53 protein-coding genes and 1 tRNA gene (1 of these 54 cut by a window edge) are annotated in these 57,433 nt (G+C 60.9%); 24 read left to right on the top strand and 30 right to left on the bottom strand.

Translation table 11 applies throughout. The annotated features are described in order from the left end of the window. Positions 1-2,495, top strand: the 3' portion of a protein-coding gene (gyrA, locus tag GVK95_RS23310; RefSeq protein WP_159953080.1) for a DNA gyrase subunit A. The gene continues 328 nt to the left of window position 1, outside the view; 2,495 of the gene's 2,823 nt are visible here — the last part of the coding sequence; the start codon falls outside the window, past its left edge; the stop codon is at positions 2,493-2,495. 190 nt (positions 2,496-2,685) lie between these two features. On the opposite strand, the gene GVK95_RS25400 is transcribed toward gyrA, so the two are convergent. From GVK95_RS25400 to GVK95_RS23300, 3 genes are all read right to left on the bottom strand, one after another. Then, a complete protein-coding gene (locus GVK95_RS25400) occupies positions 2,686-2,820 on the bottom strand; it encodes a hypothetical protein (RefSeq protein WP_007597486.1) in 135 nt (44 codons plus the stop codon). Between the two features lie 58 nt (positions 2,821-2,878). Then, the gene (locus GVK95_RS23305) at positions 2,879-3,031 is read right to left on the bottom strand and encodes a hypothetical protein (RefSeq protein ID WP_159953079.1); all 153 of its coding nucleotides are present in this window, start codon (positions 3,029-3,031) and stop codon (positions 2,879-2,881) included. 82 nt (positions 3,032-3,113) lie between these two features. After that, the gene (locus GVK95_RS23300; RefSeq protein ID WP_159953078.1) at positions 3,114-3,272 is read right to left on the bottom strand and encodes a hypothetical protein; all 159 of its coding nucleotides are present in this window, start codon (positions 3,270-3,272) and stop codon (positions 3,114-3,116) included. Positions 3,273-3,497: 225 nt separating this feature from the next. Between GVK95_RS23300 and coaD the strand changes: the two genes are divergently transcribed. From coaD to tgt, 5 genes are all read left to right on the top strand, one after another. Then, positions 3,498-3,992, top strand: coding sequence for a pantetheine-phosphate adenylyltransferase (coaD, locus tag GVK95_RS23295; RefSeq protein WP_159953077.1), 495 nt, complete (start codon positions 3,498-3,500; stop codon positions 3,990-3,992). A gap of 24 nt (positions 3,993-4,016) precedes the next feature. Further along, positions 4,017-4,586: a peptidylprolyl isomerase gene (locus GVK95_RS23290; RefSeq protein WP_159953076.1), complete on the top strand. Its 570-nt coding sequence runs from the start codon at positions 4,017-4,019 to the stop codon at positions 4,584-4,586. Between the two features lie 36 nt (positions 4,587-4,622). Beyond that, the gene (locus GVK95_RS23285; RefSeq protein WP_159953075.1) at positions 4,623-5,132 is read left to right on the top strand and encodes a peptidylprolyl isomerase; all 510 of its coding nucleotides are present in this window, start codon (positions 4,623-4,625) and stop codon (positions 5,130-5,132) included. Positions 5,133-5,262: 130 nt separating this feature from the next. Further along, positions 5,263-6,354 (top strand): tRNA preQ1(34) S-adenosylmethionine ribosyltransferase-isomerase QueA, encoded by a 1,092-nt coding sequence (queA, locus tag GVK95_RS23280; RefSeq protein WP_159953074.1) that lies wholly within the window; start codon positions 5,263-5,265, stop codon positions 6,352-6,354. Between the two features lie 4 nt (positions 6,355-6,358). Then, positions 6,359-7,525 (top strand): tRNA guanosine(34) transglycosylase Tgt, encoded by a 1,167-nt coding sequence (gene tgt, locus GVK95_RS23275; protein WP_159953073.1) that lies wholly within the window; start codon positions 6,359-6,361, stop codon positions 7,523-7,525. A 91-nt stretch (positions 7,526-7,616) separates the two neighbouring features. Here the strand turns inward: tgt and GVK95_RS23270 are convergent, their stop codons facing one another. The 9 genes from GVK95_RS23270 to GVK95_RS23230 all read right to left on the bottom strand — a co-directional run bounded on the left by GVK95_RS23270 (position 7,617) and on the right by GVK95_RS23230 (position 17,828). Next, the gene (locus GVK95_RS23270) at positions 7,617-7,949 is read right to left on the bottom strand and encodes a DUF4864 domain-containing protein (protein ID WP_244618879.1); all 333 of its coding nucleotides are present in this window, start codon (positions 7,947-7,949) and stop codon (positions 7,617-7,619) included. Between the two features lie 467 nt (positions 7,950-8,416). Further along, complete coding sequence (locus GVK95_RS23265; protein ID WP_244618878.1) at positions 8,417-9,793, bottom strand: phosphatidylserine decarboxylase family protein; 1,377 nt, start codon at positions 9,791-9,793, stop codon at positions 8,417-8,419. Positions 9,794-10,252: 459 nt separating this feature from the next. Next, positions 10,253-11,080: an MBL fold metallo-hydrolase gene (locus tag GVK95_RS23260; RefSeq protein ID WP_159953071.1), complete on the bottom strand. Its 828-nt coding sequence runs from the start codon at positions 11,078-11,080 to the stop codon at positions 10,253-10,255. Beyond that, positions 11,077-11,862, bottom strand: a complete 786-nt coding sequence (locus GVK95_RS23255; protein WP_159953070.1) for a TatD family hydrolase — start codon at positions 11,860-11,862, stop codon at positions 11,077-11,079. Before GVK95_RS23255 ends, GVK95_RS23260 begins: the two co-directional genes overlap by 4 nt. A 4-nt stretch (positions 11,863-11,866) precedes the next feature. After that, positions 11,867-13,474 (bottom strand): methionine--tRNA ligase, encoded by a 1,608-nt coding sequence (gene metG, locus GVK95_RS23250; protein WP_280178094.1) that lies wholly within the window; start codon positions 13,472-13,474, stop codon positions 11,867-11,869. Between the two features lie 107 nt (positions 13,475-13,581). Further along, on the bottom strand, positions 13,582-14,607 hold the full coding sequence (locus GVK95_RS23245; RefSeq protein ID WP_159953068.1) for a DNA polymerase III subunit delta': 1,026 nt from the start codon (positions 14,605-14,607) through the stop codon (positions 13,582-13,584). Continuing rightward, entirely contained in the window at positions 14,604-15,332 is a 729-nt protein-coding gene (gene tmk / locus GVK95_RS23240; RefSeq protein ID WP_159953067.1) for a dTMP kinase, read from the bottom strand. The genes GVK95_RS23245 and tmk overlap by 4 nt, the downstream gene beginning before the upstream one ends. Positions 15,333-15,465: 133 nt before the next feature. Next, the gene (locus GVK95_RS23235; RefSeq protein WP_159953066.1) at positions 15,466-16,650 is read right to left on the bottom strand and encodes a D-alanyl-D-alanine carboxypeptidase family protein; all 1,185 of its coding nucleotides are present in this window, start codon (positions 16,648-16,650) and stop codon (positions 15,466-15,468) included. Positions 16,651-16,733: 83 nt separating this feature from the next. Then, positions 16,734-17,828, bottom strand: coding sequence for a septal ring lytic transglycosylase RlpA family protein (locus tag GVK95_RS23230; RefSeq protein ID WP_159953065.1), 1,095 nt, complete (start codon positions 17,826-17,828; stop codon positions 16,734-16,736). A 292-nt stretch (positions 17,829-18,120) separates the two neighbouring features. On the opposite strand from GVK95_RS23230, the gene GVK95_RS23225 reads away from it, so the two are divergent. Both GVK95_RS23225 and GVK95_RS23220 read left to right on the top strand, forming a co-directional pair. Beyond that, a tRNA-Ser gene (locus GVK95_RS23225) sits at positions 18,121-18,210 on the top strand. A 170-nt stretch (positions 18,211-18,380) separates the two neighbouring features. Next, on the top strand, positions 18,381-19,640 hold the full coding sequence (locus tag GVK95_RS23220; protein WP_159953064.1) for an integrase arm-type DNA-binding domain-containing protein: 1,260 nt from the start codon (positions 18,381-18,383) through the stop codon (positions 19,638-19,640). Here GVK95_RS23220 and GVK95_RS23215 read toward each other — a convergent pair. The 7 genes from GVK95_RS23215 to GVK95_RS23185 all read right to left on the bottom strand — a co-directional run bounded on the left by GVK95_RS23215 (position 19,634) and on the right by GVK95_RS23185 (position 22,565). Further along, the gene (locus tag GVK95_RS23215; protein WP_159953063.1) at positions 19,634-19,948 is read right to left on the bottom strand and encodes a hypothetical protein; all 315 of its coding nucleotides are present in this window, start codon (positions 19,946-19,948) and stop codon (positions 19,634-19,636) included. The genes GVK95_RS23220 and GVK95_RS23215 overlap by 7 nt on opposite strands. 10 nt (positions 19,949-19,958) lie before the next feature. Then, positions 19,959-20,183: a hypothetical protein gene (locus tag GVK95_RS23210; protein WP_159953062.1), complete on the bottom strand. Its 225-nt coding sequence runs from the start codon at positions 20,181-20,183 to the stop codon at positions 19,959-19,961. Then, entirely contained in the window at positions 20,180-20,503 is a 324-nt protein-coding gene (locus GVK95_RS23205; protein ID WP_159953061.1) for a hypothetical protein, read from the bottom strand. The genes GVK95_RS23210 and GVK95_RS23205 overlap by 4 nt, the downstream gene beginning before the upstream one ends. Next, positions 20,503-20,718: an AlpA family transcriptional regulator gene (locus tag GVK95_RS23200; RefSeq protein ID WP_159953060.1), complete on the bottom strand. Its 216-nt coding sequence runs from the start codon at positions 20,716-20,718 to the stop codon at positions 20,503-20,505. The genes GVK95_RS23205 and GVK95_RS23200 overlap by 1 nt, the downstream gene beginning before the upstream one ends. Positions 20,719-20,934: 216 nt before the next feature. Further along, complete coding sequence (locus tag GVK95_RS23195; protein ID WP_159953059.1) at positions 20,935-21,267, bottom strand: hypothetical protein; 333 nt, start codon at positions 21,265-21,267, stop codon at positions 20,935-20,937. Between the two features lie 9 nt (positions 21,268-21,276). Continuing rightward, positions 21,277-21,804 carry a 3TM-type holin gene (locus tag GVK95_RS23190; protein WP_159953058.1) on the bottom strand — a complete coding sequence of 176 codons (528 nt, stop codon included), beginning with the start codon at positions 21,802-21,804 and terminating at the stop codon, positions 21,277-21,279. Further along, positions 21,804-22,565 carry a glycosyl hydrolase 108 family protein gene (locus GVK95_RS23185; protein WP_159953057.1) on the bottom strand — a complete coding sequence of 254 codons (762 nt, stop codon included), beginning with the start codon at positions 22,563-22,565 and terminating at the stop codon, positions 21,804-21,806. The genes GVK95_RS23190 and GVK95_RS23185 overlap by 1 nt, the downstream gene beginning before the upstream one ends. A gap of 149 nt (positions 22,566-22,714) precedes the next feature. Here GVK95_RS23185 and GVK95_RS23180 point away from each other — a divergent pair, with 149 nt between their 5' ends. From GVK95_RS23180 to GVK95_RS23110, 15 genes are all read left to right on the top strand, one after another. Then, entirely contained in the window at positions 22,715-23,815 is a 1,101-nt protein-coding gene (locus GVK95_RS23180; protein ID WP_159953056.1) for a N4-gp56 family major capsid protein, read from the top strand. 72 nt (positions 23,816-23,887) lie between these two features. Next, positions 23,888-24,346, top strand: a complete 459-nt coding sequence (locus GVK95_RS23175) for a hypothetical protein (RefSeq protein ID WP_159953055.1) — start codon at positions 23,888-23,890, stop codon at positions 24,344-24,346. 80 nt (positions 24,347-24,426) lie between these two features. Beyond that, entirely contained in the window at positions 24,427-24,978 is a 552-nt protein-coding gene (locus tag GVK95_RS23170; protein ID WP_159953054.1) for a hypothetical protein, read from the top strand. Continuing rightward, positions 24,975-25,670 (top strand): DUF6682 family protein, encoded by a 696-nt coding sequence (locus GVK95_RS23165; RefSeq protein ID WP_348532459.1) that lies wholly within the window; start codon positions 24,975-24,977, stop codon positions 25,668-25,670. The genes GVK95_RS23170 and GVK95_RS23165 overlap by 4 nt, the downstream gene beginning before the upstream one ends. Next, entirely contained in the window at positions 25,670-26,296 is a 627-nt protein-coding gene (locus GVK95_RS23160; protein ID WP_159953052.1) for a hypothetical protein, read from the top strand. Before GVK95_RS23165 ends, GVK95_RS23160 begins: the two co-directional genes overlap by 1 nt. Beyond that, on the top strand, positions 26,296-26,712 hold the full coding sequence (locus tag GVK95_RS23155) for a hypothetical protein (RefSeq protein ID WP_159953051.1): 417 nt from the start codon (positions 26,296-26,298) through the stop codon (positions 26,710-26,712). The genes GVK95_RS23160 and GVK95_RS23155 overlap by 1 nt, the downstream gene beginning before the upstream one ends. Beyond that, a complete protein-coding gene (locus GVK95_RS23150) occupies positions 26,713-27,225 on the top strand; it encodes a hypothetical protein (protein WP_159953050.1) in 513 nt (170 codons plus the stop codon). It abuts the gene before it with no gap. Continuing rightward, positions 27,222-27,500, top strand: coding sequence for a hypothetical protein (locus GVK95_RS23145; protein ID WP_200844364.1), 279 nt, complete (start codon positions 27,222-27,224; stop codon positions 27,498-27,500). The genes GVK95_RS23150 and GVK95_RS23145 overlap by 4 nt, the downstream gene beginning before the upstream one ends. A gap of 1 nt (position 27,501) precedes the next feature. After that, positions 27,502-28,536 carry a hypothetical protein gene (locus GVK95_RS25345; protein WP_159953049.1) on the top strand — a complete coding sequence of 345 codons (1,035 nt, stop codon included), beginning with the start codon at positions 27,502-27,504 and terminating at the stop codon, positions 28,534-28,536. Positions 28,537-28,544: 8 nt separating this feature from the next. Beyond that, positions 28,545-29,108 (top strand): hypothetical protein, encoded by a 564-nt coding sequence (locus GVK95_RS23135; RefSeq protein ID WP_159953048.1) that lies wholly within the window; start codon positions 28,545-28,547, stop codon positions 29,106-29,108. 14 nt (positions 29,109-29,122) lie between these two features. Continuing rightward, complete coding sequence (locus GVK95_RS23130) at positions 29,123-30,868, top strand: hypothetical protein (RefSeq protein ID WP_159953047.1); 1,746 nt, start codon at positions 29,123-29,125, stop codon at positions 30,866-30,868. Next, positions 30,868-31,122: a hypothetical protein gene (locus tag GVK95_RS23125; RefSeq protein ID WP_159953046.1), complete on the top strand. Its 255-nt coding sequence runs from the start codon at positions 30,868-30,870 to the stop codon at positions 31,120-31,122. The genes GVK95_RS23130 and GVK95_RS23125 overlap by 1 nt, the downstream gene beginning before the upstream one ends. After that, positions 31,119-31,568 (top strand): GNAT family protein, encoded by a 450-nt coding sequence (locus GVK95_RS23120; RefSeq protein WP_159953045.1) that lies wholly within the window; start codon positions 31,119-31,121, stop codon positions 31,566-31,568. Before GVK95_RS23125 ends, GVK95_RS23120 begins: the two co-directional genes overlap by 4 nt. 57 nt (positions 31,569-31,625) lie before the next feature. Next, positions 31,626-32,780 (top strand): tail fiber domain-containing protein, encoded by a 1,155-nt coding sequence (locus tag GVK95_RS23115; protein ID WP_159953044.1) that lies wholly within the window; start codon positions 31,626-31,628, stop codon positions 32,778-32,780. Continuing rightward, positions 32,780-33,976: a hypothetical protein gene (locus tag GVK95_RS23110; RefSeq protein WP_159953043.1), complete on the top strand. Its 1,197-nt coding sequence runs from the start codon at positions 32,780-32,782 to the stop codon at positions 33,974-33,976. Before GVK95_RS23115 ends, GVK95_RS23110 begins: the two co-directional genes overlap by 1 nt. A gap of 58 nt (positions 33,977-34,034) precedes the next feature. Here GVK95_RS23110 and GVK95_RS23105 read toward each other — a convergent pair whose 3' ends face one another. Continuing rightward, positions 34,035-34,310: a hypothetical protein gene (locus tag GVK95_RS23105; RefSeq protein ID WP_200844363.1), complete on the bottom strand. Its 276-nt coding sequence runs from the start codon at positions 34,308-34,310 to the stop codon at positions 34,035-34,037. Positions 34,311-34,319: 9 nt separating this feature from the next. Next, positions 34,320-34,679, bottom strand: a complete 360-nt coding sequence (locus GVK95_RS23100; protein WP_159953041.1) for an Arc family DNA-binding protein — start codon at positions 34,677-34,679, stop codon at positions 34,320-34,322. Between the two features lie 101 nt (positions 34,680-34,780). On the opposite strand from GVK95_RS23100, the gene GVK95_RS23095 reads away from it, so the two are divergent. Beyond that, entirely contained in the window at positions 34,781-35,176 is a 396-nt protein-coding gene (locus tag GVK95_RS23095) for a hypothetical protein (RefSeq protein WP_159953040.1), read from the top strand. On the opposite strand, the gene GVK95_RS23090 is transcribed toward GVK95_RS23095, so the two are convergent. The 9 genes from GVK95_RS23090 to GVK95_RS23050 form a co-directional block, all read right to left on the bottom strand. Continuing rightward, a complete protein-coding gene (locus GVK95_RS23090) occupies positions 35,130-49,994 on the bottom strand; it encodes a PLxRFG domain-containing protein (protein WP_159953039.1) in 14,865 nt (4,954 codons plus the stop codon). The genes GVK95_RS23095 and GVK95_RS23090 overlap by 47 nt on opposite strands. A 269-nt stretch (positions 49,995-50,263) precedes the next feature. Beyond that, positions 50,264-50,518 (bottom strand): hypothetical protein, encoded by a 255-nt coding sequence (locus GVK95_RS23085; protein ID WP_159953038.1) that lies wholly within the window; start codon positions 50,516-50,518, stop codon positions 50,264-50,266. Between the two features lie 41 nt (positions 50,519-50,559). Then, a complete protein-coding gene (locus tag GVK95_RS23080) occupies positions 50,560-50,844 on the bottom strand; it encodes a hypothetical protein (RefSeq protein ID WP_159953037.1) in 285 nt (94 codons plus the stop codon). 140 nt (positions 50,845-50,984) lie between these two features. Continuing rightward, complete coding sequence (locus tag GVK95_RS23075) at positions 50,985-51,140, bottom strand: hypothetical protein (protein ID WP_159953036.1); 156 nt, start codon at positions 51,138-51,140, stop codon at positions 50,985-50,987. A 253-nt stretch (positions 51,141-51,393) separates the two neighbouring features. Further along, positions 51,394-52,317, bottom strand: coding sequence for a hypothetical protein (locus tag GVK95_RS23070; protein WP_159953035.1), 924 nt, complete (start codon positions 52,315-52,317; stop codon positions 51,394-51,396). Positions 52,318-52,331: 14 nt separating this feature from the next. After that, on the bottom strand, positions 52,332-54,572 hold the full coding sequence (locus GVK95_RS23065; protein WP_159953034.1) for a hypothetical protein: 2,241 nt from the start codon (positions 54,570-54,572) through the stop codon (positions 52,332-52,334). Between the two features lie 27 nt (positions 54,573-54,599). Beyond that, on the bottom strand, positions 54,600-55,031 hold the full coding sequence (locus GVK95_RS23060; protein ID WP_159953033.1) for a hypothetical protein: 432 nt from the start codon (positions 55,029-55,031) through the stop codon (positions 54,600-54,602). 22 nt (positions 55,032-55,053) lie between these two features. Next, the gene (locus GVK95_RS23055) at positions 55,054-56,601 is read right to left on the bottom strand and encodes a hypothetical protein (RefSeq protein ID WP_159953032.1); all 1,548 of its coding nucleotides are present in this window, start codon (positions 56,599-56,601) and stop codon (positions 55,054-55,056) included. 4 nt (positions 56,602-56,605) lie between these two features. Beyond that, on the bottom strand, positions 56,606-57,433 hold an 828-nt coding region (locus tag GVK95_RS23050), incomplete at its 5' end, for a hypothetical protein (RefSeq protein WP_200844362.1).

Genomic DNA, 57,433 nt, shown 5'->3' with positions numbered 1-57,433 from the left:
TGATCGACGGTCAGGGCAATTTCGGCTCGATCGACGGCGATCCGCCGGCAGCCCAGCGTTACACCGAGTGCCGTCTGGAGAAGGTGGCGCATGCGCTGCTCGACGATCTCGACAAGGAAACCGTCGACTTCCGCGATAACTACGACGGCACGATGTCCGAGCCGGTCGTCGTTCCGGCCAAATTCCCCAACCTGCTGGTCAACGGCGCCGGCGGCATCGCGGTCGGCATGGCCACCAACATTCCGCCGCACAATCTCGTCGAAGTGGTCAACGGCTGTATCGCGCTGATGGACAACCCGGCGATCGAACTGCCGGAACTGATGCAGATCATCCCCGGACCGGACTTTCCGACCGGAGCCCTGATCCTCGGCCGCTCCGGCATCCGGTCGGCCTATGAGACCGGCCGCGGCTCGGTGATCATGCGCGGCGTTGCCCGTGTCGAGCCGATGCGTGGCGACCGCGAGCAGATCATCATCACCGAGGTTCCCTTTCAGGTGAACAAGTCGACGATGATCGAGAAGATGGCCGAATTGGTGCGCGAAAAGCGCATCGAGGGCATTTCCGACCTGCGCGACGAGTCCGACCGTCAGGGCTACCGCGTCGTCATCGAACTGAAGCGCGACGCCAATGCCGATGTCATCCTGAATCAGCTTTATCGCTACACACCGCTGCAGACCTCGTTTGGCTGTAACATGGTGGCACTGAACAGCGGCAAGCCGGAGCAGATGACGCTGCTCGACATGCTGCGCGCCTTCGTTTCCTTCCGCGAGGAAGTGGTCAGCCGCCGCACCAAGTTCCTCCTGCGCAAGGCGCGCGATCGCGCCCATGTCCTGGTTGGTCTGGCGATCGCGGTTGCCAATATCGACGAGGTCATCGCCCTGATCCGTCGCGCGCCCGACCCGGCAACGGCGCGCGAACAGCTGATGACGCGCCGCTGGCCGGCCAAGGACGTCGAATCGCTGATCCGCCTGATCGACGATCCGCGCCACCGGATCAACGAGGACCTGACCTACAATCTATCCGAGGAGCAGGCCCGCGCCATTCTCGAACTGCGCCTGGCACGCCTGACCGCTCTCGGCCGTGACGAAATCGACGAGGAACTGAACAAGATCGGTGCGGAAATCGCCGATTACCTCGATATCCTCTCGTCGCGTCTGCGCATCCAGACGATCGTCAAGGACGAACTTGCCGCCGTGCGCGACGAGTTCGGTACGCCGCGCCGCAGCGTCATCATGGATGGCGGCCCGGACATGGACGACGAGGACCTGATCGCCCGCGAGGACATGGTCGTCACCGTGTCGCATGCCGGCTACATCAAGCGCGTGCCGCTCGCCACCTACCGCGCCCAGCGTCGCGGCGGCAAGGGTCGCTCCGGGATGGCGATGAAGGACGAGGATTTCGCAACCCGCCTGTTCGTCGCGAACACGCATACGCCGGTGCTGTTCTTCTCCTCGCGCGGCATCGTCTACAAGGAAAAGGTCTGGCGCCTGCCGATCGGCACGCCGACTTCGCGCGGCAAGGCGATGATCAACATGTTCCCGCTGGAGCCCGGCGAGCGCATCACCTCGATCATGCCATTGCCAGAGGACGAGACGAGCTGGGAAAACCTCGACGTCATGTTCTCGACGACGCGTGGCACCGTGCGCCGCAACAAGCTTTCCGACTTCATCCAGGTCAACCGCAACGGCAAGATCGCGATGAAGCTCGAGGAGGAGGGCGACGAGATCCTCAATGTCGAGACTTGCGTGCCGCCGAACCACGACCTGAACCTTCCCGGTGACGACGTGCTTCTGACCACCGCACTCGGCCAGGCCATCCGTTTCCCGATCGACGAAGTGCGCGTATTTGCGGGCCGCAATTCAATCGGCGTTCGCGGCATTACGCTCGCCGATGGCGACCGCATCATCTCGATGACCATCGTCGGCCACGTGGAGGCTGAACCCTGGGAGCGCGCCGCCTATCTGAAGCGTTCGGCAGTGGAACGCCGCGCAGCGGGCGTCGACGAAGAGGATATCGCGCTGGTCGGTGAGGAAGTGGTCGAAGAAGGACAGCTTTCCGACGAACGCTACGAAGCGCTGAAGGCGCAGGAGCAGTTCGTCCTGACCGTTTCCCAGAAGGGTTATGGCAAGCGCTCGTCGTCCTACGACTTCCGCACCTCGGGCCGTGGCGGCAAGGGTATTCGCGCCACCGATACGTCGAAGACCAGCGAAATTGGCGAACTGGTCGCTGCCTTCCCGGTCGAGGACAAGGACCAGTTGATGCTGGTCTCCGACGGTGGTCAGCTGATCCGCGTGCCGGTCGACGGCATCCGTATCGCCAGCCGTGCGACCAAGGGCGTCACCATCTTCTCGACCGCCAAGGATGAGAAGGTTGTCTCCGTCGAGCGCATCAGCGAGCCGGAAGGCGAGGAAGATGTAGTCGAGGCGGTCGAGGGAGAGGTCACGCAGGCGCCTGTCGAAGGTGGTCCCGATACTGCCGAGCCGACTGCCGAGTAAAGCTGGAATGTAGTGCCGGCCCTAAACTTCGGGCCGGCCGCTCCTTCGCTTCGACGATAATCAGAAAATACGAAAAAGCCCGCCGGACTGTCGTCCTGGCGGGCTTTTTGACTGGAGGTCTGACATCAAGTCCGTTGCGGCTTCTTGATACCCGCGTGTGGATCCGCCGGGTTGGCCGCTCTGTAAGAGCTTAGAAGGCCTTGCGGCGCTCCATCATGGCCCGGAAATCATCATTTTCGCGCTTCAGCGCCGTGACGGTAGACGCCACGGAGGCGACGAACATACCACTGATGAGAGCGGCAAGAACCGTGAGGGTCAAAAACATGGTCTTCCTTTCTTTTTCAGCGACGTTTCGTATCTAGCGGCGAAGATTTGATATCCGATTAATGACCGAAGCTGTGGTAGCGGGCGGTCATCGGCGGGCCGTAATACTTGGCGTCTTTGCTGTCGTTGACATAGAAGGTTGCGGAAGTCGCAACCATGGCAGTCATCATCATCATCCAAACCAGGTTGATCAGGGTAACTTTGTCATGCATGGCGCTAGTCCTTCGAAACTCGGCAGTCTGCCGTAATAATGTTCGCGATCAGGAATGGTTCCTGCGCAGTGTAGAAATGTGTTTAATGAACAGCGTCTGAAGTGCGCTTGAACACGCTGTTCATCTGGCGTTCATCTTCGTGTTCATCATGCGTTGTCTCAAGCAAGGCCCGTGTCACGGCAAGTCCGAGTTCAACCAGAAGCGAAGCGGCAATGGCTGAAGCGATGAGGATGGCAAGCATGGCTGGACCTTTATCTTGAAGGCGCGTGTTGACGATGATGCGTTTCTAACGTGGTCGACCTGAAACGACGTTGAATGCGCCGTTCATCGGCCGTTCACTCACTATGGTGCGTCGCCGTGCCGGAGTGGAAGCGGCTGGCCGGATGCTTGGAGCCAATGTGGCAAATCGCTTGCGGTGAGCCGTCTTCCGTGACAAAAGGCGGTCGAAAACAATGATCGGGATGTCATGACAACGGCATTTTATCCAGGCTCATTCGATCCAATGACCAACGGTCATCTCGATGTGCTCGTCCAGGCGCTCAATGTCGCCGGCAAAGTTACCGTCGCGATCGGCATCCATCCCGGCAAGACGCCGCTCTTTTCCTATGAGGAGCGTGCCACGTTGATTGGCAAGGCGCTGGCGGAGACGCTGCCGGACCGGGCAGGGGATGTCGATGTCGTGTCCTTCGATGGCCTGGCTGTCGATGCCGCGCACCATCACGGTGCGCGCCTTCTCGTGCGCGGCCTGCGCGACGGCACCGATTTCGATTATGAAATGCAGATGGCCGGAATGAACGCGCAAATGGCACCGCATGTGCAGACCGTCTTCCTGCCGGCCGGAACCGCGTCGCGGCCCATTACCGCCACATTGGTCCGGCAGATCGCCGCCATGGGTGGCGATGTCAGCGCCTTCGTCCCGGCGGCTGTTCTCGCTGCCCTCAAATCAAAACACGGGCGCTGAGCCCCAGACATGACCGGAGTGACCATGAAGCTCGTCCATCTCGCAACCGCATTTTTCCTGGCCGTCGCCGGGTTCGGCACCGCGCAGGCCCAGTCGAACGACGATTTCCTTACCATCCAGCTCAAGGATGGCCCGGTCGTTATCCAGTTGATGCCGGACATCGCCCCCAAGCATGTCGCGCAGATCAAGGAACTCGCCAAGAAGGGCGAATATGACAACGTTGCCTTCCACCGCGTCATCGAGGGCTTCATGGCCCAGACCGGCGATGTGCAGTTCGGCGACATGGAAAGCGGCTTCGACGCCTCGCGCGCCGGTACCGGCGGCTCCAGCATGCCGGACCTTCCGGCCGAATTTTCCAGCGTGCCGTTCGAACGCGGCACCATCGGCATGGCCCGCAGCCAGGATCCGAATTCCGCCAATTCGCAGTTCTTCATCATGTTTGCCGATGGTGGCTTCCTCAATGGCCAGTACACGGTCGTCGGCAAGGTTGTTGCCGGCATGGATGCCGTCGACAAGATCAAGCGTGGCGAGGGTGGCAATGGCGAAGTCTCGAACCCCGACCGCATGGTGAAGGTCACCGTCGGCCGCAACTGATAATCGGGCAATCGCCCCACACCAAGGAGAAAGAATATGGCCGAGATCAAGGATCCGGAAAACACCATCATCATGGAAACGACCAAGGGTAAGGTCGTGATCTCGCTGTTCCCGGACCTGGCTCCTGGCCACGTTGCCCGGATCAAGGAACTGTCGCGCGAAGGCGCCTATGACGGCGTCGTGTTCCACCGCGTCATCGAGGACTTCATGGCCCAGACCGGCGACGTCCAGTACGGCAAGCAGGGTGGCGCGGACTTCAATCCGGGTCGTGCCGGCATGGGCGGCTCTTCCAAGCCGGACCTGAAGGCCGAATTCTCGGCCACCAACCACACCCGCGGCACCTGCTCGATGGCCCGTTCGCAGAACCCGAACTCGGCCAACTCGCAGTTCTTCATCTGCTTCACCGATGCACCGTGGCTGAACAAGCAGTACACCGCATGGGGCCAGGTCATCGAGGGCATGGACGTCATCGACACCATCAAGCGTGGTGAGCCGGTTCGCGATCCGGACTCGATCATCTCGATGAAGGTCGCTGCCGACGCATGAGGCATCGTCTCGCAGAAACCCGCCTCGGCGCCTTGCGCCCGGGCGGGTTTTCGCATTTTAAAGCGTGTGACAATTCAGGGTGGTCGTTCGTGTGCCGATCCTGCCGAGATAAACAGATAGACCGACAAGTATGCGTGTTGACCTCTTCGACTTCGATCTGCCGGACAACAACATCGCGCTGAGGCCTGCAAGCCCGCGCGACCATGCCCGTTTCCTGATCGTCAGGCCGGAAGGCGAACCATTGCTCGAAGACCGCAATGTCTTTGATCTGCCATCTTTCCTTCAGCCCGGCGACGCACTGGTCTTCAACGACACCAAGGTCATCCCGGCCCAGCTCGAAGGCGTCCGTTTCCGCGAAGGTGCCGAGGAGATCGCCGTCTCCTGCACGCTGCATATGCGCGTTGGTGCCAGCCGCTGGAAGGCCTTTGCCAAGCCCGGCAAGCGCATCAAGGTCGGTGATCGCATCCGTTTCGGCGAAACGGGCGAGGGCGCTGCCTGCCTGCTCGGCGTGCTCGACGCTACGGTTGCCGAAAAGGGCGAGGCGGGCGAGATCGATCTCGCCTTCGACCTCTCCGGCCCCGATCTCGACCAGGCGATCGCAACCGTCGGCCATATCCCGCTTCCGCCCTACATCGCCGCCAAGCGGCCGGAAGACGAAAAGGACAGCACAGACTACCAGACCATCTACGCGCGGGAGGAGGGGGCCGTGGCCGCCCCGACCGCCGGTCTGCATTTTACCCCCGACCTGTTTGCCAGGCTTGATGCAGCCGGCATCGAGCGCCATTTCGTCACCCTGCATGTCGGTGCCGGCACCTTCCTGCCGGTCAAGGCGGACGATACCGCCGACCACAAGATGCACCATGAGATCGGCCATGTCTCGGCCGGGACGGCCGCAGGCCTGAACGCCGTGCGCGCCCGCGGCAACCGCATCGTCTGCGTCGGCACGACCTCGCTGCGCCTGATCGAGAGTGCGGCGCGTGACGACGGTCACATTACCGCATGGTCCGGCGCCACCGATATCTTCATCACGCCCGGCTACCGTTTCAAGGCAGTCGACATGCTGATGACCAATTTTCACCTGCCGAAATCGACGCTGTTCATGCTGGTCTCGGCCTTTGCCGGCTTCGAGACCATGCATGCAGCCTATGCCCATGCGATCGAGACCGGCTACCGTTTCTATTCCTATGGCGATTCAAGCCTGCTGTTCCGGAAAGATCGATAATTCCATGTCCGACATCAAACCCGAAACTACCCCGGAAACCACATCCGAGAACTTCACCTTCACCCTGAAGGCGACCAGCGGCAAAGCCCGCCTCGGCGAGATCACCATGCCGCGTGGCACGATCCGCACGCCCGCCTTCATGCCGGTCGGTACCGTCGGCACGGTCAAGGCCATGTATCTCGACCAGGTCAAGGAGGGCGGCGCCGACATCATCCTCGGCAATACCTATCACCTGATGCTGCGTCCCGGCCCGGAACGCGTCGCCCGTCTCGGCGGTCTGCACGAGCTGATCCGCTGGCCCGGCCCGATCCTGACGGATTCCGGCGGTTTCCAGGTCATGTCGCTGTCGGGCCTGCGCAAGCTCGACGAGCAGGGCGTCACCTTCAAGAGCCATGTCGACGGCTCCCTGCACCATATGTCGCCTGAGCGCTCGATCGAGATCCAGGGCCTGCTGGACAGCGACATCCAGATGCAGCTGGATGAATGCGTCGCCCTTCCCAATGAGCCGCGCGAGATCGAACGCGCCATGGAACTGTCGTTGCGCTGGGCCGAGCGCTGCCGCGTCGCCTTCGGCACGCAACCCGGCAAGGCGATGTTCGGCATCGTCCAGGGCGGCGACCAGCCGGCGCTGCGCATCCGCTCGGCAGAAGGCTTGAAGCAGCTCGATCTGAAGGGCTATTCCATCGGCGGTCTCGCCGTCGGTGAACCGCAAGCCGTCATGCTCGAAATGCTCGGCATCACGCTGCCGGTCCTGCCGGTCGAAAAGCCGCGTTACCTGATGGGCGTCGGCACGCCCGACGATATGCTGAAATCGGTCGCCGAAGGCATCGACATGTTCGATTGCGTCATGCCGACCCGTTCCGGCCGCCACGGTCTGGCATTTACCCGCCGAGGCAAGGTCAATATCCGCAATGCCCGCCATGCCGAGGACATCCGCCCGCTCGACGACCAGTCGTCCTGCCCGGCGGCCCGCGACTATTCGCGCGCCTATCTGCACCATCTCGTGCGCTCGAATGAAGCGCTCGGCGGCATGCTGCTGTCGTGGAACAACCTGTCCTACTATCAGGAACTGATGCAGGGCATCCGCAAGGCAATCGCCGAGAACCGCTTCGAGGATTTCAAGGCCGAAACCATCGAGATGTGGAACCGCGGTGACATCGACAAGCTGTGACGCCCCGATGCGCATCAGGAAACAGTGAAAACCGGGCAGGGGGCAACCTCTGCCCGTTGGCTTTGCGACCGCCTGAGAACAGTCTGCGGACTTAAATTCCCTGGCTATTGGTCTCGCGCATCATGCGCACGCCGTTGATGGCGAAATTGCCGCCACGCTGGCGTTTGAGTTCGTAGAACACCGCCCAGTCCTTGCCGTCGGGCGCCGAAATCAGCACTTCCTGGAAAGCCACTGTACCATCCGGCGACATCTGGTTGCGACCGAAGGCGAAGTTTCCGGGCCGGTAGACCGGCTCGTAACTCTTCTTCACCATCTCGAAAAACCGCTCGGCATTGGGAAATGCCGATTTGATTTCCGGTGACGCGAAGGAATAGGCCGCCGGGATATCATTGTTGAGAAATGCGGTGATCTGTTGGGTGATCACCTCTCGCGCCTGCTTGGCTGGGTCGGTAGCCGTCGGATCATCGGCCAAAGCCAGCCCAGGAAAAAGCCCCGCCAAAACAACAAGGGCCACTGCAAATCGACTGCACATCGTGTTTCCCCTTTTTCAGTCGCCGCGAATATAGAGGATAGTGCGATTTTCCAGTTCGAAAAGACCTTTGTCATTTATTCGTCATCCGGTCGCGCCTTCGTGACCGGGCCGCAAACTCCATAGACGTGCGCTGGCCCGCTCTCAGGCGGTGACAAAGCCGCATATCGTGTTGAAATTGCACAAGGCCGCTGGATGCCGCAGGAGATTGGATAACAGGCGCAAGCCCGCGGCCCCCAGCCGCAAGATCGGCATTCGGGTCAAGGTCAAGAGGTCAGTGCAAGGGAGCGGGCAAGGGAACAGGCAAGGGAACGGGCAAGGGGCGAGGGCGCCGACGATTTGCCACCGGCACGTTGACAGTCTCAGACAACCGCCGCAATCGCGGTGTTGACGCGCATATTGATCGCGTCGAGACCCGGCGCCTGCCCATAAAAATTGAATTTCAGATTGACGCCCGGCCGGAACACCAGGCAATGGGTTGATCCGCCGAAATGGAACATGCCGAGCTGATCGCCCTTGTTGACGTGGTCGCCGGGCTTCACGGTGATGTCGCAACTGGAGACTTCCGCCATGCCGACCGGAACGACCGCCATCAGCCCGATCGCCGGATGGTCCGCCTGGATGAAGATGATGCCGCGCGTGGCAACGGCCGTGAGAAATGGTTGTGAATCGTTCGGTGCGCTGGGATCTGCGCCGCCGGGATTGGCAAAACCTTCGTGCAGATTTTCCAGATAGTAGGTGCCGTTCGACACATAGGCCTTGACGATCTTGCCGCTGACCGGGCTGTGCCAGCGGTGATAGCTCAAGGCACTGAGAAACGCCTGATACACCGTTCCGCCGATGAATTGCGGGGCAAGCGCGTCGAATGCCAGCATGTCTTCGAGCGAGTAGGGCTGTCCCTTCATCCAGAAGCGGTTGCTCGCCGACACATTGTTGACCACCTGCAGCGGGGCGGATTCGCAGGCATTGATGACAACGCTGTCATCCTGCGGAAAACTGACGGGCCTGACACCTGACCGGAATGTGCGGGTGAAGAAATCATCCCAGGAGGCAAAGCCGTAATAGGGCGCGCCGGGATTGCAGTTGAAGATCTGTTCGAAAGCGGAAGGTGTCGGATTTGTCCCGTAGCCGAGCGCATGCGTCGCAACCGCGGTCATTTCCTTCTGGGCGTCGGCACCAAGCCAGGGCACGGCGACAGTCTCCGGACTGATCGGCGCAGCGGCTTGGGTCAGAACATAGCGGGAGGCTTCCGAGGTCAGAAACTCAGCCCAGTAGGCGAGGATCTTCTTGAATTGCTGGTTGACCAGCGCATTGGAAAAGAAATTGTAGCCGGCCTCGGTTGCCATCGGCCAGTCCAGCAAGGCGTTGATCGGAAAGCCGATCAGCCCGGCTGGCTGCTGGGTGCTGACATCCTGATAGGCTTCGGGCGCCATCTGCATGATCAGATTGAGCAGATCGATGAATTCTTCGAAGCTCTGCAGCGATGGTTGCCCGAGCGGCGTGGTCGGCGCCTTGGCATAGGCATCGGCAAACATCCGGTCCGCCTGGCTGTAGAGACCGGGATCGTTGTAGACCATATCGCGGAAATCGGCGATCGGCGGCACGATCGGCAGCGCGCGTTCGCGGGCCATCGCCTTGAGCCGGCCGATCCATCCGGCAACAACCGATGCGTCGTCCGGCAACCAACCGCCAGGCCGCGCCTTCACCAAGTGCTGTCGATCATCCATGACTTGCGACATTGCTAGCGACCTCTGCTTCGGTGCTCGATTTGAACCGGACTCGTCCCGAAGTCTGCCGGGCTCAAATGCACGCACTCGAACCTAGCGCAGATCAGGCTGAAATACATCCCTGGATTGAGAGGGGTGCCATCACGTTACCAATGCGACATGGCAAAAAATCCATGAACACCGACAGGCATCCTGGACCGAAACGGCGCATCCGACCCTTGCCGATATCTCGCCGATACCTCGAAATCACCTCAGGGGTGGTGCGGTTTTCGCTGACATTTTGCCTCAAGCCCAAGCCCATGGCCGTGCGCCAAGCCAAGCTGCAAGAGGCTTCAATGGCTTCACGATGCTGGAGATCACGGGTGCACATGTTACATGCAGAAATCGCATAAGATAGATTATGGAACTAATCGATATATACAGAGCCGATCCACCCGGCTGCCTGTATCAGACACTATCTCAATGAATATGTCAGGCCTCTGGCCCATCCAGCTGAATTTCAAACGAAAACTGGTCGTAACCTGGCTCAACATGCGCCGGCGTTTCGGCCATCACGGTCTGGTAGTCCAGCGGGATATGCATATGCGTAAGGATCGCCCGGCCGGGTTTCAGCCGCTCGATCCAGGCCAGCGCTTCGCCAAGCGACAGATGGCTCGGATGCGGCCGATACTGCAGAGCGTCGATGAACAGCACGTCCAGCCCTGAAAGCTTGTCGACGGTCGCCATCGGAAAATCGCTGATGTCGCAGCAATAGGCCACATTGCCGATCCTGAGGCCGAGCGACGTGATATCGCCATGCTGCTGCACCAGTGGCATCAGCGAGATCGTGCCGCCGGCGCCGGAAATCTCGAGCGGCACGTCGAGGTCGGTCAGGATCCGTGGCACGACGATCGGCGGATAGTTGCTGCCGGGCGGCGTCTCCAGGCAATAGCCGAAGCCCATCGCGATGCGCTCCATGGTGAAGGCATCGGCATAGATCGGAATGCGATGGTGCTGGATGTGGAAATAGCCGCGCAGGTCGTCGATGCCATGCAGGTGATCGGCATGGGCATGGGTATAGATCACCGCATCGATCCGCTCGACCCTGGCGCGGATCATCTGTTCGCGAAAGTCAGGACCGGTATCCACCACCACGGTCGTCGTGCCGCCATCCGGGCCGATCTGCTCGATCAGGAAGGACGCGCGTGTGCGCCGGTTTTTTGGCTCGCTCGGGTCACAGTCGCCCCAATCGCCGTTGATCCGCGGCACGCCGGGCGACGATGAGCAGCCGAGAAGCGTGAACCGGCGACGAAAACTCATGCAAGCCTCGGCATTTTCGAAAAGCAGCGCAGCGCGTTGGCGGTGGTGACATCGGCCATTTCGGCATAGGAGACGCCCTTGACCTCCGCCAGCACCTCGGCCGTGTTGATCACATAGGATGGCTCGTTGCGCTTGCCGCGCCAGCGTTTCGGCGCCAGATACGGCGCGTCCGTCTCGACCAGCAGCCGGTCCATCGGCACGCTTTTGGCGATGTCGCGCAGTTCCTGCGACTTCGGAAACGTCACGATGCCAGAAAAAGAGACATAGCCGCCAAGCGCAACGCCGGTGTCGGCGAGCGCCTGTCCGGCCGAAAAGCAGTGCAGGATGAACGGGAAGGTGCCCTTCCCTGTTTCGTCCGTCAGGATCGCCGCCATGTCTTCGTCGGCGCTGCGGCTGTGGATCACCAGCGGCAACTGCGTACGCCGAGCCGCCTCGATATGGCGCAGGAAGCCGGTCTTCTGGTCTTCCGGCGTCTGCGTATCATAGAAATAGTCGAGACCCGCCTCGCCGATCGCAACGATCTTGTCATGCGCTTGCGCCAGCCGCACCAGTTCGTCCGCAGACACGTCGAGCTCGTCACCGGCATTGTTCGGATGCGTGCCGACAGAGCAGAATACGCTGGGGTAACGCTCGGTCAGCGTGAGCAAGGTCTCGAGCTTCTTCACCCGGGTCGAGATCGTCACCATCTGTTTGACGCCCGCCTGATGCGCGCGCGTCACCAGTTCGTCGCGCTCGGCGTCGAAATCGGCAAAGTCGAGGTGGCAATGCGTATCGATCAGCATGCGCTCAGGCCTTGTCCGCTTCCGGCGCGACATAGCGCGGAAACACCGGCGATGGGGCTTCGAGCACGGTACCGGGCGTCAGACGGCCGGCGGCGCCGAGCTTGGAAAACACCCGGTCTTCGGCCGCGACAGCCACCAGATCGAGCAGCTTTGCCGATGAAGCCGGCATGATCGGCTGAAACAGGATGGCGATCTGGCGCACCACGTCGGCTGTGACATAGAGCACGGTGCCCATGCGCGCTTCGTCGGTCTTCTTCAGCACCCACGGCGCCTGGGCCGCGAAATAGCGGTCGGCCTCGTTGACGATGTTGATGATCGCGGCAACCGCCTTGTGGACCTGCTGCTTGTCCATCTCCTCACGGCAGATGGTGATGGCATCGTCGGCAATCTTCAGGATCGCCTCATCCGCCTCGGTCAGAGGACCTGGCGTCGGGATGCGCGCGTCGCAATTCTTCACGATCATCGACAGCGAACGGCTGGCGAGATTGCCGATACCATTGGCGAGATCGGCATTGATCCGGGTGGCGATCCCCTCTTCCGAATAGCTGCCGTCCTGGCCGAACGACACCTCGCGCATGAAGAAATAGCGCACCTGGTCGAGACCGAAATGATTGACCAGATTGACCGGATCGACGACGTTACCGAGCGATTTCGACATCTTCTCGCCCTTGTTGAGCAGGAAGCCATGCGCGTAGACGCGCTTCGGCAAGGGCAGGCCAGCCGACATCAGGAAGGCCGGCCAGTAGACGGCGTGGAAACGGATGATGTCCTTGCCGATGATATGCACGTCCGCCGGCCAATACTTGGCGCGCGGGCCGTTCTGGTCTTCGACATAACCCGTCGCGGTGATGTAGTTGGTCAGCGCGTCGACCCAGACATACATCACATGCTTGTCGTCGCCGGGCACCTTGATGCCCCAGTCAAACGTCGTGCGCGAGATCGACAGGTCCTTCAGGCCGGACTTGACGAAGGACATCACCTCGTTGCGCCGCTCGTTCGGGCCGATGAAATCCGGCTGGTCCTCATAAAGCTTCAGCAGCTTGTCTTCATAGGCCGACAGCTTGAAGAAGTAGCTCTCCTCCTCGACCCATTCGACCGGCGTGCCCTGCGGCCCGTAGCGAACGCCATCGGCGCGCAGTTCCGTCTCGTCTTCCTGGTAATAAGCCTCGTCGCGCACCGAATACCAGCCGGCATAGCCGCCCTTGTAGATGTCGCCGTTCTTCTCCATCCGCCGCCAGACTTCCTGTACTGTCTGGTGGTGGCGCTGCTCGGTGGTGCGGATGAAGTCGTCGTTCGACGCGTTCAGCAGCTTGCCCATGGCGCGGAATTCGTTCGAATTGCGCTCGGCCAGCTCTTCCGGCGAAATGCCTTCGTTGCGCGCCGTCTGCTGCATCTTCTGGCCATGTTCGTCCGTGCCGGTCAGGAAGAACACATCCCGTCCGTCGAGCCGCTGGAACCGCGCCATGGCATCGGTGGCGATCAGCTCATAGGCATGGCCGATATGCGGCTTGCCGTTCGGATAGGAAATGGCGGTAGTGATGTAATACGGATCGCTCATGGCTTCTTGTTGTCTTTGCGTGGTTTGCGATGTCTGGAGCCATTCCGGGAAAATTCCGTCCGCAATGGCGTGCACAAAAATGGGGTCGCTCGCTCTTAGAACATTCCGCCGGATTTAGGAACAGCAAGTTTGCTGCACTGCCCTGTCGTCGCGTCAAGCCTTCAGCGCGCGATGGCGGCCAGCACGTCGAGAATGGTCTGCTTGCGGTCGAGATTATAAGCGCTGGCAAGCGTCAGCTGTTCATTGACCGTCGAGGTCAGCCGCGCATAGTGCTCCGCCGCGTTCAGGTCGCCCGACAGCGCCAGGCGGCGGGCGAGATCGCCCAGGTGATCGCCGAGATGCTCGGTGAAGAAGCCGAACGCGACGTCGCTGTCCTTGCCCGCCAGCGCATCGGCGATCTTGAACATCATCCGGCGTTGCCCCGGCCCTTGCGCTGCCAGCATCTCGTCGAAGGCCGACAGGATGTCGGCGCCGCCATAATTCACCAGCTTCAGCGCCCGCGCCACGCTGCCCTTGGCGAGCGCCAGTAAAGCCTCGCGCCGCTCCGCCGGAATGGCAAGGCCGAGTTGCCCGAGCGCCTGATCCATGGCATCTGGCGAAAGCTGATCGAGCCGGAGCGGCAGGCAGCGCGAGCGGATGGTCGGCAACAGCTTGCCTGGCGCATGGCTTAGCACCAGGAACATCGCCCGCTTCGGCGGTTCCTCGAGAATTTTCAGGATCGCATTGGCGGCATTGCGGTTCAGGTCGTCAGCCGGATCGATGATCACGATCCGCCAGTTGCCGGTGCCCGACGTCTGGCTGAAGAAATGCCCGGCCCGGCGCACCTCGTCGACCGTGATCGCCGATTTCACCCGGCCGGTCTTTTCGTCCACCGGTCGCGACAGATGCAACAGGTTGTGGCTGGCACCGGAGGCGATCTGCCGGCTGATCGTGTGATCAGGATCGGGATCGGCGATCGCATCGGGCGCGGTCAGCGGATCGGGATAGCGCAGGACATGATTGGCAAAGCGGAAGGCCAGCGTCGCCTTGCCGATGCCTTCGGGGCCTTCGATCAGGATCGCATGATGACCCTTGCCCGATCGGTATCCCCGCGCCAGAAAATCCTCCGCCTCCCCATGACCGAACAGCCGGGTATTCAGCATCGGCGCAATGGCGCCGTCCAGCAGGCCTGCCCGTTCCTCGCTCATCGCGCCGCCGCCGTCTCGTGGCTTGCATTGGACATGCCGCCAGACCCGTTGCCCGACGCGCCGCCCGACCCACGTTGCACGAGGACCAGCGTCACCTCGGCGAGGATGTCCTTGGCGATCCTGTCGACATCGAAACTGGCGTCGACGACGCGGCAGCGCGCCGGCTCGCGCTGGGCAATGTCGAGAAATGCCTGGCGGCGCTTCTCATGCACATCGATTTCTTCGCGCTCGAACCGGTCGGGCGCCGCCGTCTGGCTCTGCTCGCCGGCCCGCCTGCGTGCCCGCGCCAGTCCCACATCGGCGGGAAGATCGAGAATGAGGGTAACGTCCGGCATCGTCTTGCCGACCGCCACCCGTTCGAGCGCCGCCATCAGCGCCGGCTCGAGATTGCCGGTCACGCCCTGATAGACCCGCGAGGAATCGACGAAGCGGTCGCACAGCACGATCTGGCCGGTCGCCAGCGCCGGCCGGATGACGGTTGCCAGATGGTCCGCCCGCGCTGCCGCAAACAGCATAGCCTCCATGCGCACGCCAAAGGCCTCGGCTGCCCCGGACAAAAGCACATGCCGCAGGGCTTCTGCCCCCGGCGATCCGCCGGGCTCGCGCGTCAGCAGCACCTGATGGCCCGTCTGGCGCAAGCTTTCGGCAAGGCGGCGGATCTGGGTCGATTTCCCGGCCCCCTCGCCTCCTTCGAAACTGACGAACAATCCGCGTCCGGTTGCCAATGCCTGCCCACTTCCCGCTATTCTTGCGCCCGCAGGCGGATTTCTCAACGTGCCATAAATGGCTGTACTACGCGTCTAGCGCAAGAATGTGACCAGTGAAACCCGGGTCTCGTCCGCAGCACTGCTTTCACACCTATAACCAGAAGAACAGCATTTCGATCAATGCGTCGGTTGCCCGCTGGCGAAGCGTCCCGACCTCGACGCCCGATGCGCTCTGCAGCGGCACGCTGCGCAACAGCCGCTCGCCGGAAAACACCGACAGCGACGCGATCTGCGCCCCTTCGGCCACCGGTGGATCAAGCGGCCAGCGATAGACCACCTTCGCCTGCAGGCGATCGGGATTGTTGACCGGCACATAGACCAGCACCGGTTGCTCGGCGACCAGCGGCACCGTGGAGCTTGCCCCGCCATAGACGCTGGCCTCGCCGATCACTTCGCCCGCCTTGAACAGTTCGCGCATCTCGAAGGCGTTGAACCCCCAGTCGAGCACGCGCCTCGCTTCCTCGGTGCGCTCCTTGTCGGTGGCAAGCCCGTTCATGCCGAGGAATAGCCGCCGTCCCTGGCGTTCGGCAGAGGCGACAATGGCAAAGCCGCTGCCCTCGGCAAAACCCGTGCCCAATCCGTCGGCGCCGATCGCCAGCAACGGATTGCGGTTGCGCTGCAGGATCTTGTTCCATTCGAATTCCGGCAGCCTGAAGGTCAGGTAGAGTTCCGGATAGCGCGCCTGCAGAAGCTGCGCCAGCGTCACCAGGTCGACCAGCGTCGAGGCATTGTCCGGATGCGGCAGCCCGGTGGCATTGCCGAATGTCGTGTCTTTCAGCCCCAGAGCCTTTGCCCGCGCGTTCATCCGCTCGACAAAATTCGCCTCCGAGCCTGACATGCCCTCGGCGAGGATCAGGCAGCCGTCATTGGCGGTCTGCACCGCGACGCCCTTGACCAGATCGCCCACCGGCACTTGGCTCTTGACGGCGGCAAACATTGTCGAGGTCCGCGACGGCGCACCGCCGGTGCGCCAGGCATATTCCGAAACCGGATAGATCGTGTCGAGCCGGATTTCGCCGCGCGTCAGCGCATCGAAAACGATCTCCAGCGTCATCAGCTTGGCCAGCGACGCCGGCGCAAAAGGCTGGCGCTCGCCCTTGGCGAGGAGCACGGTGCCGGTCGAGGCTTCGATCAGATAGACCTGCGCCGCCTTGGTTTCGAACAAGGCGGGCGCAGGTGTCGTCTGTGCCATGCCATGCGTTGCCAGCAGTGGTGAAACGACGAGGCCGATCAGCAGGAAGACGAGGATGAACCTCGCGGCAAGGCGATATCGCATGAACTAACTTCGGCTTCTTGTCCCGACTGTGTCGATGGGGGTGTCGATGTCTGTGTCGAAGTCCCGGGCGCCGGACGCCGTGCTCAGCCCCCGGTCGAGATCCGGGTCTTGCCGTGCGCGACCGACGACAGAATCGAGGCCTCGGTGAGGCCGTCATTGCGCACCATAACGGCGTCGAAGGCAAGCGCGGCTTGCGGCACAGCTGCAGTTTCGCCATAGGCCGCCGCATAGCCGGAGCCATCCAGTCCGGGCACATGTGCCGGACGCTCGGCTGGGATCGGCCCGAAATCGGGCAGCATGGCAAACTGTTCAGCCAGTCCCGGGTTCGCCGTCGGCATCATCCCCGGCTGGGCCATCAGCTGCGCCTGCAACGTATTGGCCGATGCCCCACCACTCGGCGTCGGGCCGGCCAGCGCCGTCTGGTAACTCGGCGCGGCGTTCAACGGTGTGTCGCCCATCGTATTGTCCGGACGATACTGCGGGATCGCCACATCATTGGAGGCGACCATCACGCCGGACGCAATCTGGCCTTGCGGATCGACATGCGGCGAGCGGTCGCCCTTCTTCACATACGACGCCATCAGGAACGGCATGTCATGGCCGTCCATGCGCGCCGGGCCGACATATTGAACCCGCACCTTGCCGGTGCCGCTATGGGCCATGTCGAGCATGTCGGCGGTCTTGTTGGACAGGTCGATGATCCGGCCGGCATGGAACGGTCCGCGATCGTTGATGCGCACGACCACCGAGCTACCATTGGTCATGTTGGTCACCCGCGCATAGCTTGGCAGCGGCAGGGTCGGATGGGCGGCCGAGAGATAATGCTGGTCGTAGAGTTCGCCATTGGCCGTCTGTCGGCCATGGAAGGCCGAACCGTACCAGGAGGCGATCCCGGTCTTGTCATAGCCGGGATTGTCCTTCGGCACATAGACCTTGCCCTTGACCGTATACGGCTTGCCGACCATGGCGCGACCGCCACCCTTGGGCACCGGACCGCTCGCCACCATGCGCGGGCTGGCCTTCACGCCATATTCCGACTCGGCGAAATATTCCTTCGAACGCTTCTTGTTGGACGCCGTCTCCCTGGTTGTCGAACACGATGCGGCGAGGCTGCAGAGAACCGCAATCCCGACCCATTTGGCACCGCTGATCAGACGGCCGCTACCCTTGACTTCCATGCGTCCCACTTTTGTCCATTTCGGCCGCAGCATCCCCCGCCACGAACCCGGCCACGCGCGGGAAAACCCGCAACTGTCTCACTTCGGAGCAAGAAGGCCTGTGAAAAATGGCCAAAATGGGAAAAGTCACAACTTTGCCGCAGGGAAAATTTGTTTATGGTTAGCAATGCGTTAATTGACGTAGCGTGAGTTCGTCTGCGACCGCGCCACCTGCCAGCGGTTATCGACGAGCTGGGGCGGACCACAAACCATCTTGCAAAGATCACCGTCTTTGCGCATAAGGCAGACGTCCGGAAGAGTGTCCGAGCGGTTTAAGGAACCGGTCTTGAAAACCGGCGTGCGGGAGACCGTACCGTGGGTTCGAATCCCACCTCTTCCGCCACCAGTCCATCCCAATTGGTCCCACTTAGTTCGAAATAGCCTTGATCTCCAACGCATTTGCGTGTCTGTTTAGTCCCAATTAGTTCCGGCATGAACCGTACAAGCCCCGATAAAAGCGGGTACTTTTACGGGTATCAAAACGGAAAAAACGGGTATCGGACAGAGCCACATATGCTGACAGATGCGAAGGTCAAAAACGCCAAGGCCGCCGGCAAGCCCTACAAGCTGACCGACTCGGGCGGCCTTCACGTCTATGTCTCTACGACGGGCTCTCGGCTATGGCGCTGGCGGTACCTGTTTCGCGATAAAGAAAAGCTCCTGTCGCTCGGCACCTATCCGGACATGAGTTTGAGCGATGCCAGGAAGGCGCGCGACAAAGCCCGTGACGATCTCAAAGCCGGCCGCGATCCATCGGCGGTGAAGAAGATTGAAAGGCTGTCCCCGGCCATGGCCGACGCCGAGAGCTTCGAAGCCGTTGCCCGTGAGTGGTTCGAGCTGCAGAAACCACAATGGGTCGAGCGCCACGCGCTGGACGTGATCGAGAGCCTGGAGAAAGAGATCTTTCCCTACCTCGGTAGCTTCCTCGTCAAGGATATCGGGCCAAGCGATATTTTGCCCGTACTGCGCGTGGTCGAAAAGCGGGGTGCGGCCGAGACCGCCCGGCGGATCCGGCAGCGGATGTCGAGCGTGTTCGTCTATGCCATTGCGTCAGGGAGAGCAGGCGCAGATCCGGCCGCTGTGATCCAGAAGGCCATGGCGCCGATCAAGAAGGGCAAGCAGCCGGCAATCATCGACCTGGGCGACGCCCGGGCCATGCTCCGCGCCACTGAAACAACGCCAGCCCATCCCGCGACAAAGCTGGCCCTGAGGATCTTAGCGCTGACGTCGGTGCGACCAGGTTCGCTTGTCTCCACGCCGTGGAGCGAATGGGACGCGCAGGCCATGGAAGAAGCACTGTGGCAAATCCCAGCAGCCAGGTTGAAGCTCAAGCTGAAACACAAAGAGGACGAGGCAAGGGATCACATCGTCCCGCTCGCCCGACAGACCATTGAAGCGATCGAGGCGCTGCGCCAGTTGACCGGTCGCGGAATATTGGCGTTCCCTAATGGCCGGCACTCGCACAAGCAGATGTCTGAAAATGCAATCGGCTACCTTCTCAACCGGTCTGGATATCACAGCAAGCACGTGCCGCACGGCTGGCGCGCGACGTTTTCGTCGGTGATGAATGAACGGTTCAAGTCGGATAAGGCCGTGATCGACCTAATGCTGGCGCACGTACCGAAGGACAAGGTAGAGGGCGCGTACAACAGAGCGCTTCACCTCGATCGACGCGCCGAGCTGGCCCAGCTATGGGCTGACCTTATACTTGACGGTGCGCCACCGGCAGCGGATCTGCTTGTTGGTCCGCGGAAGATCCTGAAAACTCAGTAGCCTTCCGGCCTGTATGCCCTGATCAGTTTGGAGAAGATGAATTCGAGCGGATGGTCCCAGATCTTATGGTCGTAGCGCTTCCTTGCCTGCACGGCCCACGGGATCCAGACGTCTCCACCAGGAGTGCGGACGTGGACGTATTCGAACACGTCGTAAGTGAGGTCACTCATTTTCAAGGCCATATCCGCGACATTGAAAGCGGGAAGCACTTCGTTCATTTCGGGAACTTTATACCGTTCGTCAAAATGGGTGACCCTTTTGCCGTCGAGCGGTCCGCCGAGTGCGAGACCATCATACATTTTGGTCATCGTCCTGCCCTCATGCCGCTGTCTGGTCCGATGACGTTTCGGGCACCGCCTCAAGAAGGGAAATAGCCTTCTCAAGGTCAGCCTTGAAAGTCAAAAGCTCGGCTATATTCCTCTCCGCGGTATCGAGCTCAGCCCTTGCATCCGAGGCGGCTGCGCTCTCTCGCTCGATCTTGGTGGCGATACCGTTCAGAGCAACAGTCAATGTCGAGATTGCAGTGATTTCAACGGTGGTCATGTTTGCGTCCTCGAAACTACTTTCAGTTTAGCCCTAAGCCCAAGAAATCGCATCCGTGTGTGCTGGGCGGCATCGCGCAGATAGGCTGCCTTGTATGTCTCAAACGGCAAATCCTTGAGACCTTCATCAAAGGCTTCGAAGAACACGCTTCCAGAATGTCCGTGCAGGCCATTCGCGCGAAATCGGTTATCTCCCCTTCGGAACCAGCGATAGAAGTTGCTTGCCGTGTCATAGCTTGTTTTCAGCTGTGTCTCACCGAAGATCAGGCGTGGAATTCGCCTTTGTGACGGTGGCGCAGATCGTAGATGCTGGCGGCTCATCACGCCGCTGCCTGCTGTTTCAGGCTGGCGATCCACTGATCCACCTCGGACTTGAGCCAGCGGACGGACTTCGGCCCGAGGGCGACGGGAGCGGGAAACGCTTTCTGCTCGATCTTGCGATAGATCGTGGTCTTGCCCATGCTGGTGCGAGCAATGACGTCGGTGATTTTCAGGAGGCTATCGCCAGCAAAGCTGACGCTTTCGGTCGCGGACATGGATCTCTCCAGTAGCGCTCGCGCGCTTATATTTTGGGAGGGGGATGGCGATTGATCGCCGTTTGGTGTCCGCAGGGACGATATGGAACGAATTGGAAACGATAGTCAAGCCCGGTTTACGTGCCGGAATTAAACGCGAGCCAGACCAAAAGAATGACCAGGGCGGCCACTATGGTCCGCCCTTGAGGCTTGGCGGCTTCGGTTACGTGCTTTGTCTTAAGCCTTGTCATCGACTGCACTCCTGAGTTCGGCGCGACGAATGCGGAACGCTTTCAGGATGATTTCCACAATGATCACACCGCCGATGCCGAGGATGAAACCCCCGACACCAGCGGATTGTTCAACCGGCACGTCAATCTGGCCCAAGGCCCATTTGAACATGGGCAGGCCGACAGGTGCCAAAAAGTAAGCCGTCACGGCGCCGACAAACAAGCGCCGGATCCCTGAAAGAAAACCGGTCCACTCCATCACGACGGAGACAGCGGAACCGGCAATGCCTGCAAGGGCCATCTCGCCTTTGGCAGTAAACAAGAAGTCCCAGATGCTCATTGCGCCTCGCTATTTTTTCACGCTGCGCAGCAGAGTGTTCCCGCCCATGTAGAGGCCGGTGTAGATCGTGAAAATTCCGAGGAAGTTGCCGATGTCGAGGCCGAGCTCGATCTGAATGGCGCTGTTGAAGGACCAAAGCACGGCATTCACTATCGGGCGCAGCATGACGTACCAGGCGACACATAGCAGCATGAGCCACATGCCGGCCGGGCGCCAACCCCACATCCACCACGTTTCCGGCGTGGCCTTGTCCATCTCAGCGAGCATGAGCCGGTTGGCCTCACGCTGCTGCTCGACATGAGCGAGTATGATTGCCGGTGCATCCTGTTCGACCTGGCTGATTGCAGCCTCGAGCGTTGGACCGGGGAGCGTCGGCAGCTCGGAAGGTTCGACGCCAGCCTTGCCGGCGATTGCGTCGATGATCGTTCCGCCGATCTCGCCGGCGGCGCCGCCGACGTGCTTTTCGAGGATGTCCTTGACAACCCCTGCCCCGACCTTAGCCGCGGCTGCAATGAGTATCGCTGTGATGGCTGACATTAGACCGCCTCCGATGCCAACGCGGCATAGGCGGTACTGCGCTCGTCATTGGCACGTCGCCTGACGTTGATGATGATCAGGGCGGCAATGAGCGCCACTCCGAGAGCTCCGAGCAGCAGCAGCATTTCAGTGTTGATCCCGGTTTCAGCAGCAACAGTGGCCGCCCCGCCGGTGCTCACCCCGCCGCCGGATGCGACGGCTTTCTCTGTTTTCTTGCCGACGGCAGCGGTTGCAGCGGCGGCCTTCGATTCGGCCTGCGCTCTCACTTTGATGTCAGCAGTTGATGCGCCGAGCGCCTTGAGGGCCATCGCGACGCCCTTGACCTCGATATCGGCAACACGCCGGCCCCAGCCCTTGCCAAAGGTTTTCCAGATCTTGAGGCTCTGCATGAAGGAGAGGCGCGCTTTGCAGATAGCCTTTACCCGGCTGACAGCGTCCTTGATCGAGACGGTCTGGTCTCGCCATTTGCGTCCCCGACCAATGCCTGAGTTCACCGATGCGTCATAGACAGCGAGATCCACGCCCGGGAACAGAGTGGGAGCACCGCACTTGTCCCAATATTCCTCGCGGTAGATGCGAAGCGCCTCGTCACGGGTGATTGTCCGGACAGACCGATTGGGTTTGCCCCACTTTTTCAACATTTCGGTGAATTTTGCCTGCGTCACGCCCAGCATCGTGGCGGCGCCGGGATCATCTTTGTGATTGCTCCACCCGCCTTCGTGGCCGGCGGTGATGACGTGGCACTCTGCGAAACGGTCCATCGTGGGGCTCCTTTTTGAGGGGGCCGCACGTCCTGCGCAGTGAGTTTTTCATTACCACGCGGGAAACCTTGCAACAATCCCGCAAAACCGGTAATTACTACCCGACTGCGCAAGACGTGCTGATGTTCCTCAACAGGAGATTGGCACCGATGGCCCCCACCACGATCGCCTATGGCGACCCGAAAGCGCAGAAGAAGTGGTCTGGTAACCTCTTCATCGCCACCATGGCGAAGTCTTACTTCGACCGTAAGTTCATGGGCGACGGCGACGAATTCTGCATCCAGCGCCTTACCGACCTCGAATCCGACAGCGGCGACGCGATCTCGTTCGACCTTTCCGTGCAGCTGCGCGCCAAGCCGACATACGGCGACCAGCGTCTGCAGGGAAAGGAAGAGAGCCTTCGCTTCTTCTCCGACTCGGTGAAAATCGACCAGATGCGCCACGGCGTTAGCGCCGGTGGCAAGATGAGCCGCAAGCGCACGATCCACAACGTCCGTAAGGTCGCCAAGGATCGTTTGTCCGATTACTGGTCGAAGTTCATCGACCAGATGCATTTCATCTACCTGGCCGGTTCTCGCGGCACCAATGAAAACTTCATTGAAGACACGGCCTGGACCGGTCACGCCGAAAATCCGGTCCAGGCGCCGGATACCGATCACTTGCTCTACGGCGGCGACGCGACGAGCAAGGCGACGATCGACAGCTCGGACAAGATGTCCCGTGCACTGATCGAGCGTGCCGAGGTCAAGGCTTCAATGATGGCGGCGACCGACCCGACCAAGGCCATGATGATGCCGCTGATGATCAATGGCGAGAGCCATTACGTCACCGTCATGTCGAAGTTCCAGGCGCACGATCTCCGCATCGCCGACGCGCAGGGCTGGCTCGACATCCAGAAGGCCGCGGCAACCTCAGAAGGTCGCAGCAACCCGATCTTCAAGGGCGGCCTCGGGATGATCAAGAACGTCGTGCTTCATGAGCACGAGGACGTGATCCGCTTTTCCGACTACGGCTCTGGCGTGAACCTTCCTGCCAGCCGTGCGCTGTTCATGGGCCGTCAGGCCGGTGTTGTTGCATTCGGTGCGACCGGCGGCTTCCGCTTCCAGTGGACTGAGGAAATGCAGGACCACGGCAACGAGCCTGTGATTTCGGGCGGCCTGATCATGGGCATGAAGAAGACGCGGTTCAACAACTCCGACTTCGGCATCCTGTCTCTCGACACCTACGCGAAGGATCCGAACGCGGCTTAATCGCCGCGTTCTCTTTCCCACCCTTGCGGCTAGCGTCCGAGCGACACGGCCCACCTTAGCAGGAGAAACCCAATGGCTCTCATTCAGAGCAATTATGCCAAGGGCATCATTTCCGGGCCGTTTCCGGCGTTTGCCGGCGCCGTGGTCGCGAAACGCTTCTTCCACGTGTTGAGCGCGGCACCGGCCCTCAACGACATCATCGAGCTCGCGCCGCTCTACGCTGGCACGCGCATCATCGACTTCATCCTCGACGCCGACGATCTCGATTCCGGCACCGCGCTGCTGCTTGATGTAGGCATCATGTCCGGTGCATGGCAGGAGAAGAACGACGCCCGCACCTGCGGCGCCGAGCTGCTCGCTGCTTTAAACATCGGTCAGACCGGCATCATTGCCCGGCCGACACTCAAGACAGCGTTCCGCACCGCGGTTGCTTCCACTGATCGCTCGATCGGCGTGAAGATCAACACTGCGGCCGGCACCTTCGTCCCTGGCGGCCAGATCGGCCTGACCCTGCTCACCACGACGGACTGATCAGGCCCTCTCCCATGTTGAGACAGGGGGCTCGCTTGCGATGCCCCCTTCTTTTTTCCCCACTGCTGAAAAGGTGACCCATGCCTCTTATCGAATGCCTGTTAGGTTCGGTCTCGACCACGGTCGGCAGCGACACCTATTCCTTCCACAGAGACGAGCATGGGCGCTTCGTCGCCGATGTTCACAATCAATCCCATATCGAATGCTTCCTCGCCCGTGACGATGCGTACCGTACAGCGGGCGATGTAGTCGTGGAGCCCGAGCTGCCCACGTCCAGCATCGAGACGCTCCTTGGCTCGAACATCTTGCCTTCCATGGTTCCGATCAGCGACACAATCAGCGTCCAGCTCGGCGAAGTCGTGGCCCGCGCACATTCCGAAAGCGGCCTGTCGATCGAGGACTGGAATGCTCAGAGCGACGAGGATCGCGAGGCTGCTCTCTCGCTGACGGTCGAAGCGATGCAGATCGAGGCCGCACCGCCGGCACCAGCACCGGAACCCGCACCGGAGCCTCTGCCCGAACCGGTGACTGAACCAGCACCCGAGACGCCGGCAGTTCTCGATAAGACCGATGCTGCCCCCTCGCCTGCCGCTGAAACCGCACCACGTCGTGGAAGGCGTCGCGGCGCATGACGGTCCTCGCTAGCAAGATCTTCCAGGACGCGGCAACAGCCCTGATGGACACCGAATTCGTTCGGTGGCCCCTGAAAGATCTTGCCGGTTATCTCGACGGCGCGATTTCGACCATCGTCACGGTCAAGCCGTCGGCCAGCAGCGCAACGATCGACATCAGCCTCGTGCGCGGCACGAAACAAGCCGTTCCGGACGATCAGCGCATCGTGCAGCTGCTCGATATCATGAGCAACAAAGAGGGCGTCAACGGCGCTGGTGGCCGGGCCATCCGTGCCACGTCGCGCGCCGAGCTCGATTCCAACGTGCCCCGCTGGCGTGATCCGGCGCACGTGCCGTTTCGAAAAGAAGTCCGGCAGTTCATCTTTGACGAGCTCCTGCCGCGTGAATTCTGGGTAACCCCTGGCAACGACGGTACCGGCATCGTCGAGGCCGTGGTTTCCATGCTTCCCCTGACACTCGTCGAGCAGCTCAACGGCGCAGATCCAGCCGTACTGGAAAGCTGGGATATCCCCATTGGCCTGCCGGACAACTACGAGCCGGCCATTCTCGATTTCATCCTCTACCGCGCGTTCAACAAGGAAGATCCGGCAGCCGCGCCGCAACGCGCCCTCACGCACTACCAGGCGTTCGCCACGGCGATCGGGCTGCAGACGCAGGTCGAGGCCAGCACCAGCCCGTCGAGGAAGAAATAATGGCGCGGATGATCGACATCGACGAGTTCCTGCCCGAGGTAATGCGCTACGCGCCGAACGCCAGCGATTTCGTCGCACAGCGCTTCCTGCTGCAGGCGGCCCGGGATCTCTGCGACAGGCTCAAGATCTGGCGCGAGAACGATACGTTCGAAGTCACCGATTCGACGAACGAAGGCGTATGCACGATCAGGGACGCCGATATCGTCAGCATCGACGCTGCGCGATTGAACGGGGTATCGCTCGAGCCGCAAACCAACAGTTGGCTCGACGAGAACCAGCCCGGCTGGTCACTCGCTGACGCACCCGTCGCGCCGGCGCGCTACATTACCCAGCTTGAGCCCAACACTGTCACGGTGGTGCCGAAGGCGACAGGAACGATGACAGTTCGCTTGGTCCTGAAACCGGCGCGCGACGCCACATCGATGCCGGCCTTCCTGCTCGACGAATATTCGGAAGAGATCGGCCGCGGCGCAGCGGGCCGCATTCTCACCGATCCGAACTCTGACAACCCGCAGCTCGGTCTCGATCATCGCCAGTGGTTCAAGGACAGGCTCGACAGTCTGTCGTTCAAGGCCGTGATGGGGCAGCACCGCGCGCGGCCGCGCGCCAAAGGGAGTTATCTCTAATGCCAGCGAGCACCTATGCCGCAAACGCCCTCCTCAACCTTTTCCTGCGCGGCGTGGCTGTGACCGCCCCGACGAGGGTCTATGTCTCGCTGCACACTGGCGACCCGGGTGACACTGGCGTGAACGAAGTCACGCTTGTTGCATGGCCGGCCTACACGCGGCTCGACGCTGCGCTGGCAGGAGCGATTGCGACTGGTTTCAGCGCCGCCAGCGGCAAAGCGACGGCGAACCTCAAGGAACTGCTCTATGCAGCGAACAACGGCGCATCCCAAGTCGTGGTGACGCATTTCGGGATCTGGGACGCGGCGACAGGTGGCAACCTGCTGTTCTACGACGATCTCACCGGCGCCAAGACCTATTTCCCATCAGACGAAGGCGTGATCCACGCTGGGTCTCTGGCCGTCGGAGTGATCTGAATGTGGGCGCTTGGAGCGGTCAACGGTGCAACCGTCAACGACCTCGTGGTCGACGGCGGCACGTGGCGGCAGCGGATGGCGGCGACTGGCGAAGCGTCCGCAATTGGCATCCTCGCTCTGACAGCCCGGCGCAACATGTTCGGGAGTGCCGTGGTGACTGCTGTTGGCCAGCTCGGTCTGGTACGCCGCGTCTCGCACATCGCGGTTGCTGTGATCTCTATTCCGGCCACGCTGGGCTTGCTCCGTCTTGTTTCCATGTTTGCGGCCTCGGCGGCTGAGTTCGCCGGCAGCTTGAGCCTGACACGGCGCGTGACCTTCTTGGGCGAAGCGCTCGTGAGCATCACCTCGAATGTGACGGCTGCCTGGCGTTATCTGCGCCCGACTGAGCCGGCGCGCACTGTCAGGCCGTCCGACCTGCGCCGCGTGACGATCACCAATGATGACCGCGTCGTGTCGATCGGCGCCGAGCATCGGTCGATTTCCGTTCCTCGCGATAGGGAGAGCAGGCTTTGAGCTGCGACGTCATTACAAAGGCGCCGGCCGACCGGCTCGATTACGACTTCGATTTCGCGCGCTGGATGCCAAGCGACGACCGCATCAACTCGGCAACGGCAACGATCGCAGGTTCGACCGCAGAGGTTGACCAGGTCGATACGTCGGACGCCTTGGCGCGGGTGTGGATCTCGGGGGGCGCGCTGAATGAAACCGGCACGGTCACCGTGACCATTGCCACACTCATTGGCCGAACGAAGCAGGTGACAGCCAAACTGCAGATCAAGGAGAACTGAAATGCCAGCAAAGCTTTCAAACAATGCGTCATCGACGCTGGCTGGCGCAATCAACACCAGTGTCACTTCGCTAGCCGTCGGGGCGGGAGATGCTTCAAAGTTCCCGACCTTGGGTGCGGGTGAATGGTTTCCTCTGACCGTTGTTGATCCAGCGGGCAATATGGAGATCATGAAAGTGACCGCGCGGTCAGGTGCAACCCTAACCGTCGTGAGAGCACAGGAGGGAACGACAGCCAAATCGTTTGCTGCAGGATCACGGGTTGACCTTCGAGCTACCTCAGCCGTTTACAATAGCAAGTCCGACGCAACTGACGTTTTGACGGCCCTTGCACTGAAAGCGGATAGCGCGGGTTTGGCCCTACTCGCAGCCGAAGTGGCTGCTCGTCTGCCAGTCTACACCGCCGGCGCAGCTTTTCCGGCGTCCAACGTCGGCCCGATCTATCATGTCGACTACGCCTCTATCATGACCTGGCAGACGTTCAGCGCAAATGGGGCCGCCTATGCCGGCTACGCCTCCATCGATATTGGGCGTCCGAGCCTTGACGGCCAAAGTACGGCGCGACCCGGAATGCTGAAGAGAAATGGCGCAAGCCTTTCGAAGACGACCTATGCCGCACTTTGGAACTGGGCCTTGCACAACGGGCGCACTGTGGCTCTAGGATCCTGGGCAGCCGGCGCATTTGTCTTTGCTGACAATGGGGATGGCACATTCAAACTTCCCGATAGTCGAGGCGAATTCGAACGTGTCTGGGATGACGGACGCGGCATCGATACGAGCCGTGTGCTTGGATCCTTACAGCTGGACCAGATGCAGCAGATTACTGGCTCCCTCTCCACCACCTCCGGTGCCATCAGAAACCTCACAGGTTCCGGCGCATTCACAGCAGGGGCCGTGAATGGAACCACGAACGCCTCGTCAGGTACGAACGACTCGCTTGGCTCCTTTTCGTTCAACAGCGCCAATTCTCCTGGTGCACGTACAGGTTCGGAAACCCGCTCCCGCAACGTTGCCCTTCTTGGCGACATCAAGTTCTGAGGCCAAAAATGACTGATGCACCGGCAATTTACACCTATGACGCAGTGACGGGCGAGCTGCTTTTTGCGACCGCCGCCGATCGTGACCCGCTCGACGGCACCCGCTGGCTTGTGCCCGATTGTGCCACGATGTTTTCTCCTCCCTCCGTGGCCGTTGGATCTGCTGCGGTCTTTGCCGCCGGTGCATGGACGATTGTCGCAGACCATCGCGGCGAGACATGGTGGACCGCAGAAGGTCTAGAGGTTGCTGTTGTGGATCTTGGAGATCCCGCGGCTTTTGGCCTCTTGCCAACCATACCAGATCTGCCACCCGTCGATGTGCTGCCACCTCCGCTCCCTCGCCTGACCTTCTGGCTGGCAGCGGCCGAGATCGGGGTGACAAAGGCCGCCATCCGCGCCCGTATCGATGCGATGCCCGAAGGTCTCGCCAAGAACCAGGCGCAGGCTTACCTTGACGACGCCCTGCTCTACCGGCGCGAGGATCCGCTGCTGATCGCCATGGCGGCGGCAGAAGGCATCACCGAGACCGAACTCGACTCCCTCTGGACATGGGCGGCCCTTAGCTATTCCTGACTTGCGAGGCTGCAATGGCCGTTATTAAAATTTCTGCCTTCGCCGGCGAACGGCCACTGATCAGCCCTCGGCTGTTGCCGGAAACTGCTGCAACCGCGGCATCGAATCTGCGCCTTGACGATGGCGCTTTGACCCCCATTAACAAGCCCTCTGTGACACTTGGTAGCGCCAGTGATGTTGGCGATCAGACGATCTATCTGCATGGTTCTGACTGGTTGTCGTGGTCCTCGGTGGTCCATGCCTCACCTGGTCCGGTTGCGGCAGATCGTTTGTACTACACCGGGGACGGTGAACCAAAAATGCGGGTGGCTGGGACTATCTATCCCTTGGCACTTGAACCGCCGGCATCCGCACCGATAGTCACCATTTCAGGGACTGGATCTGGTGACGTCGTCAGTCGGACCTACGCCTGGACTTGGGTTACCGACTTTGGCGAAGAATCGGCGCCATCACCAATATCCGACCTTGAAGACTGGCAGCCAGGTCAAACGGTCACGCTAAGCGGCTTCCCTTCTGTCCCGAGCGGCCGGAACATCACCAAGCAGCGCATCTATCGCTCGCAGACCGGATCGAGCGGCACATACCTCTATTTCATCGCTGAACGGGCCGCGAGTGCGTCCGATTTCGTCGACACGGTTGCGGTTGACGCCTTCAATGAAGCTCTGCCGTCAGCCGGATGGACGCCGCCGCCTGACGATCTATCGGGCCTGATCAGTATGCCAAATGGCATGATGGCCGCATTTGTTGGCAGGGAAGTGTTTTTCAGTGAACCCTACCGGCCTCATGCGTGGCCGGAGCGTTACACCATGACATGCGATAGCGATGTGGTCGGGCTTTGTTCGCTTGGCTCCGTCCTGATTGTCATGACAAAGGCAAATCCCTACCTGATGTCCGGATCGCATCCCGATTCCATGCAAAGCCAGAAGCTTGAAGTAAACTTCGGCTGCATCAACCGCCGCGGCATCGTCGATCTTGGTTTCGCTGCCTGTTATCCTGCCGCCGATGGCCTTGTGGCAATCGGCGCCGACGGTTCGGTGTCGCTCGCAACACGTCAACTGTTCAGTCGCGAGGATTGGCTTGCACTTTCGCCGTGGACATGTGTGGCGGGTCAACATGCAGGCGCCTATGTGCTGTTTTACGACACATTTCAACCGAACGGCGATCGGTATGCCGGTTCGCTCATGATAAACGTTGGTGCTGGCGAGTACTTGGTACGAAGCCCTGAAATTGCGGCTTGCGTCTATTTTTCCTCTGATGAAGCAGCGCTCTATTTCAAGCCGCCGAGTGAAACGAACATCTACCGCTTCGACGATCCGGACATGCCGCCCGATACCTACTACTGGCGATCGAAGGAATACTGGACCACGCGGCCGGAGAACTTCGGCGCGATCTTGGTCGACCTGGGCGACGGCAGCAGCCTGCAGTCTGTCGCCGCGATCGAGGCCGAGCGTGTCGCGATCGAAGCCGCGAACCAAGCCATTCTGACGGCCGACATGCTCCTTTCGGAGGTGAATGCGGCCGAGGTGAATGCTCTCGCCGTTGCGGGCGATACCTTGATGGAACTTCCTGACTACGATTCCATCGTGATCAACGTATATGCGGACCGCAAGCTGGTGCGCAGCATCACCAAGGCCGGCTCAATCGATCGCCTCCCGGCAGGATCAAAGACGCGTCTCTGGGAAGTCTCGGTGTCCGCGAATGTCCAGGTGACGCAAATCATCATGGCAGGCACGATCGACGAGCTGAGGAACATGCAGTGATGGGCCCGAATTTCGACGTCCGGATGCAGGAAAAGCTCGAAGTGCTCGATGGCTCGCGCGCCGGGCCAAAGGACCAGGCGGCGGTGCGCCTCTCGGATCTTGAACAGCTCCTATCTCTCGCAGAGGTGAAAACGGCAGGTTTGACCACTTCCCCGACGGCAGCGGATTTCAATTCACTGCTCGACGACTTGAAGGCGATTTCGAACGCTGTTCGAGCAGTCGGCAACGCTCTGCGGCAGCGGCGCTCCAGATGAGCGTGATCTACGACAATCAGGATCGGATGATAGTGTGGGCCGTTGATAAGATCGGCGGCCATGAATTCCGGCCGGATGCCAAGGCAATTGGCATCGAGCGCGGTTCCGAGCTCGTCGCAGTCGTAGTCTTTGACAATTTCAGCCCGGGCAGTTGCTGCATCAGTGTGGCATCGGATGGCACGCGCCGGTGGCTCACACGCGAATTCCTGATCCGGGTATTCGCCTATCCATTTATCCAGCTCGGACACCATAGGCTGACCGCTCTGATTTCGGCAACCAACCATGACAGCCAGCGCTTCTGCACGAGCTGCGGTTTCCAAAAAGAGGGTCTGTTGCGGCAAGGATGCCCCGATCAGTCCGACATGATTGTCATGGGACTGCTGCGCGATGAGTGCCGTTGGTTGCCAGAGCGTTTCTCTGGCAAAATCGGACGCCCTGCGCTATAAATCCTCAATACCAGTCGCGCAGGACGTGCGGCCCCTTGTTCAAAGAGGCCAGCACACATGAAAAGCTCCAGCAGTGCACCGGCGCCAGACGCCAACATCGGCAAAGCCGCCCTAAAGCAGGCCGAGACTGGTGAGCAGTGGCTGTCGTTCGCGCAGGACGCATTCGCGGTTTCCAACAAGCGGCAAGCAGAACTCGATGCACTCACGACGCAGGTTACCAAGCAGCAGCTTGGTCTTGCCACGGATCAGGCAGATTGGGCGCGCTCTGATCGAGAACGCTATGAAAGCGTCTACAAACCGGTCGAGGACCAATTCGTCCAGGAGGCATCGAACTACGGCACAGCGGAACGCCAGGCGGAAGCCGCGGCCGAGGCTCGTGGTGATGTGCAGAGTGCCGCGGCAAACGCCCGGGCCGCGACTGAGCGCAATAACGCGGCGATGGGTATAGATCCACGTTCCGGCCGTGCCGCTGGTGTCACCGCCACGACCGATATGAACGTCACGCTGGCAGAAGCCAGCGCGGCGAACAACGCCCGCACGGCGGTGCGCGACAAGGGGCTTGCACTCAAGGCTGATGTGGCCAACCTCGGCCGTGGTCTGCCGGCCAATGCCGCGGCAGGTGCCGCCGGCAGCGTATCGGCCAGCGGTACCGCCCTGGGCGGCGCACAGGCCAGCAACGCACAGGCGATGGCGGCTCCCTCGATCGTGTCCCAGGGTTATTCCGGCGCGATGCAGGGTTATGCCGGTATGGGCTCTACCCTCAACCAGCAATACGGCCTGCAGCTCGACGGCTGGAAAACCGAACAGTCCATGGCAGCGCAAGGCGCGGCCGGCATCGGCAGCTTCCTTGGCGGCGTGATGGGCATCATGTCGGACGAGAACGTCAAGCACGATGTTTCCGAGATCGAGGAAGGCAAGGCGCTGGACGCGGTCAAGAACATGCCGGTTTCGGAATGGACCTACGACGAAGGCGTGGCCGACGGTGGGCGCCATGTCGGCACCATGGCCCAAGATTTCCAGCGCGAGACAGGCAAGGGCGACGGCCGAAGCATCCCGGTCGGCGACGCGATCGGCGTCACGATGAAGGCGGTCCAGGATCTCGACAGCAAGGTTGACCGCCTCGTCGATGCGATCGGCCTGGCCCTGCCCACCCGCGAGCGCAAGAAGCCTGCCCAGAAAGCCGGCGAACCCATGATGAAGGAGGCCGCATAATGCTTGGGATTGGACTTGGCGGGTTTATGGATGGCTACCAGCGTGGGCAGCAGATCCGCGACAACAAAATCGACCGCCAGCGCACCGAGGTCATGCATAAGCGGCAGGATCAGGAATACGATCGTGTCGTCTCCCAGCGCAGCGAGATCGACGGGATCAACACGCAAGCCAAGAAGGAGTTCGATACCCGCGTCGCGGCCGGGACTGAAAACCCGAATAACTTCGACACATTCTGGACCGGCTACGCCCTGCCCAAGCTGAAAAACACCTATCTCGCACAGGGCAACGTCGAGATGGCCGACAAGGTGCAGGCGTGGGGCGACAGCGAAGACACCCGCGCCGGCGCGAAGCTGGCTATGAGCGCCCTGCTCAAGGCCCAGACCGGCGACGCCGCCGGCGCGCTGACCGATGCGATGGAAGCTGGCAAAAAGAAGGGCTACATCACCCACGGCTATGAGATCCAGAAGCAGGACACCATCGTCGATACCGATGGCAAGCTGCAGGGATACCGCCTCTTCCTGAAAGGTCCGGACGGCAAAGACATCCAGCAGGATCTTCCGTTGGCGCAAGTGCCAAAGATGATCGCGACCTATCTCAATCCGGAAGCGGCATGGCAGAGCCAAATCGCAACGCAGGCCGAGGCTGGCAAGGATGCCAAGGAATTGAAGGTCTACGAGGAAAAGAAGAAGATCGACAAGGCCTACGGCACCGGCGAAAACAAGTCCCGCACCGATGCCATTGCGTCGCTTCGCAAGCGCATGGATGGCGGTCTTGGTACCGACACGAAATTCGATGATCTGCCTCGCGAAGAGCAGGAGAAGTTGATTTCGTCGGAGCTTGAGTTGCAAGGCGGGCAGCCAGGTCTTGCAGGCGGGCCGATCGCACAGGCGGCCCCGGCCGGCAGCGGGCGCAAGGTGCTCGTCGATAGCGCAACGGGTCAGCCGGCCCCACCGGAAGCCAGGCCACAGCCTCGGGCGGAGAACCCACGGGCGCCGGCAGCATCGGCCAAGCCGGAATCGCGCGAGGAACGGATCTCCTTCATGGTCCAGTCTGCCGAGCAGGCTATTGCCGACGGCGAGCAACCGGAGCGGATTGCCGACGGCTTGCGGCAGAACGGGATCTCAGAGGATCTTTGGCCGAAGCCGTTGCGCGACGCTTTGGGCAACACCAATCGCGTGATCGGCCTGGGGCGCTGAAAGGTTTCTGAATATTTGTTGGCAGATTTACAAAGCCCGCGGCTCGATCGCGGGCTTTTCAGTTGCAGAAATCGCCGATGCACGTCGAGGACCAAGGATCGCCGTCCTTGTCGATGCCGTTGTTGAACGTCGTGCTGGCCGAGCTCATGCTGTTTTGTGACCAGGTCGCGCCGGTGCGGGAATTGCTCCCCTGCATCATCGTCGTGTTCCCGAACTTCTGGATGGTGTAATTGTTACCGCTCTGCGCGTCGTAACAGGTCTTGAATGCGCCGGAGCCAACACAACTAGCGGCAGCGGGAGAAGCGACCAATGCCGCAACCAGAAACGCAACCATACGCATACTCTATCCCTCTTCCTTGTTGAGCTGCAGCAGCTTTGGGTATTCGCAATCTATCAGAGTTTTGATTTTCTCGAACAGTTGGGCCCTTGCCAACATCTCGGCAGGGATAGTCGAGAACACTTCCCGTTTTAGTTCATCCATCGTTATTTCCTGCCCGTCACTACCCACGAAGTGGCCAATCGCCTCTATCGGCAGGTTTTTTGGATCAAATGAGAACAATATCCGCGCTATAATTTCTGCGTTGATTGTTCTTTTGTTGCGACGCGCGGCTTCCTTGAGAATAGCTCGCAGCCCATCCGGGAACCGGACTATGTATTTGTCTTGGTTTTGCGGCGTTCTCTCGACCATACGGCTATGAGCCATAAAATATAGCTTGACGCAACTACGAGTTTTAAGGGAGTTTGTAAAAATGGCTCAGAGCCATACAACTATAATATGATATTTCAGGCGTGGGTGGGGCGTACATGGATAATACCGAGACTAGACCAGCAAGCGTTTCTCGTCGAACAGTCTTGGCCCTGGGCGCACTCGTTCCACTGGCGACAGTCCACATGCCCGCGCATGCCGTCAACAGCCGTCGGGCTGAAATGCTAGAGCAAGCACCCCAATCTCTGGCTGACTATCGGGCGTTCCTCCTGCGCGAGCTAGGTGAGATCGAACGGAAATATGGCTCAGAGCAGTTCCATGCCAACAGCAACGCGGATGCGCGCGGCGCGTTCATGCAGTCAGGCTCAAGGATAGAACAGCGAGCGGCGTGGATGGCCGCCTATGCAGACAGCCGGCCATCCATCAACGCCACGGCACAACCAATGATCAGTCGTAAATCCGATCAGACAACGCCTCTCTCAAGCGCTGGCTGAGGATCTGATTGCGGATCAGGGTGCCGTCTTCTCGTTTGGCTTCGTTCGCCGCGCGGGTCTTGATCGATCGGCGCAGCGTTTCCTTCTTGATCGGGACGCCGGCATGCATCGGCTTGCCGTTGAATTTCACGATCGCGCCGACGGCGTCCTCGATCGCTTCCTTGTCGCCTTCCATCGCGGCCATGGCCCACTTGTTCACCAGGCGCTGGCGATCGTCCATGATCCGCTTCTCGGCATTTTTGAGCGCCGTGTTGCGGTCCCACGTCTCGGAAACGCCGGCCGGCGTGAAACCTAGCGCCTGCGCCACCATGCCGTGCCAGCCGATGCGTTCTGGCGTGATCATCGTGTTGCCGTCGATCGTGGTCAGGCCCTCATCGCCATAGCGATAGGCCTTCATCAGATCCCGCACTGCCTTGGGCGCCATCATTTCGACGCCGCGGGCAACGTCACCATCCTTGATCAGTGACGCACCGACGAACATCTGTTCGGCCAAGCCGGCAGTGGCACCGAGCGTCTGGCTGAGCCAATACTGAAACTCCTGCTTCCCCTGCATTTCGCGCGTGGGAGAGCGGAACCAGAGATCCGGCATACCAATGCGGTTCGATAGATCAATGCCGAGATAGTGGCCCGGCACGCCGTTCAGCACCACGCCTCCTAGCTCTGGGCCGAGGATATCGACCATGTCGGCCTTGAAGCGCTCGGTGAAGTCCAGCGGATCGTCATCGTCGCCGAACAGCATGCCGGCAACGGACATCAGCAGGTTGAAGCCAATGGTTCCCGTCACTCCTGCTGCTAGCGACATCATGCCGACAACGCCTGCGAGCTGGAACCGTGCTTCCCGCCTGGCCTGCGGGGTTTCGCCCTTGACGCTCTGATGCACGTCTCGGAACACGCGGTACAGCATGTTGATGTTGTGCTGGCGGAACACGAGCGCCACCTTGGCGACGTCGTTCTGCAGAACGGTCGGACGTCCGGAGTTCGAATAATCGAAGTGGGTTTTCCACGTCAGATCATGGGCCGTATCGATCGCGGCCAAGTGGTCCTGACCAGCGTCACGCGCCAGACGGTAGGCCGCCAGCGCCGTCACTTCACGGTTCCAGACCTCTGCGCGGTGGAATGCCCACGAGATCACGGCCATGACACGCGCGCGCAGCGGGGTGTATTCCACGCCGGTTTCGCCCACACCGGCCAAATCGTGGCTCTGCGTCCGATCGATCAGGCCGCTGTCATAGAACATTTCGATTGCGGCCGATTCCAGCGGGGTCAGCGTGGCCCGGCGCACCGAGCCCCTGCCCGCCACACTGTCTGACGATGCTTTGGCCAGCGCGGCAGCGGCCTTTGTGACGCCGCCAAAGCGAGCGCCGAGGATCGGCAGGCCCATCATTACGGTCTGGCTCATGTTGAGCACGGCAGATGCCGGCGAGGCGGCGAGGAACCAGATGAAGGCTGTACTGGTCATCACCTGGGCGGCTTTGCTGCCAGTCGGGTTCATCACCCACTCGTGACGTTTCGACAATTCGTTGGCGAGTGTCATAGCCCGGGTCTGATCATCGGCCTCGCGTGCCTGCTCCACCGCATTGTTGGCGAGCTCCTGCAGCTCGAGCCCATATTTCAGCTTCGCCATCTGGTGGGCAGCATGGAACATGTGGGACGAGAAGACGCGCAAAGCATCGCCGGCATAGCCTGCCGTGCCCTTACGGTGGATGAAGCGCTTTCGGGTGGAGAGATCCGGCATCGTCTCAAGGTATCGCTGCCAGATCATGTCCATGACCTGCGGGTCTACACCTGATCCTCCAAGGATCTCTTCAATCTCGGCAACCATGCGCGGATCCATCGCCCGACGCAGATCTGAGCCCTGCTCCATCACGCCAACCTCGACCTTGGCTGTCGGGTAGTCGCGCGCGGCTTCTGTCGCGAAACGGTTGCGGTCAGAGGCCTTCTCGAACTTCGAGAAGCTCAAGACCGAGCCGTCAAGATCGCGGACCGTGACGAAATACCGGCCGAAACGCCCCAGCGGGAAGTATGGCGATTCCACGCGGCTGCTTTCGAAGGCGATGCGCATCTTCGTCATGCGCGCCTTGGCGGCCCAATTCGACTTGGTGCTTTCGGCCTTGTACGCACTCGCCGCATCTTCCTCGGCCTTCCGGCGATCGGGGGGCAACAGTTTGGCATCGCGGATCTGCTGCAGCGTTTTCTTGTACCGTGCTTCCGCGCGATCGAGGGCGATCTGCTGGGCCTTGCGGACATTGTCGAGCAGGATGTCGTCGAGTTCTATCTGCTGCGCGGCATAGGCGTTGCGCACGCGACCGTAAAGCCTGCGGCCGGCGGGCGCCATGGCGAGATATCGTTTGCGAAGGATGGAGTATCCGGCTTTCGCCGTTGTTTCCTCGTCCGTCTGGCTCGGATCGATACCGGCCAGCGTCGTGTCGTGCATCAGGTCCGAGAGTTCGCGGGCCTTGGTCTTGTCCTTCCCCAGCAGGCCGAGGCGGGCGTATTTCAGCCAGTCGCCGGCAACATCGTCGGCCGCGGCGTGCTTCCGGCCTCGGAAGGCATCCATCAGGCGCTTGACGCGCAGATAGTCACCTACGGCAGTCATGTTCGGCCGCGCGAGCTCGGTGAAGTAGTTGAGAGGAATGGCTTTAAGAAGGGCGGGCTGGATATCGACCAGCTTGCCGTTCAGTTCCTGGACTACACGCTGCTCAGAGACGCGACGGCGTTCTTTTGGCGAATAATCTCGCGTGCTTCCTTCAGATAGGCTGCCCGGTCCGGATTGCTCGGTGGCCACTTGCTCACGTCCGCCAGCCACTCCTTCCAGCTCTGCAGCGTGTCGAAGGGCGATGGGGGGTCTACGAACCCCGGCATTAGGAGACGTCGTTGATCTTGGCTCATTTAGAATGGTCCTCGCGAGCTTTTGTGCCGCATTTTCGATAATGCGCTCCAAGCCCGGCACGGTTGAAACATCATATGGCTGATTGTTTGAGTAATCAATGATGCCCGCCCTTTCGACAATCAGCGGGGCTACATGGTCATGCGCATTGCGCGCCTCGTCTGTCGACAACAAGGACTTGTTGACTTGGTCCTGCAGGAAAGCCCGCACGCCGTTCTCCGCGGCTCTGATGCCAGCGGTCAGCCGCAAAGCAGCGTCATTGATCTGCGGAATGGTCATTCCGTCTATGATCAGTGCCGCGCGACCATTGTCCGACAATCGGGCGCGGGTGTTTTTGCCACCGTGGCCGATCGCCCATATCGAATAAATGCCCGGCATTACCAGTTGCACCATGTCGGGGGCACTCACGGGCGTGTTGCGCGGATGATTGTGATAAACCACCAGGCGCCGGTCGGGGTTCATCATGGCTGATGCCAGCGTCCTGCTGAGGGTCACGTTCGTTTTCGCATCGCCAGTCGCGAATTCTATGACGCTGCCGTCATCGTCAATAGCGATGACAGCCTCATTCCCCGTACTGCGACCATGCGACAGGACAGCATTAGCCCCCCACTCAGCCAGGGTTTCTCCGGCTTTCCGCGCCGGAATTGGTAGCGTGCGGGTGACCCCTGTCGCCATGACGGATGGATCAGGCCGCTTGTCGCTATTGGGTTGCATCACCTCCGGCGTGCTGGCAACGGTCGCGGCGTCATTTACCTGTTTAGCTTTCGCCTTTGGCTTCAATTCATCGATCAACCGGCGGTGCTTCGCCGCGGTGTCGGTCAGCTCCTGGCTCAGACCCCATGGGCCGATCTGTTTTTCAAGGGCTGGGCGCTGCTTCGTCAATTCCGCCGCGCGCTCGGCGTCCATTGCCGGCATGCCGGGGAGCCGCTTCACGGTGTTGCTGATCTGCATGGCAAGGCCGGTGGCCTCTTGGGTGCCGACGTCGACCGTCACGTTGTACGATCGCACACCCTTGATCGCGACACTGAACATATCGCCGTACAGATGCTCGATCGAGAGCTTCATTGCACCGAACGAGCCCACATCGGACCGCTCGATTCCGTCCACTATCGACTGGCGCATGGCGTCCAGCAGTGCTGCACCGAACTCCTTCGGCTTCTCGATCTTCGCACCGCGCACGACTGCCTCGAACGGCTTGTCCGCCATTTCCGCCGCCGTGGCCGCATCCTTGGCGACGGCGGCCTCGCGATCTGCGATTGCCTGTAGTTCCTCTTCGACACCACGGATCTTGCCCTTGATGCGATGCTGCTCCCGCTCGTGTTCCTTCTCCTGCGCCTCCATGCTGCGCAGTTTCCGGCGGGTTTCCATCTCTTCCAGGATCAGCGGATTGCCAGATGCGGCGGCCTTCATCTCGGCAGCATTGGCCGCTTCACCGGCGATATCCTCTATCTGGCGGGTTTTGACGTCACCCTTGCGGACCTGCTGGATGAAATTGGCCTTGGCCTCGATGCCCTGCCACTGCCGCGCATCGAGCGTGTTCTTAGTGGCGTAACGCATGATCTCGATTTCGAAGCCGGACGGATCTTCGGAATAGAGCTCATTGCCCTGGCGGATACCGCGACCATCACGCTGTTCAAGGTCGGACGGGCGCCACGGCGCGTCCAGATGATGCAATGCCACCAGCCGGTTCTGCACATTGGTGCCGGCACCCATCTTTGGCGTGGAACCGAACAGGAACCTGACGCGGCCCGATCGGACCTTCCCGAACAGTTCCTCTTTTTGCAACTCGGTGTTGGCGTCATGGATGAACGCGATTTCGGCCGCCGGGACGCCGAGATTGATCAGCTTCTGGCGCAGATCGTCATAGACCGAGAACTTCGACTGCAGGGCAAGGAAGGCGTCGGGGCTCATGGCATCAAGCTTTTCCTGCGCGGTTTCATCGCCCTCATCCGCCTTGCGCACCAGCTCGGCAAGCTCTGCCTGTTCCTTGGCCTGCGCCTTCTTCGGCGTCGACAAGTCGATGAACACGAGCTGGATGCCGCGCTTGGCGGTCCACTTGTCGTAGATCCGCTTCATCTCGCCGGCAGCACGGTTGACCTTCGATCCTGCATAGTCGCCATAGCCCGGGTCGATCAGGCGCATGTCGAGCGCCGCCTTGCGCGCGTCCGACATGACTTTCAGCATGTTGTCCGCGCCCTTTTCGGCCTTCTTGGGCAGGTTCTCAGCGCGGTAGACCAGCGATCCTTCCGGAAAACGCAGATTGCCGTCGTCTGCCATCCGGCCTTCGCCGATATAGGTTGCCTGATCCGGGGAACGCTCAACGACGACGTTGGTTGGCTTGCCGCCCTTCACCTTTGGCAACGGCAGCGTCTTGCCCTGGGCGGCGAGCTGGGCCTTGATGTCATCGTTCGACACGACGTCGGCGAAACTGCGGTACCGGGCCATCAGCTCGGGCATGTTCACGAACCGGGCGAACCGGCTGTTCAGCTTGTACTGACCGCTCGGGCTCAGTTCCCAATCGGTCACCACGTCACCGAAGACACGGGCCCATGCATCGAAATGCGAGATCCCCATGCGCTGCAGCTCTTTGCCGTCGAGGTAACGCTGCAGGGTGAACATTTCCGCCATGGTGTTGGAAAGCGGTGTGCCTGTAGCCGGGGCAATGTTGCCGCCAGTCTTCTCAAGGATGTGCTGCAGCTTCATATACATGTCGGTGGCCTTCTGGCTCCCCATGGGGTTACCCAGACCCGCGACACGCTGCATACCTGTCGCAAACGGCAGGTTCTTGAATTCGTGAAACTCGTCGATGTAGAGCGCATCGACGCCGAGCTCGTCGAATGTGAGGCCCACATCCTTCTTGCCGGCATCCAGTAGCCGTTCCATCTTGGATTTGAGGTTGTCGCGCCATTTCGTGAGCTGGGCCACGTTGCGCGACTTCGCACCGGTCTCGCGGCGCAGTTCCTCGATCGAGCTTTCGAGATCTGTCATCTGTTGCTGGATGAACTTCGCCTCGAGCTCGGGAGACATGCCGATCTTACCGAACGACGAGTGAGCCACGATGACGGCGTCCCAATCGCCGGTGGCGACGCGAGCAAAGAGCCGTTTCCGGTTTTCCTTTTCGAAATCACGTTTCGTCGTGGCGAGCACCTTGGCGCCGGGATACAGCTTGACGAAATCGGCGGCCCACTGTCCGACAAGGTGGTTGGGAACGGCGAACATGGGCTTACGTGCCTGGCCAAGCCGGCGCTTTTCCATCGCCGACGCGATCAGGGCGAAGGTTTTACCCGCGCCGACGGTATGGTCGGCCAGCGCGACAGAGCTCTGCAGCGAGCGCCACACATACGATTTCTGGTGCGGGCGAAGCTCGACGATGTCATCGGACACTTTGCCCGGCAGCGTGAGGTGCGAGCCGTCATAGACACGGTTCACCTCGGTGTTGAACGTGTCGTTGTAGAGCCGGGACAGCTCTTCGCGGCGACCGTCGTTGTCCCAGAGCCAGCGCATCCACTCGGTCTTGACGCGCTCGCCCTTCTCGTTGGCGGCATCGGTTGCCGCCTGGTCAAGCACGGGGTTGCCTTCGGCATTCTTGGTGTAGACCTGCACGGCCTGACCATTCAGCACGGCGTTGAGCACCTGGGCGACGCTGGCCTTGCCAGTGGCCCACATGGCATCGGCCGATGCGGACGCGCGCGGGATCTCAAGTGACCATTTACCGTTTGCACGGGAGAAGAAGGCCTTTGCCCCTCGCCCGTCGGTGATGTGGTGGATGAAGTCCTCGATGTGCTTGCCCGGTACCCACGGCGCGCCGGGCTTCACGTCGATGTCGACCGGCTCAATGTCGGCCGGGATGACATCCCGAAGTGCCGCGACATTGCGGCGGAACAGGCTGTCAGTCTCGGCCGCACGCTCGGCTTCGGCCAGTTTCTGCTTCACGTTGCCAGACAGGTAAGCCTCGGCGGTGTCATAACTGCCGTCCGGCAGGCGATAGACCAGCGGGCCGAGCTCCGACACGATATCGTCCTCAGACCGGTCATACAGGCGGGACATGGCGGCGAGATCCACGCGGCCGACACTGTTGAGCGTCTGAGCGAGGGCGTCTTTCGCCGAACTGGCAGACGTTGGCTGGCGGAATGGCTGTTGTGTGCGCTTGGTGAAAATGGCCGCTTTCTGCGCCGTTGCCGGGCGTGCCTTCTCACCTGTGGACTTTGCCGTTGCGGGCGAAATCCCACGGTCAAAGCCATTTTCTAGCGCCGAGATCTGCGGCCATGTCGGATCATCGCGGAACAGGCGCTTGTTCGCATCGCTGTTGATCGGACCATGCTTCTTGGTGAAGCCGTCATAGACCTTGTTCAGCAGCGTCCGCAGGTTCGCAATCCGCTCGTCCGTCGAGTTCTCGTCGATCTGGGCCCGACGCAGACGCGCGAACGCATCCCGGATCCGGATCATGCCGGTGACGCGCTCCATGGCCGTCGTGTTCGGGAACTCGATCGCTTTCGCCGTGGCACGGCCCAAACTGTCCGGCATGCGCTGCTGCACCTTGCCGTCGGCCATGAAGAGCGAACCGACGATGACGTTTTCCACACCATCGGCAACCTGCTCGACCTGTTCGACGACGGCACCAGGCGCAACCATGACGTTGCTCGGCAGCTTGCCCATCGCCTTTGACAGCTCTTTTGCCAGATCCTGACCGGCCGGCGCGACGAGCGCAGGTTCATCAGGGCCGTACATCGTGCCGAAGGCGCCGAAATCGCCAAGCATCATGTCGGGCTTGTCGATGAAATACCGGTTCAGCGGCACCATCTTGCCGTCTTTGCCGCGATAGTTCTCGACCTGCGTCCACGACGTTGCTGCTGGGGCCTCCCCCTCCATCCGCTTGCGCAAGATGACGATATCGGTGGTGACCTCGGTACCGGCGTTCTTGAGGAACGCATTGTTTGGCAACCGGATAGCGCCGATCAAATCGGCCTGCTTGGCGATCAGCTCACGTGCTGCCGAATTTCCGGTGTCGAGGAACCGGTTGGTGACCACCATAGCCAACACGCCGCCCGGGCGCAGCGCCTCGATCGACTTGGCGAAGAAGAAGTTATGGATCGACAGTTTGTTGAGGTGGCGACGATCCTTGTCGTAGAGCCGTTCGCTGCCGAATGGTGGATTGCCGATCGCGAGATCGAAATACCCGTCTGGCGTAGCGAACTTCTCGAACCCGACCGGGGCCTGAATATTGGCCGTCGGGTAGAGGTTCTTGGCAATGCCGCCGGTGATGTGATCCAGCTCCACGCCGGTGACCTGCGCCGCACTGCGCAAAGCGCCCGGCATCAGGCCAAGGAAGTTGCCGGCGCCGACGGACGGTTCCAACACCTGGCCGCCCTTGAACCCAAGCTGGGTGGCAATGTCCCAAATCGCGGACACTATTTCGGGCGACGTGTAGTGCGCATTGCGGGTGGACGATTCCGCTGCCGAGTATTCCTCGGGCGTCAGGAGAGCCTTGAGCTCTGCGGCCTGCTTTTCCCAGCCCTTGGCGACCTCGCCACGCTCACGGAAGAATGCATCGCGCAAACCGCCCCATCCAACCCACTTTGCGAGCGCTGTCTGCTCGTCGCGGGTCGCCGGACGGTTTTCGGCTTCAAGCTGGCGAAGGATTTTGATTGCCGCAACGTTGCCATTGAACTTGGCCTTGGCTCCACCCTGCCCGATCGCATCATCAGCGCTGATCGTGAAATCGATCGGCATCTGCTGCGCTGGCACAGCGGCGGACCGCACCTCCGCCAATTCATCGATCGAGCGTTTGGCCGGCTTTACGCGGCTGGCATCGTTCGCTGACCGCTGCGCACGGCTGCCATTGCGTCCGCTGTCATCGACCGCTGGGGCTGCGTCGTCGCCGTCTCGGGCGGCAGCAGGTACGTCTCGCGCGTCATCTGCCACGCGTCCTCGGGGCTCATTCCGCTCTGTTCGAGCTGGTCGATCTCCAGCATCGTCTGTTCGACGGCTTGATCTAGCGCCTGATCCAGCTTCCCTGCGGCTTTCAGATCGCGGTACCGCTCCGGCTGGAATTCCTTCCAGTGCGTCCTGGCCATTTCCTTCCAGTTCTGCAGGTTCATTGTCACCCTCCTGGGCGATGGCGTTGACGTCGACAGCATCGACCTCGGCGGCACCGGACATACCATCGAAGGCAACGGCGCGCGGATCGTACTTCACACCCATATACCACGATTTCAGATACGGGCGCGCGCTTTCGCCGAGATCTTCCAGCATGGCCGAGGCATAGGCGGCAAACGTGCGTGCTCCGCGCTCGATGTGATAGCCGGCCAGAGTGATACCAGCCTGCATGATTTCGGGATCGATACCGCTGTTGAGCTGGCTGAGTTTCTTCCGCAACAACGCTCGAGCCGCGTCGGCGGCATCGGCAGTAAATATCTTGTTCGCTGAAACGGCGGGACCGGCGGCAGCCTTGGTATCGGCCGGCGCAGTAAGATCGCGATATGCTTCGGCGGCACCAGATGCGCGGATAACGGTCGCTTTGCCGTCACGGGCAGCGCGATAGCCCATGTAGTATGGCTCGATTGGGTCGCTGCCGTTGGCCGTGAATGCGACGGCCTCCTGCTCCACCGGCGGGCGACCTGCCTTCTGGTCGAGCCAGCCTTGCGCCATTTCATATGCGACAGGGCTTTCGGGGTGGGGCGTCCCCATCTGGGTCGCGGCAATGTCAGTGTAGGCCTTCTTGAATTCCTTCGATCGGAATACCTCGCGCACCTGGTCCGATGTGACGCCGCGCTTCGCAGGGGCCTCTGGCTCTGAGGTTTCTGCTGCTGCAACCGGCTCGGCGCTCTCGCCCATGAAAGTCAGGCCTTCACGCGCAGTAGCGGTCTTTAGAGCTTTTAGCGTAGCCGCGGCTGTATCGGACAAGGGACCGTTGTTGGACGCGCCAATCTGGTTACCCGAGCTCGTGATCCGCACATATCCCGTGTCCACGGTGGTATCCACGCCCGCCTCGGTCAGTCTCTCAAAGAACTCAGCGTGATCACCAAATGGATTGCTTGTGGCCTTCAACACCAGAAGCTTACCGCCCGGCTCGATCACAGCCGATTCTTGACCGCTCCTGCTGGCAGCGACACGGCGCGCAAATTCGGTTGGCGACATGCGATCTGCCATCGTCCTGTGGATGTGGCTGACGTCATCGGCGACTGTCTCGGTTTCACCCGATCTCGCCTTTCCACGGCGTCCAACGCGGCCGGAGTGGTCGAACAGGTGCTGATTGTCGAGTGCGCTTGTCGGAGCCGACGTGTCGCCGTTCTTGAGCCACTGCTTGAACATGCCGAGCGTGGTTGCGCCGACTGGCCCCAGTTCCCAGCCGTCGGTGTAGTTTTCGAGATAGGCCTTTTCAGCTTCCTGTCTGGTCGCGTAGCCGAGCATCACCTTGTGCTCGTCAAACCTTCTCGCCTTCGTATGCTGATCCACGACGAACACAGGTGACGTGCCTTCGAGCTGCTCGGTACCGGGCTTCACGAAGACGTCGATATGATCCTTGTCGCGACCGACTGTACCGCGAATATAGCCGTAATGGCTCTTGAGCCTGACTGACCACGGTTTGCCGTTCGAATCGGTACCCTTTCGATCGGAGCCTGCAGGGTTCTCAATCGAAATATCTAGGCCGCCAAGCTTGATGTGGCCAAGTCGATAGTTTCCCGCTTCTTTCTGCGCCTTGGTAGGTTCGGGCAAAGAATTCTCGGGAGAAGTGGCGGCCTCGTTCGCAGCGACGTCGGTTGCGGGATCAGCATCATTTCTGGCCTCTTCCCAATCGAACTCTAAGCCCGCAGTAAAATCAGTCCCATACTTTTCGATCAGGCCGTTTGCCAGCTCAAGATAGCGTCTGAAGTTTTCAATTTCGGCATCGGAATAGCCGCGTAGACGAGAGAATTTCTCCCAATCGCCGCTGTTGTAGGCTCTCTTCTCCTCTGACGTCCAATCGTCAGGGTCGGATTCTTTTTCCTGCTCTGAGGCGCGTTGAGCTCGCTCGAGGAACTCAGACAGGGTCGGTTCTCCGCGTGCCCCGTTCTCCTCCAACCACTCAGCCGCATCTTTCAGAAAGCTCTCGATCGTTGGCGGCGCAGCGGCATCGTCACTTGTCCTTTGTCCTGGGACAGAGGACGTGCCTTTATCCGGCACCGATTCGACGGAATTCGCTTCCTTCGAATCGTCTGTGACCGCCGCCGGCCGATAGGTGTCCAGCTTGTTCTGGATTGCGGGCGTCAGGCTGCCCCAACGCATGTTCTCGCTGCGCTTCACCCCGGCCTCGGCGAGAATACGCTTGCGATCCTGCGCAGTGAGCTCTGCATCCCACCATGTGGCGGGTTTCTGAGCCGCGCCATCATCCTTGCCCGTAAGCTTTGCCTGCTTGTTCTGGCGGCTCGCCAACAGCATGCCGTTCACCGGTGCCATGGTCTGGGGCAGTTTCGACTTCGCAGACTTGCCAGCGCGCTCGACGCGGTACCGGTAGTCGTCGGCAAGGTTTTCAATGTCCTGCGGCGAAACCGCGAACTCAGCGGCCAATGCGAGATGTTCCGGAACGTTCACGCCTCGGAGGTCGAGTTGGGATTCGCCGCTGCGTTTCGATATGAAGCGCGCCTTGCCGAGATCGAACAGGCGGGCATGCTTGTCGTCTGGCATAACGACGGTATTGCCGAACACTTTCCGAGAGTTTGGACCAGCGTCGCCGATTTCACGCTCTACCGGCGGATTGCGCTTCAATTCCTGGGCTTCGACCTGATCCGGCGACAGCTTCGAAACGAAGAGCCGATCGAGCGGCACCTGCAGCTCGTCGCCTGCAGCGTTGACCACGACAGCTTCGGTGCGGTCGTTTTCGTAGCTCTTCACCTTGGCCGAGAACCGGCCGCCATTCTCATCGTCTACAATGACACGCTCGCCTGGCTGTGGCGCGCTGGGAAAACGCTCGGTGCCTGGCTTCTGCTCCTTGCGGGGAGGCAGGCCCTCAGTCGTGACCTGGCCGCCGATCGGCGCCAGCGGCTCAAGTGCGGGATCTGCTGAAAACTCCGGGATGCTGTCGTCGATCGGGCGCGGGCCAGTGTCCGGCGGCGTCTCGCGCTGGATCTGCTCCGGCGATTTGGCAATCTGGGTCAGGTTGCCGATCGGGATCTGGTAGACCTCGCCGGAACCGCCGTCGATGACGATGGCCTCGTCACCCTCATACCCGTCGATGCGGCCCATGAACGGCTCGATGCCGTCAGCGTCAATGCGCACTGTGGCGCCGACTTCTGGCAGACCGGCTGCAGGTGCAGCGGCAGACTGCTGCGGGGCCGGCGCGGGTGCGGCAGTTCCATTATTATGAACCGCGCCCGCGTTGCGTTCCATGATCTTGGTTTCGGCGTGTTGCACGGAGCGACCGATCGGACCGCGTGGTTGCGCGACCGGTGCCGCTGGTGTCTGGGCCGGCTGCTCTGCACGCTGGCGGCTTGCTGCACCGCCCACGGCACCCATACCGACACCCATGGTACCGCCGCCAGCAATACCCGACGCGACCGCCTCCCCCACGCCTTCGGTAAGGTTCTGATCTGGGTTCACCGCCTGCATGGCCGAGTTTTCAGCCATGGTCTGCGCCGCACCCTGCGGCGCTTCTTCAAGGATGCCTTCGCCGATGAAGCCGCGTGTCGCGCCGGCAAGCATGCGCTTGGCGACGTTGCCGCCCACGCCCTCGGCGATGATCTTCGCCAAGGCCCGGTCACCCATGCCGCCGAACATGCCGGTTGCAACGCCTGAAACGAGGAAGGCTTGCGTGGCTGCGTCCTCGGTCACTGCGTTGATGGCATCATTCTCGGACATGCCGCCCTGGATCATGGCCTTGACCGCATCGGCCTGCGCCAGATCTTCGCGGGGCATTGCGCCGATGCGATCACGGATGTTGCGCGCGGAATCGGCACCGCCCATCGTGCCCTCAAGCAATGCGCCGGAGAGTGTGGCGGTTCTGGCCGCTGCGGCGGCAGCAGCGCGCTCGGAACCTGTGGCGGCCAGCGTGCGCAGATACGCGCCACGGGCCATGATACCGCCCGGCGCCATGGTGACGACGGTTGCCGGAACACTCTCGCCGACGGTACGGAGATAGCTGCGGGGATCTCGCCATGCCGGGCCGAACCAGCCCTTTTCCTCGTTCCACCAGTTCTTGGTGTCGGCTTCCTGCTGCTCTTTCGTCACCGACGCATTGGTGCCGGCCTTGGCCGTGTTCATGCGCTGGTCGAGCGTCTGGCCCATGGTCCAGCGGTCGATATCGTCCGACGCTTCCAGAAAGGCCTTGCCGCCCGGGAGCTGGTTGAAAATCGTATCGGCGAGCGAAGTGAGCGACTGGCCCACGCCGATCGCGCCGGATTTCAGGATGCGAGCAGTGTCGCCGAGCACGCCACCTGACCGGTTAGCCTCTTCCCACTGCTGCTGCCACTGCGGCAACTCGGCTTCATCGACCTCGATGTAGCGGCCCGGGCTTTCCGCCTCGAGCTGCGCCCGGCGCTGGGCCGTCTCATTGTTCGCGCGCTCGGTAAGGGCGATGTTGCGGTTTTGCTCGAACTGGTCTGCGACCTGCGTTTGTTCCGCCTCAACGGCTGCCTTGCGCTCACCAGCGACAGCTTCGAATGGATTTCCACTGGCCATCAAGCCCATGGGATCGCTCGATGTGAAACCCTCGTCGATGACGATCGTCTCGCCAAGCTGTTTCGGGGCGGTTGGCGCGCTGGCGACTGCCTCAGCCGATCCACCAGATCGCGCACTGGCTGTCTCGATATGCCAAGGCTCATGGCCCATCGGGAACGTCAGGTCATAGCGAGTGGCATTCTCATGCACCCATTCGCGGACCTCCTTGGGAGCATTGGCGAACTTGCCGCCCTTCCATCCCAAATCAGCTGCAGTGCCCTCCTGGTGCTTCGATGTGCCCGGCATGCCAATGTTCTTGGTCAAACCGAGCTCACGGAACTGCGGACGCCACTTCTTCCCCGCCTCTACCGGTCCGAGCTCGTTGACATCCTGCACCCACGCCTCGCGGTCGAAACCGTACTTGCCGGCATTTTCGGCGATGATTTCGGCCTGGCGCTTTGGCGATCGGGCTCCAGACAAGATATCGAGGCCCGCTTTCACGAAATCAGGGGCCTCGTCGAACATCGATGTGAGGCCACCTCGCAACCCATCCGACATGTCGCGGATGTAGGTTTCTGGCTTGCCCGGCTGCAGCTTGGACAGCAAAGACGTGAACGAGGCTGGATCGGCCGTCTCGAACTGATCATCAGGCAGCAGGTCGGCCATGCCACGGCCTTTGGGCTTAGTGGCAGAACCATCCCCCTTCAACACTGCATCGAACGGATCGGTGATCTCGCCCGACAGCCCGGGCTGACCGGCCAGCTCGTCATACGTCGGCATGCGCTTTTTCGTGTCGGGACCGCTCTCGGCCCGGTAGAACAGGTGGTTGCCCACTTCCTTGGTTCGCGGCATGGCGCTAGCCCACGCGGGATTGACGCTCTTCGCGTGATAATGGTCGGCGCCGTCGGTGACGTCAGGAAGCTCGCCAGCGAGCACCGAATCGAGAATGCTCTCGGCCTTCTGTCGCAGGGCTGGATCTTCCATCGCCTTCACGGCGGCGGGCCCGGGCGCAGAATATCCGGTGAACTGAGCTGGCTCTCGCACGATGTCGGCCGGCGATTTCCCGCGTCGATCGGCGCGGTTCTTGATCACGTTGGCGACTGCGGCCATGCCGGTTTCACCTTCGGCGGCGGCCTCGGCGATCATGGTGTTGACCAGGTCGCGCCGATCGGTATCGGGCATGTCTATCTTGCGTGGTGGTGGTGCTGCCGGTGCGCTCGTCGGGGCCGGTGCGGATCCGCCATAGATGTTGAGCGGATCATTCCAGGTGTCGTTACCGAGGCCAATGACGATGGGCATGCGTGCGGGCTCCTTGAGTGGGAGCCGCACGTCTTGCGCGGGTCATGCAGTTTTATAGATGGGCGCCAGCTTTATTGAAAGTGGCCGATTCGTGAAAACAACCATTCGCATGTCTCCCTCCGTATGAGGAAAGGAGAAACGAATGACCCCAGAACTATTCGAAGTCGCTGCAGCGCTGCTCGTGCTTGTCGCAGCAATCATCCGAATGCTTTCATGAAAAACCCCGCCATTGCTGGCGGGGCCAATAGTCACTGCCTTAGTGGCCGCGGCTAGATCAGCAGCGGCGTGTTGCGCCGACGGTCCAGCGAATGGCCGTCGGTGCGCCAACTCTCAAGGTATTCAGCCGACAGTCGGCGAATGAGCTTGAAGGCCACCGGACTGAACTCGATCGGCGGCAACCGGTTGCTGACCCACGCCATTGACGTCTTGATGAAATCGAAGGCGAGATAGGCCAGCATGAAGGCTGAGCGGAGGAGATAGTGAATGGATCGAACCATGTGCCCGTAGGGGCTGTAAACTGTCATTTCCCGGTCTCCGTATTGGTTGTTGGGGCCTCAGTGCGACATCAGCTCTCCTTGTAGTGATCGTCCGGCGTCATCGCGTAGCTGTCGGCCATCTCGCGCAACTTGCGCACGGTCCAATCACGCTGCTCCGGCGTCTGGGCATCGCACCAGACGGAAAGGCCACCTTCGCCGAACCATGCGGCTACCAGCCGGATATCGTCACGATTGTCCGTAATCTTTTTCAGGACGCGCCGCCGTGCATATTCTTCGCTGTCGAACTGAATGACGTTGATCGACGCGCCGTCATCCTTTTCGGGCCTTGCGGGCTTGTCCTGCAGGGGTGTCACCCACTCTCCGGCGCCCGACAAGAACCCACATCCCGCGCATTCGCAGGTATTGTCATTATATAAGTAAAATGTTGCACACTGACACTCGGCGCAGAGCCAGACCAAACGTGCGGGCTTCGGCAATTCGACGACGGTGCCCATTACGCCGGCTCCACCACATCGGCCGGGAACCAGGCATCATTGATCCGGACCAGCTCTTTGCCCGACGGGTCGGTGGCTCGGTCCTCGATCGTGGCGGCGACGGCTGTCTGCTGCTGATCCTGATCGGGGTGCTGAATTTCATCGTTGTTGCCCATGGCTCGCCCTTTCGTCACACTGGATGGGATGGATGGGGCGGCACATCGTGCGCCGCGGAGCATGCTGTCAGCTTTCGGCTGCCAAGCTCAATACGAGGCTGGCGTCGACTGGCTCCAGGCAGATTTTCTGCTCTTGGGGCATATCGAAGGCGAGGCGTACACGGTTCCCCGACTTCTTCTTGATCAAGATCTTCCCGATACCCGGGAGATCAACAGACTGGCCTATTTGTACGTCCAAGACCTTCATGTGCGGTCACTGCGCCAGATAGCGGTCGCGAACGTCTGGCGAGAGCTTGGCGAGCTCCTTTTCATAGGCCTGACTGTCGCGATCGAGCAGACGATCGAGGTGCGCGAACTCGCCACCATCGTCCGCGTCGCTGATATCGCTTGCCGGCATGGATGACAGGGTCGGCGGGATCTCCGGCCGCGGCTTGCCGGCGGGCTTAGCGGGCGTCTTATTGTCGTCGGGCTTCTTGCCTTCCGATTTCACGCCATAGGCCGCTTCGATCTGCGACGCGATGTTCGCATGTGCTTTGGCCAGCAGCTTCGGGTTCAGCGGATTGACCGATTCCGCCTGCAGCTTGCGAACCTCGGCATCCAACAGACCTTGGAGCACGGGGCTCTTGTACTGCGGATGGTCGCCCATGAAGGTCGATACTTCGCCCTTCCATGTGTCGATCGCTGTCTCGCGCTGAACGTCCGCCGTGATCTGCCGGCGCAACAGCTCTGTGGATTTCTCCTCGAGCGTGCCGCGTTCGGTCATGAACTCGTCGGCGGTCAGCTCACCGGCGTCGAACTTGGTGGCGAGCTCGGCCAGGCCCTTTTTGATGCTCTCCTGCTGGTCCTTGAAATCAGCGGGCAAGATCCATCGCGGCGTGGTCTCTACGGGTTCGTCCGCGTCGGCAGCAACGTCATCTGCTGCTGCCGACGCAGCGGGAGAAGGAGCAGCCTGTTGCTGCTGGTCCGCCTTGGCGGCGCCAGCGTCATCGTCGCCGGCATCGCCATCCTTCTCGTCGCCTTCGGTATCATCGGACGCACTGGCGGCGGCGCCGGCATCGTCACCACCGGTGTCGTCGCCATCGTCACCGCCATCGTCGTCTTCTTCGTCTTCGAGCAAACCTGCGCGCTCTTCTTCCGTGAGCAGGGCGAGCTGATCTTCCGTCAATTTCGGGTCCATCGTGGTCCTTCCTTCTATCCCAGACCTATCTGGTTCTGATTGGCTGCGGGGGGCTGCCCCTGCGGTGCCTGTTGCTGCATCTGTGCTGCTTGTGCGGCCTGCTGTTCAGCAGCGGCGCGCATCATCTCTTCCGCCTCGGTGCGCGAGACAAAGCCCGATTCGTGGAGCAGGTGATCCGCCACGTCGGCGACGGCGGGGATGGCCGCGACGGTGCCGGCGGCGTCCAGTGCAGTGCGCTGCGTCTCGATATTGTTCTTGGCGATCTTGGACCGGATCTCTTCGGCCTGGGCCTCGCTCTTGGCCGCGTTGGCGACCAACAGCTTCAACTGCGCCATGACCTGCTGGATGCTGAGCTGGTTCTGCTGCTCTGCAGCCTTCTTGCGGTCCTGGGTTTCCTGATCTTCTTCTTCTGCGTCTGGATCGGACATGCCCGTGACCTGGCGAATACGCTTCACCAGCTCGTCACGCTGCGGGATGTCCATCGATTCCACGATAAGGTCGAGCGACACCATGACGACTTGAGGCGCAAGCGGCGCCAGCTTGCCCAACAGGTCGAGTAGCTCGGCCACCTGGGCTTGACGCACAGATGCGCGGTGATCCTCCTCCGAAATCACAAAATCGGCCTTGGTGCGGACAATGTCATTGTCTGGCAGACCGTCATTTATCGTGATGTATTCGGCGGAGCCTCGCTGATTGGTGATACGGAACTGCTTTTCGCTCGACATGTACTGCTCCATGATTGAGAGCAGCTTTTCGCCACGGACCTGCTGGGCAAAGCGGTGATTGTCGAACAGCTTGGCCGTTGCCAACGCGCCCTGCTCCTGCCGGGCTTGAATGGCAACGCCTGACACGGCGTTGGTGCTGCGACCAAGGTTTTCATCCGTCACGCCGCCGACCTGCTGCAGCATCTGGATGTTCCGGCTCATCATTTCGAGATGGTACTGCGAGAGCTCGCGATCGGCGTCGATCTTGAGCTCGAAGCCTTTGTTTTTCACAATCACGGCGTCTGGCCGCGCCACTTCCTCGGTGAATGCGTCGAGATCTTCGACGGCGCCCGCGTCCATGATGACCTTGCTGGTCGAGATGATATGCAGGGCCTTCGATGCGCGCTTGTTGATATCACGCTGTATGTCGCGGATGTTTCGGATGATGCCGTATGGCATCAGGTCGCGTCCGCGGCGCTTGTTCCAGATCGGCGTGAACGGCCAGCGGTTGTGCCGATATGGCGATTCCGAAACCCAAAGCAGCCCGACTGTGGTCATCAGGGCGACATAGGTCCGCATCATTGGCTTGATGATGATTTCCGCTTCACCAGAGTCGACAGCCTCGATGTGGCCCTCGGAGAACTCGTCGTAGATCTCGCCGCTGAACATGCCCCCTGATAGACGCGGAGCGTTGACCGGCATGCGGAACCACATTTCGATGATGCGCACGCGCTGTCGCTGGTAGCCGGTGACACGGTCACTTGTAGAGCCACTTTCTCCGCGGCTCTGGCTCTCCAGTTCCAACTGATCCATGACGAAGTCACCATAGGCATCAGATGCCATCAGGTTGTTGCCTTCATCGACGGAGCGCCGTAGCAGGCTCTTGCGTTTCCGGAATATGGCGCACGCGACGTCCAGGTCGATCCACTTGTTGCGGCCGACGAACCGACCGTCTTCAAGGTCCATCTTGATCGCTGTGCTGTCCCACAGCATGTTCCGCCAACTTTCATAGCCGGAATAGATCGGCTCGCCTTCGTCGTCGCCACGCCAGGCATCTTCCATCCAGCCGACACCGATCTTGGCGGCATCTTCGAACGATCGGGAAACCTCAAATGGCGTTCGGTTTACGTCAGAGAGGTATTTCAGCAACTCGCTCTTGCGGCGGGCCGGCTCGCCGTCCTGTTTGCGGCGCGGCAAAACCTTGAAATCTGTGCGGGAACGCTTCTCTGAGCCGATGACCCAATCGAGGGTGGTGGCGGTGACATTGAACACCAGTGGCATCTGACCACGGTCGCGCAACGTTTGCTCATCATCCGGATCGTACTGGATATTGTCGTACATATCCTCGTCGATGGCTTGATCACGGCGGTTGGGCGCCTGTCGATCCGCCTCGCGCTGCCACGTGTCGAGCAGCCTGAGGTGAAGTCTCTGCATCGGCTGCGAGTCGAGCCGGTTGCCGGTCATTGGCCGAACCGCCAGCTTGGTGTCTGGAATCGGGGATTTGTACTTCTTCTTTTGGACGGAGCCGTCATCGGCGTTCAGATCGAACATGACGACGCCTCCGCCCGCATTGCTGGCTTACTGTTCGATGATCTCCGTCTCGCCAACGACTTTCCCCGTTCCGTTATCGATCAGGGTGGCCTCGGCCACGCTGACTTTGCTGTCGTTTTGATACGGGGGGATGTGGAGCAGATCGCCGAGCATGTCGTGAATGAACGACGCAACGAAGATGATGTTGCGGGGCTCATGCACCGAGAGGCCAAGTGTTTCAGCAAAACTAAAAGCTATGGGGGCAGATTGCGCGGGATCGCCGACGTCTTCGGACCAAATCCAGGCACGATCCTGCGTCACCACGCAAGGTATCAGCCTCTCGTCATATTCCCTGCCCGCGGGGATTAAGACCATGCACGGCTTGAATGAACCATCCAGCCGTATCCAAGTGCCAATAGCGGTAACCCCGCCGCGTGTTTTTGTCCATTGCCTTTTTGTCAGGTCAAGATCTGGTGTCACCGGTTTTCTCCTTGGTGGCTGATTACGCGGCCATGCCGCTTCTGTTGCGACGCCTCGGCGTCCTTGGACCGCCACCACCTGCGACACAGATGCGCTCGACGAGCTCGCGGGCCTGCGCCTTCTGACGGAGCGCGTCGGCGGCGTGCTGGTGGCCGTTCTTGTGCGGCGGGTAGGACCAGATCCCCATGCGCTGATTCCAGCCCTTTCGGTAATTGTCGAGGTGCAGCAGGCCGGCGGCGCATTCGACCTCGTCGAAGATGTAGTTCGAGAAATCTTCCTGCAGGGTCGGGATGCCGACAGCGGCGAGATCCGGCGTGCGATCGACAATGTGGATGTTGCGCAGGCCGAGATCTTCCAGCATGTCCTTCGGGGTCTTGATGATCAGCGCACCTGGTCGGCGCTGCTCTCCGTCATGCGGCAGGAAGTGGTGGCCGAAGACGTAGCCACGGCGCTGGAATTCGGCCATGGCATAGGAATACGGCTCATTGCTGAACTCGAAATAGCCGATCCAGTGGTCCATGAAGCCGACGCGCTGGTGAAACCAGATGGCGATGTCGTCGTCGACACCAAGATCCCAGAAGGTGTTGACCGGGATGTTGGCGCGGTATGGCACCCGCGTCACACGGTTCGACAGGCGCGCCTCGGTCATCTGCTTGGCGAGGATGACGCCCTCGGTCGAGACCTGGAATGCCTCTTCAACCGTGGTCGGGTACTCCTGCCACATGATTTCTTCGTTGTCGTAATAGTCGTTTTTGCGGGTCGAGACGTACCAGGCGCGCTTGCGCAGTGAGATCTCGCGGCCGATCTCCCGCTCCTTCTCGTCGAAATACTTGTGGTCCTTGGCGCTGATGATGACGCCGGTCGGGTCCATCTCGTATTCGTCGGCATCCCACCACGACGCGAAGTGCAGCCGGTATTCCATGTTGGACAGCTTCTTGCCCATCTGGTCATTGGCGACGGCCTCTGTGACCATCTTGTAATAGGCGCCGTCCCTGCCCTTCGCCGTGCTCTCAATGAAGATGATGCCCTGCTTGGCAGCGGCGAACGCGCCGGACACGATCTTTTCAGCCTGAATGGGCCGCTCGAAACAGATGATCCCGAACTCTGACACATGGAGCCAGTTCAGCGTGTCGCCGCGGGCCGATATGGCGACCTGTATCGACGAGCCGTTCGAAAAGCTCTTCTCGGTGACGTTGTCGATGACGATGGGGCGGCTCTGACGCAGCCATGGCGGGAGCCGATTGTACGCAAACTCGATTTTGTTGCGCATGATCTTGCTGGCGGTGTCTTCGTCCTGGGCGATGATGGCCGCGCGCTGGTTATCATTGAACAGGCATGCGTCGAGAATGAGGATCTGTATCAGGGTGGAAAAGCCACGCTGCCGAGCCTTGGGCACGATGTTCCGGTACCACATGCTATCCAGCAGGTGTTCCTGTGCCTCATTTGGGTTGAACAGGACAGTCTTGCCGTTCTTGTCGAGGATGTAATAGAGGTTCCTGATCCGCCAATGGACGGACTTCATGTTCTCTTTCAGCTCGGCCTCTGACATGCCGATCAGATGCTCATACATGCCGTCAGCCCTCGTCCATGATCAGGCCGAAGCCCGGCTTCGTAGCGGTGTCGGTGTCCTCTGTCTCTACAACTGGCTTGAAAACAGAGCCGTTCAGATTGCTGAGCCAGCTTCCAAGCGTGCTGTCGGGATCGACATCGTGCTTGATGTGGCGCACGTCGCGCCAAGTTCCCGGCCGGCGGTTTTGCAGCCACCACATGCCGGCCTTCACGTCCGGCGGCACATGCTCGATGATCTCGACGCGCTGCGCTTCTCCCTCGATCACGACGATCTTTTCGCTGTCGAAGCTGTAGCCCGTGGCGCGCTTGAACAGGCTTTCCTCGACCTTCTTGTCGGCCGCCTCCTTGCCGAGCTCCAGCGCCTCGCGAAACTCGGGGTGCTCAAGCTTCCACCGGTGGATCGTCCGAATGCTGACCTCGAACGCCTGGGAGATCTCCAGATCGGTGGCACCGAGGCTGGCGAGCGTGCCGGCGACGGTGATGTTGCGATCATCCCAGACCGTGGGCCGGCCGCCGTAGTTGCGCGGGTCAGGCCGGAAGGCGGCGCCGAAATCCGGGTGCTCTTCCTTCCACCATTCCATTTCCTCGGCATCGACACCGAAGAAATCGGCGATCTCGTCATCGGGCACCTTGGCGATGAACATGCGGCGGGCGAGATCGACGAACCGCTTTTCGTATTTCACCTGCTTTGGCGCGGGCTCTACCTTTGCGGCCCGTGGCTTCACTGCGCCCTTGGTGGCGGCCTTGGGCTTCCTCGCCGCCGGCTTCGGCTTCCCACCACGAACACCCTTACGCGCCCCAGCAGCCGGAGCCTTCCCCTTGCCCCCCAACCC

This window comes from Rhizobium sp. 18065, from assembly GCF_902706095.1.
Classification (GTDB): Bacteria; Pseudomonadota; Alphaproteobacteria; order Rhizobiales; family Rhizobiaceae; genus Allorhizobium.
This window is presented reverse-complemented; position numbering and strand designations above follow the sequence as displayed.

Coding starts and splice junctions, on each gene's coding strand:
- GVK95_RS25400 (WP_007597486.1), bottom strand. CDS start 2,820: ATGTTTTTGACCCTCACGGTTCTTGCCGCTCTCATCAGTGGTATGTTC.
- GVK95_RS23305 (WP_159953079.1), bottom strand. CDS start 3,031: ATGCATGACAAAGTTACCCTGATCAACCTGGTTTGGATGATGATGATG.
- GVK95_RS23300 (WP_159953078.1), bottom strand. CDS start 3,272: ATGCTTGCCATCCTCATCGCTTCAGCCATTGCCGCTTCGCTTCTGGTT.
- coaD (WP_159953077.1), top strand. CDS start 3,498: ATGACAACGGCATTTTATCCAGGCTCATTCGATCCAATGACCAACGGT.
- GVK95_RS23290 (WP_159953076.1), top strand. CDS start 4,017: ATGAAGCTCGTCCATCTCGCAACCGCATTTTTCCTGGCCGTCGCCGGG.
- GVK95_RS23285 (WP_159953075.1), top strand. CDS start 4,623: ATGGCCGAGATCAAGGATCCGGAAAACACCATCATCATGGAAACGACC.
- queA (WP_159953074.1), top strand. CDS start 5,263: ATGCGTGTTGACCTCTTCGACTTCGATCTGCCGGACAACAACATCGCG.
- tgt (WP_159953073.1), top strand. CDS start 6,359: ATGTCCGACATCAAACCCGAAACTACCCCGGAAACCACATCCGAGAAC.
- GVK95_RS23265 (WP_244618878.1), bottom strand. CDS start 9,793: ATGTCGCAAGTCATGGATGATCGACAGCACTTGGTGAAGGCGCGGCCT.
- GVK95_RS23260 (WP_159953071.1), bottom strand. CDS start 11,080: ATGAGTTTTCGTCGCCGGTTCACGCTTCTCGGCTGCTCATCGTCGCCC.
- GVK95_RS23255 (WP_159953070.1), bottom strand. CDS start 11,862: ATGCTGATCGATACGCATTGCCACCTCGACTTTGCCGATTTCGACGCC.
- GVK95_RS23245 (WP_159953068.1), bottom strand. CDS start 14,607: ATGAGCGAGGAACGGGCAGGCCTGCTGGACGGCGCCATTGCGCCGATG.
- GVK95_RS23235 (WP_159953066.1), bottom strand. CDS start 16,650: ATGCGATATCGCCTTGCCGCGAGGTTCATCCTCGTCTTCCTGCTGATC.
- GVK95_RS23230 (WP_159953065.1), bottom strand. CDS start 17,828: ATGGAAGTCAAGGGTAGCGGCCGTCTGATCAGCGGTGCCAAATGGGTC.
- GVK95_RS23220 (WP_159953064.1), top strand. CDS start 18,381: ATGCTGACAGATGCGAAGGTCAAAAACGCCAAGGCCGCCGGCAAGCCC.
- GVK95_RS23215 (WP_159953063.1), bottom strand. CDS start 19,948: ATGACCAAAATGTATGATGGTCTCGCACTCGGCGGACCGCTCGACGGC.
- GVK95_RS23210 (WP_159953062.1), bottom strand. CDS start 20,183: ATGACCACCGTTGAAATCACTGCAATCTCGACATTGACTGTTGCTCTG.
- GVK95_RS23205 (WP_159953061.1), bottom strand. CDS start 20,503: ATGAGCCGCCAGCATCTACGATCTGCGCCACCGTCACAAAGGCGAATT.
- GVK95_RS23200 (WP_159953060.1), bottom strand. CDS start 20,718: ATGTCCGCGACCGAAAGCGTCAGCTTTGCTGGCGATAGCCTCCTGAAA.
- GVK95_RS23195 (WP_159953059.1), bottom strand. CDS start 21,267: ATGAGCATCTGGGACTTCTTGTTTACTGCCAAAGGCGAGATGGCCCTT.
- GVK95_RS23190 (WP_159953058.1), bottom strand. CDS start 21,804: ATGTCAGCCATCACAGCGATACTCATTGCAGCCGCGGCTAAGGTCGGG.
- GVK95_RS23185 (WP_159953057.1), bottom strand. CDS start 22,565: ATGGACCGTTTCGCAGAGTGCCACGTCATCACCGCCGGCCACGAAGGC.
- GVK95_RS23180 (WP_159953056.1), top strand. CDS start 22,715: ATGGCCCCCACCACGATCGCCTATGGCGACCCGAAAGCGCAGAAGAAG.
- GVK95_RS23175 (WP_159953055.1), top strand. CDS start 23,888: ATGGCTCTCATTCAGAGCAATTATGCCAAGGGCATCATTTCCGGGCCG.
- GVK95_RS23170 (WP_159953054.1), top strand. CDS start 24,427: ATGCCTCTTATCGAATGCCTGTTAGGTTCGGTCTCGACCACGGTCGGC.
- GVK95_RS23165 (WP_348532459.1), top strand. CDS start 24,975: ATGACGGTCCTCGCTAGCAAGATCTTCCAGGACGCGGCAACAGCCCTG.
- GVK95_RS23160 (WP_159953052.1), top strand. CDS start 25,670: ATGGCGCGGATGATCGACATCGACGAGTTCCTGCCCGAGGTAATGCGC.
- GVK95_RS23155 (WP_159953051.1), top strand. CDS start 26,296: ATGCCAGCGAGCACCTATGCCGCAAACGCCCTCCTCAACCTTTTCCTG.
- GVK95_RS23150 (WP_159953050.1), top strand. CDS start 26,713: ATGTGGGCGCTTGGAGCGGTCAACGGTGCAACCGTCAACGACCTCGTG.
- GVK95_RS25345 (WP_159953049.1), top strand. CDS start 27,502: ATGCCAGCAAAGCTTTCAAACAATGCGTCATCGACGCTGGCTGGCGCA.
- GVK95_RS23135 (WP_159953048.1), top strand. CDS start 28,545: ATGACTGATGCACCGGCAATTTACACCTATGACGCAGTGACGGGCGAG.
- GVK95_RS23130 (WP_159953047.1), top strand. CDS start 29,123: ATGGCCGTTATTAAAATTTCTGCCTTCGCCGGCGAACGGCCACTGATC.
- GVK95_RS23125 (WP_159953046.1), top strand. CDS start 30,868: ATGGGCCCGAATTTCGACGTCCGGATGCAGGAAAAGCTCGAAGTGCTC.
- GVK95_RS23120 (WP_159953045.1), top strand. CDS start 31,119: ATGAGCGTGATCTACGACAATCAGGATCGGATGATAGTGTGGGCCGTT.
- GVK95_RS23115 (WP_159953044.1), top strand. CDS start 31,626: ATGAAAAGCTCCAGCAGTGCACCGGCGCCAGACGCCAACATCGGCAAA.
- GVK95_RS23110 (WP_159953043.1), top strand. CDS start 32,780: ATGCTTGGGATTGGACTTGGCGGGTTTATGGATGGCTACCAGCGTGGG.
- GVK95_RS23105 (WP_200844363.1), bottom strand. CDS start 34,310: ATGGTTGCGTTTCTGGTTGCGGCATTGGTCGCTTCTCCCGCTGCCGCT.
- GVK95_RS23100 (WP_159953041.1), bottom strand. CDS start 34,679: ATGGCTCATAGCCGTATGGTCGAGAGAACGCCGCAAAACCAAGACAAA.
- GVK95_RS23095 (WP_159953040.1), top strand. CDS start 34,781: ATGGATAATACCGAGACTAGACCAGCAAGCGTTTCTCGTCGAACAGTC.
- GVK95_RS23090 (WP_159953039.1), bottom strand. CDS start 49,994: ATGCCCATCGTCATTGGCCTCGGTAACGACACCTGGAATGATCCGCTC.
- GVK95_RS23085 (WP_159953038.1), bottom strand. CDS start 50,518: ATGACAGTTTACAGCCCCTACGGGCACATGGTTCGATCCATTCACTAT.
- GVK95_RS23075 (WP_159953036.1), bottom strand. CDS start 51,140: ATGGGCAACAACGATGAAATTCAGCACCCCGATCAGGATCAGCAGCAG.
- GVK95_RS23070 (WP_159953035.1), bottom strand. CDS start 52,317: ATGGACCCGAAATTGACGGAAGATCAGCTCGCCCTGCTCACGGAAGAA.
- GVK95_RS23065 (WP_159953034.1), bottom strand. CDS start 54,572: ATGTTCGATCTGAACGCCGATGACGGCTCCGTCCAAAAGAAGAAGTAC.
- GVK95_RS23055 (WP_159953032.1), bottom strand. CDS start 56,601: ATGTATGAGCATCTGATCGGCATGTCAGAGGCCGAGCTGAAAGAGAAC.